Here is a 56,483-nt window from a genome sequence, read left to right on the forward strand (position 1 = left end):
TCGTCGGCCGAAACGCCCATAGAACCGACATACTGGGCAAAATGCTGCGGTGACGGCAGCGTGTGCGGCAGCGGCGAATCCGGGTCCGAGACCGCGTCCTGATCCAGGAACCGTGCGCCCGGAATGTGGGCTGCCTCGTATTCGCCGCGTGCATCACGCTTTTGCGTCGGGAGATACCAGGACGCGTCGATGATCGTCAGGCCCGGTTCGCCGAGGCGCTGCTGCAGCCAGTCCGCGTCGACGGTGAAAGGGCTGTCCTCGGCCATCTTCTTCTCCTGACCGCCTGTTGCGGTGATTGTGCTATTAAAGCGCGTCGCATTGAAGCGGGTTTAGGCGGCGCGCCTTAAGTCCTTGTTTTAAGCATATCGTTCCCAAAACCGGGGCCACTTTCGGGCGACGTGCATTAGGTCGCCGGCATCGGGCCGAAGCGAATGCGGAAGCGCCGGTTCTCGCGGCCCTTCTTCTCGATCTTGCCGATATGGATTTCGCCGACTTCGCCGGTGCTTTTGACATGGGTGCCGCCGCAGGGCTGGCTGTCGACCGAAGCGTTGTCACCGATGCAGACCAGGCGGATCTTGCCGGTGCCCACCGGCGGCCGGACGTTCTTGGATTTCACCAGGCCGGGGTTGGCGGCGAGTTCCTCGTCGCTGATCAGCCTGGTGAAGATCGGGTGATCGGCCCGCACCAGATCCATCAGGCCGGCCGTTACGTCTTCCCTGGTGAAGCTGGCATCCGGAATGTCGAAGTCGACACGGCTGTCATCCTCGGAAACCGCCGCACCCGTGATCGGGAATGGGCAGACGACGGTGAGAAGGTGGCAAGCCGCGTGCATGCGCATCAAGAGGTGCCGCCGCTCCCAGTCGATGGCAAGCTTCACGCGCTCGCCGACCCCCAGCACCGCTTGTTCCAGCGCCGGCACATGGATGATCTCGTCCTTGGTCTCGCCCGTAATGGTGGCGGCAATCGCAATGCGGCTGCCATCGGCGCGTTCGAGATGACCGGTATCGCCCGGTTGACCGCCCGAGGTGGCGTAGAAGATCGTCCGGTCGAAAATGATGCCACCGCGGTCGTTGACGGCGACGATTGTCGCGTCCGCCATGCGCAGATAGGCGTCGTCGCGAAACAGCGCTTCGGTTCTGTGCGCCATCACACGGCCTTTTCGAACGGTACCGAAATGGTGCTCCGCTGCTCCATCCAGCCCGGTATCGGCAGGTTCTTCTCGCGCAGGAATTCCGGGTTGAACAGCTTCGACTGATAGCGCGTGCCGTAGTCGCACAGAATGGTCACGATGGTGTGGCCGGGGCCTAATTCCCGGGCCAGACGGATCGCGCCGGCAATGTTGATGCCGGTCGAGCCGCCGACGCAAAGGCCTTCTTCCTGGATCAGGTCGAAGACGATCGGCAGCGCATCCTCATCCGGGATCTGGAATGAAAAATCCGGCGTGAAGCCATCGAGATTGGCTGTGATGCGCCCCTGCCCGATGCCTTCGGTGATCGAGCTGCCCTCGGACTTCAACTCACCGCTGGTGTAGAAACTGTAGAGCGCGGCGCCCAGCGGATCCGCGAGCGCGATCTTGACGTCCTTGCCCCTGGCCCTCAATCCGAAGGCGACGCCGGCCAGCGTTCCGCCCGAACCGACCGCGGAGACAAAGCCGTCGACCTTGCCGCCGGTCTGGTTCCAGATTTCCTGCGCCGTGGTGCGGATATGGCCGTCACGGTTGGCGACATTGTCGAACTGGTTGGCCCAGATGGCGCCGTTCGGCTCCGTCCTTGCCATCTGGTCGGCCAGCCGCCCCGACAGTTTCACGTAATTGTTGGGGTTCTTGTAAGGCACCGCCGGCACCTCGATCAGCTCGGCGCCGAGCAGTTTGATGGTGTCCTTCTTTTCCTGGCTCTGGGTGTCGGGAATGACGATGACGGTGCGGTATCCCAGCGCCTTGGCAACCAGCGTCAGCCCGATGCCGGTATTGCCGGCCGTTCCCTCGACGATGACGCCGCCGGGCTTCAGCAGCCCCCGCTGCTCGGCGTCACGGATGATGAACAGACCGGCGCGGTCCTTGACCGACTGGCCCGGATTCATGAATTCGGCCTTGCCCAGGATCTCGCAACCGGTTTGTTCGGAAGCTTTGTGGAGGCGGATCAGAGGCGTGTTGCCGATCGCGTCGATCACAGAACGGGCCATTCAGGATTCCTTGTGTAGGTGCGCCGAAACCCTAGAAACCCGAAGCTTCGGTTTCAAGGCAAGAATTTGTCTGGTCCAGTCGCATTTGCGGCGCTGTTTTCGCGCCGGGGCTTCTCGAAACCGGCCTCACGGCCCAGAGTTCATTTCCTCTCTGTGTTGAAATGCATCTTTTCATTCGATTTCTTCATCGCTAGAGCAAGACACGAACAAGTCGACAGGGCGCAGCATGACACTCTATCGAGCCAACCCGAAGCACGGCGTCGCCTGGATCACGGGCGGCAGCAGCGGCATCGGCCGTTCACTGGCCAGGGACCTCGCGGCCCAGGGCTATGCCGTCGCGGTGACGGCGCTCGACGACGATCCGATCGACACGCTTATCGTCGAGACCGCGCAGATGCCGGGCAGTGTCACGGCCTTTCCCTGCGATGTCACCGACGAGCCGCGCATGGCAAGAACGGTCGCCGCGATCGAAAAGGAACTCGGGCCCATCGTGCTCGCCGTCTTCAATGCCGGGAACTACATATCGACGCCGGGTGAAAATCTTGTCGTCAACGACTTTCGCCGTTCCTTCGATGTCAACTATTTCGGCATCATCAACGGCCTGGTGCCGGTCATCGAGCGCATGCGTGTGCGGGCGCGCGGCCACGTCGTGCTGGTCGGCTCGGTCACCGCCTATTTCGGCTGGCCGACCACGGCCGCCTATGGCGGCACCAAGGCGGCGATCAACATCCTGGCCGAGTCGCTGAAGTATGACTTCGACAAGATGAATGTGCGCATCCAGGTGATCAACCCGGGCTTCATCGACACCGCTCTGACCGAGAAGAACATGCTGCCGATGCCGGGACTGATGCCGGTCAGCCGCGCGACGCGCCGCATGGCGCGGGGCATCAAGTCCGGCGGCTTCGAAGTCACCTTCCCGCGCCGGCTGAGCTGGCCGCTGAAGCTGCTCAGCCTGCTGCCGAGGCCGCTGTGCAGAGGGGTGATCAGCCTGATGACCAGCTGGAAGGCGCGGCCGCTGCTCTACGACCGCAAGCCACAAAGCGAATAGAACGCCATCGAGATCGGCAGGTTCCGTCTCCGGGCCGGGCGTTGCCTGTTTGTGGTCGCCGCCATAGGTTGAGAAATGTTCTTTGGAGTCTGCGATGGGGCGACGGATCGTGCTTGCTGTGCTGGGCCTTGTCGCTGTCCTCGCACTGGCCTTCGTGCTTGGCCCGCGCGTTCCTGTCGACACCACGATCCGTTTCGATCCCTCGGTCATCGGCGACGATCCGCAGGCCTATGTGGCGAAGACAGAAGCCGCCATACCTGGAATCCGCGACGGGCTGGATAAGGAGATCGTCTGGGCCAATCCGATGGTGCATGCCAGGACGCCGCTGTCGATCGTCTATATCCATGGCTTTTCCGCATCGAAGGGCGAGGTCCGGCCGCTGCCCGACGAGGTGGCCGACCAGCTCGATGCCAACCTCTTCTACACCCGCCTTACCGGTCACGGGCAGGACGGCGCGGCGATGACGCAAGGCAGCGTCAATGCCTGGATCAACGATTATGAGGAGGCGCTCGCCATCGGCAGGGCGATCGGCGGCAAGGTGATCGTCATCTCGACCTCGACCGGCGGCTCGCTGGCGACATGGGCGGCAACGCAGCCGGGCGCGTCGGACGGGGTGGCGGCGATCGCGTTCATCTCGCCGAATTTCGGCGTCAAAGCTTCCGGCGCCGAGATCCTGACCATGCCGTGGGGCAAACAGATCGCCGATCTCGTCGGCGGCAAGGAACGCAGCTTTCCGACCCGCAACGCCCTGCACGAGAAATTCTGGACGCACAAATATCCGATGGCCGCGACGCTGCCGATGCAGGCGCTGACCGAACTCGCCTACGCCGCGCCGGTGGAAAAGGCGACCATACCGGCCCTGTTCATCTTTTCGGATTCCGACAAGGTGGTGCGGCCTGACCGCACCCGCGAAATCGCCGGGCGCTGGGGGGCGCCGCACGAACTGGTTCCGGTCGACGACACCGGCGATCCCGACAACCACGTCATCGCCGGCGATGCGATGTCGCCATCGACCACGGCCTTTCTGGCGCAAAGGATTGCCGTATGGGTCGAGGCGGTGGCCAAGTAAGCAGACGAAAAGGGCGACCGAAGCATCGCTTCAGCCGCCCTTTCTTTGTCCAGTCACGGGCAATCAGCCAGCCTAAGCTTGACCGATTACAACGTAGCCTGGCTTACGCAGCCCGCGCAGCCGGACGCTTGCCGCCGAAGCGGCGCTTGTTGTTGCCCTTGAAAGGCTTGGCGCCTTCCGGCTTGCGCTCGCCAGCGAAAGCCGGCTTGTCGCCGAAGCGCTTCTTGCCAAAGCCGTTGCCCTTGTTCTCGCCGCCGGGCCGCCTGCCGTCGCGACGGCCATTGCGGTCATTGGCCGGCTCGAAGCGCTCGTTCTTTTCAGCCGGATTGCGCAGCGGATCGGGGCTGCCGAGATGGTCGGCAACGATCGGCAGCTTGGTGCGGATGATGCGCTCGACCTGACGCAGCTTGCTGTTCTCCGACGGATCGCAAAGCGTGATGGCGATGCCGTCCATGCCGTTGCGGCCGGTGCGGCCGATGCGGTGGACATAGCTTTCGGCCTCGTCCGGCAGGTCGAAATTCACGACGTGGCTGATGCCGGGCACGTCGATGCCGCGCGCCGCGATGTCGGTCGCCACCAGAATGCGCACCGAACCCTCGCGGAAATCGTTCAGTGCCTTCTGACGGGCGTTCTGCGACTTGTTGCCGTGAATGACGGCGGCCTTGAAGCCGTCGCGCTCGAGGTCCTTCGTCACCCTGTCGGCACCATGCTTGGTGCGCGAAAAGATGATGACGGACTTCATCGCGTCGTCGGCGAGCATCGTCGACAGCACCTGGCGCTTCTGCTTGGTGCGGGCAAAGACGACGCCTTGCACGATCTCTGCCGCGGCCGTGCTTTGCGGCGCGACTTCGACGCGGATCGGGTTCTTCAGCAGACCCTTGGCCAGCTCGGCGATTTCATTGGGCATGGTCGCCGAGAACAGCACCGTCTGACGGTCGGGCGCGGTCGCCTTGGCGATGCGCTTGACGTCGTTGATGAAGCCCATGTCGAGCATGCGGTCGCCCTCGTCCAGCACCAGCCATTTGGTGTCGGCAAGCATGAGGTCGCCTTCGCGCACCAGATCGGTCAGCCGGCCTGGCGTTGCGATCAGGATGTCGACGCCGGGCGCAACCTTCTTCACCTGGCTGAAGCGCGAGACGCCGCCGAGCACGAGCGCGGTCGAGACATGCGCACCCTTGGCGAGGATCTTGATGGTGTCCTCGATCTGCACGGCGAGTTCGCGCGTCGGCGCGAGAATCAGCGCACGCGCCGTCTTCGGCCGGCGCTTGGTGCCGAGAGCGATGATCTTCGATAGGATCGGCAGCGCGAAGGCCGCGGTCTTGCCCGAGCCGGTCTGGGCGATGCCGAAAATGTCACGGCCTTCCATCTGCGGCGGGATCGCCTGAGACTGAATCGGCTTCGGATCGGTAAAGCCGGCGGCATGGGTCGCCTTGAGCAGCGCGCCCGTAATTCCCAGTGCGGCGAAACCGTTGAGTTCCGCAGTGTTGCTACTGGTTGAAGTGTTCTCGTTGGTCAAAATAATCTTCTTTCACGCGGCTCATGGCCGCAAACGTCGATGGCGGCAGGGCGCAACCTGCCGTCGGATACATTGTCATGGAACGACAAGGCGGCGGACGGTTTCGTCCGCGCGGCTGCGCTGTCGTGCCCGCAGGCATCATGCCACGGGGCTTTTTCGCCACTTTGTGATGTACCGGAAAGAGGGGCCGATATACCGGAAAGAGGGAAAACAGACGCAACCAGTCTCATTCGTCGAGAAGGCCGGATTGTTCCCGGCCCAAGCGCCTATGCCGCCGCATATGGCCCAGTTCGCGACCAAATGCAAGGGGTGTCATGCTGCAGTGCAACAAAAGCGTGGCGTAGGCGGCGCTTGCGCTCGCTTGCCGGCACGATTACCACGAAATGCCGCTGGCTTGGGAGGTAACCGATGAAGGACGTGCTGAAGGAACTCGAGCGCCGCCGCGACATCGCCCGCATGGGTGGCGGCCAGGCCCGCATCGATGCGCAGCACAAGAAGGGCAAGCTCACCGCGCGTGAACGCATCGAGGTGTTTCTCGACGAGGGCTCGTTCGAGGAGTTCGACATGTATGTCGAGCACCGCTCGACCGACTTCGGTATGGAAAAGACCAAGATCGCCGGCGACGGAGTCGTCACCGGCTGGGGCACGGTCAATGGCCGCCCGGTTTACCTCTTTGCCAAGGACTTTACCGTGTTCGGCGGGTCGCTGTCGGAGGCGCATGCCGAGAAGGTGATCAAGGTGCAGGAGATGGCGTTGCGCAACCGCGCGCCGATCATCGGCCTCTATGACGCCGGCGGTGCGCGCATCCAGGAAGGCGTGGCTGCACTCGGCGGCTATGCCGAAATCTTTCAACGCAACGTGCTCGCCTCCGGCGTCATTCCGCAGATCTCGCTGATCATGGGCCCTTGCGCCGGCGGCGACGTCTATTCGCCGGCGATGACCGACTTCATCTTCATGGTGCGCGACACCTCCTACATGTTCGTCACCGGACCCGATGTGGTGAAGACCGTCACCAACGAAACCGTGACCGCCGAGAGCCTCGGCGGTGCTTCCGTCCACACGACGAAATCCTCGATCGCCGACGGCGCCTACGACAATGACGTCGAGGCGCTGCTGCAGATGCGCCGGCTGGTCGACCTGCTGCCGGCCTCCAACACCTCGGAGATCCCGGAGATCGAATGCTACCAGTCGGTCACCGACCACGATCTGTCGCTCGACCGGCTGATTCCCGACAACGCCAACAAGCCCTACGACATCAAGGAGTTGATCCTTAAAGTTGCCGACGAGGGTGACTTCTTCGAGATCCAGCAGAATTTCGCCAAGAACATCGTCACCGGGTTTGGCCGGGTCGAGGGCCGTACGGTCGGCTTCGTCGCCAACCAGCCGATGGTGCTGGCCGGCGTGCTCGATTCCGACGCCAGCCGCAAGGCGGCGCGCTTCGTGCGCTTCTGCGACTGCTTCTCGATCCCGATCGTCACCTTCGTCGATGTCCCCGGCTTCCTGCCCGGCACCGCGCAGGAATATGGCGGGTTGATCAAGCACGGCGCGAAACTCCTGTTTGCCTATGCCGAGGCGACCGTGCCGAAGATCACCGTCATCACCCGCAAGGCCTATGGCGGCGCCTATGACGTGATGGCGTCAAAACACCTGCGTGGCGACATGAATTACGCCTGGCCGACGGCGCAGATCGCCGTGATGGGCGCCAGGGGCGCGGTCGAGATCATCTACCGCAAGGACATCGGCGACGCTGAAAAGATCGCAGCCCATACAAAGGCTTACGAGGATCGCTTCCTGTCGCCCTTCGTCGCCGCCGAGCGCGGCTATGTCGATGAGGTGATCATGCCGCACTCGACCCGTCGCCGCATCGCCCGCGCGCTCCGGATGCTGCGCAACAAGGACATGCAGAACCCCTGGAAGAAGCACGACAACATCCCGCTGTGAGGCGCTGATGTCGCTCCTTTCGGAGGCTGTCGAGCAGCTACTCCTCTTCCGCCGCGCCAAATCCTGCTCCCATGGTGGCGCGGACGGAACTGCCCCACGGTGTGGCGTGGTTGTCGATGCGCATCTGGAAGATGAAATAGGTCGGCGAGCAGAAGCCGATGCCTTTCACTTTTGCAATGCCCGGCGTGTCTGATGGCAGCGACTGGCACATATAGTCCTCGCGGCAGAAATGATCGGCCGAACAGGCCGGCCGGTTGCCGCGATTGACGGCGCCGCCAAGACATTGGTCGAAATTGTTGGTGGCCACGCAGATGTCGAATTTCTTGCCGCCGACCAGCCCGCAGATCTCGTTCGGCATCGGCCGGCCGGCTTTGAAGGCCGCGAAGGCTCGGTCCTTGTCGTCGCAGCCGCGGTAAGCGATACCGCCAGGCACGCCGATTTTCGGCGGACGGCAGGTGTAGGCGGTGCGCGACACATCCGGCGCGAACGCCGCGAACTGGCCCGATATGCTGTAGCGGTCGTTGAACGGCCGCGTGGCGTTGCTGGCGATCGAGCCGGTCAGGCAGGGATGGCCTGAAAACATCATTTCGCTGCCCTTGGGCAGCAGGCACTGCGCCAGTTTCGTCCGCACGCCCGAAGCAGTGGCCAGCGGCGTGCAGACGGTGCCGCCGCCGCATTGCCAGGTCGTGCCGAAGCGGGCGGCATCGTCCGGCATCAGGCACGGCATCGCCATCTCGGCCGGTGCGTAGTCCACCGCGCCGGCGTCCGTCCAGGCGGCAGGCGGTGCAAACGAGAGCGGACGGAAGCGGTTCGGCTCCTTGCCTTGCGCCGTGGCGCGCAGCCAGGCCTGGCGGCGCGGAATCTCGGCGTGAAGATGCGGCGAAATGCCGACCTCGATGCGGTTGAGCGGCGACGTCGTCTTGTCGTCGAGGCCGATGAAATGGAAACCGGCCGTGGAACCAGCCTGATGGCAACCCTGGCAGGCGCCATTGTCCAGCCGCTCGACCAGCGCTTCCGGGGTGCGCACCAGTTTTAGCCCGGAATAATCGAGCGATGCGAATTGCTCGGGCGGGAGCAGCGGCGCGAACGGGTGGTTGGCCTGCCGCGCACTGCCGAAGGTCGACCACGAGATAACCTTCCTGGCCAGGAATTCGTCGGGGATTTCAAAGACGCCGTCGTCGATCGCCCGCAGGTTGGCGCCGACATAGGCAGAGAGCCTTGCCTTCAGCGCCGCGTCTTGCGACAGCCGCGCGGTGTCGGGCGTGTTCTCCAGCGGCTTCTCGCTGACGGTCCCGCCATCGACGCCGAATATCCGCATGAGATAGGCGGCCTGGCCGCCGAACTCGGTTTCCTGGCCGGAGGGAAAGCGCACCACCTGGGCGTTGAGTTCCAGCTGCTTGAAGGTCAGCCCGGCTTTCTCCAGCGGCCCGCCGGTCAGCCAGCCGGCATCGACGGTCTCGTCGAGCTGCGGCGTCCAGCGCCCGGCAACGCCGACGCAGCCGCCATCGGCATCGGGTGCCGCGCTGTAGACGGCGTTGAAATTGAACGGCAGACGCGACGCCAGCAGCTTGCCGTTTTTGCGGAAGCTGTAGGCCAGGCGATAGACGAAACGCACCTCGCCGCAGCTCTTGTCACCCAGCAGCACCGCGAAGTCGCGACGGTCGAGCCGGTTGACGACGCCGACCAGCCGGAAGCGCGCCGCATCGGTCTTCAGCCAGCGCATGTCCATGATGCGGCCGACATTGCCGTCGGTGACCTCATAGAGCGGCCGCCCGCCGGCCTTGATGTCGGCGCGCAGTGCGGCAACATCTGATGCCACCGTGTCGACAATGGCATGATAGGCCGGCGCCTTGTCGTAAAGGGTTTTCAGATCGCCCTCGCCCGCCGCGCCGAAAAGACCGGCAAAGCCATAGCCTTTGGCATCGAGCGCAGCGAGTACGGCCGGGTCGTCGACGATCGTCAAGGGACCTTCGGCGCGCGCGGCCGACGCCACGAAGACAGCAAAGAGGGTGGCGAGCAGCAGAGCCAGGGCGCGGCTCATCGGGCGGCCGTACGCGCTTCGACAAGGTCGCGCAGCACCGGCACCAGCGCCAGCGGCAGATCCTCGGCGATCAGCCCCGGCCCAAACAGACTGCCGGCCTCGGTATGGATCCACACCGCGGCGCAGGCCGCTTCGAATGCCGGCATGCCTTGCGCCAGCAGTCCGGCGGTGAGCCCTGACAACACATCGCCCGACCCTGCGGTGGCCAGCCACGGCGCGCCGTTGGCGTTGATCGCCGCTCGGCCATCAGGAGAAGCGATCACCGTGTCGGCGCCCTTGTAGACGATGACGGCATTGGCACGCACGGCGGCCAAACGCGCTTTGTCAAGTTTGGATGCGGCAATGTCGCCGGCGATGCCGGGAAACAGCCTGGCGAACTCCCCATCATGTGGCGTCATCACCAGAGCCGATGCGTCCGATCGGCGAGAGGCTTCGAACAAGACATCGGGCGCCTCGCGAAACGAAGTGATCGCGTCGGCGTCGAACACGAGGCCGTCAATGCGGGTATCCCTTGGCAGGGCAGAGCTGAGCAGAGCTAGTGCAAATTTCCGCGTCCTTTCGCCAACGCCGAAACCAGGCCCGAGAACAAAGGCCGACGGCCGGCGTTCGCCGATGAACTCGTCGATGTCGACGCTGTCATCGGCCTTGCGCAACATGATCGAGGTGAGATGCGCGGCGTTCACCTGCATGGCGTTGGCCGGCGACAGCACGGTGACCGCCCCTGCCCCGCTTCTCGCGGCGGCAAGTGCCGACAGTCGCGCGGCGCCCGTCGCGCTGGGGCCGCCGGAAAAGACGCCGACATGGCCGCGCTTGTATTTGTGTGCGTCCACCGCCGGCACGGGAAATTGCCGCAACCACAGGTCGGGCCCATTCTCGAAGGTCGACACGGCGAGCTGGGCGACGATGCCGTCGCCGATGCCGATATCGGCGAGCACGATCTCGCCGCATCGCTCGCGTCCCGGGAGCAGCAGGTGGCCGGGCTTTTTTCGTGCGAAGGTGACGGTGATGTCGGCGCGAAACGCCCTGCCCAATATCTCGCCGCTTGCTCCTGAAACGCCTGACGGCAGGTCGACCGCGATCACAGGCAGGCGCAGAGCTGAGGCAGTGTCGACGGCTTTCGCGTCATCGCCGGACAGCGGCTTGGACAGCCCGGCCCCATACAGTGCGTCGACCACGATCGAGCCGGCCTCGGCGTCGAAACCGGACAGTGGCCGAGGCTTGAGCGGACATTGCTTGGCGGCGAGTGCCGCATCGGTTTCCGGCCTCGGCGTACCGCTTGCCCAGATCGTTGTGCCGACGCCACAGCCGGCCAGGATGCGGGCAACGACGTAACCATCGCCGCCATTGTTGCCGGGCCCGCACAGCACATGGACGTGCGTCGCCGCCGGATAGCGCTTGAGGACCTTGGTCGCAACCGCCTCGCCCGCGCGCTGCATCAGGCCATAACCATCGAGCGGACCGGCGGCAATTGTCAGCTGATCGGCCTCGCTCATTTGTGCGGGGGAAAGAAGTTCGTTGCTCATGGATTGCCGATCCGCATTCGATCAAGCATTGTCCAATTTTCGATCCGAAGCAAACAAAGGGGGAGTTGGCAAAATTTGCGGCCATATTGTTGGGATGAGGGCATCGCAGGCACAAATCTGCCCGCCGAATAGGCGATATGCCTAATTGTTGTGCGGATGCAGGCGCCGGCGTCGTGGCGGCTCCAACAGCCCATGCCGCATCCGATGCAGCGAATGACGCGAATTTGCATCCCGGTGCGGCTCGGCTTTGAAATCGTATGAGACCGCTTCAAATCTGTCCAATTGGCACAGTTCGTGCTTGATGGAGGCGCAAGCGGGGGCTCACAACCCGTTTTTTTGGCAGTGGAGGCCACTTTTTACATGAAAAAGATCGAAGCGATCATCAAGCCATTCAAGCTGGACGAAGTGAAGGAAGCGCTTCAGGAGGCCGGACTGCAAGGCATCACGGTCACCGAGGCCAAGGGCTTCGGTCGTCAGAAGGGCCATACGGAACTCTACCGCGGCGCAGAATATGTCGTCGATTTTCTGCCCAAGGTGAAGATCGAGGTCGTGCTTGGCGACGACGCGGTCGATGGAGCGATCGAGGCCATCCGCAAGGCGGCCCAGACTGGCCGTATCGGCGACGGCAAGATCTTCGTCTCCAACATCGAGGAAGTCGTGCGAATCCGCACCGGCGAAACCGGCATGGACGCGGTCTGACCCGCCCCGGCCATCCTCGCGAAAACGTCATCATCAAAAAACGTCATCAAACAGGGATACATGACATGACGACAGCCAAAGACATCATGAAGCAGATCAAGGACAACGACGTGAAATTCGTCGACCTGCGCTTCACCGACCCGAAGGGCAAGCTGCAACACGTGACGATGGATGTCATCGAAGTCGAGGAAGACATGTTCGCCGATGGCGTGATGTTCGACGGCTCTTCGATTGCCGGCTGGAAGGCCATTAACGAGTCCGACATGGTGCTGATGCCCGATCCGGACACGGTTCACATGGATCCGTTCTTCGCCCAGTCGACCATGGTCATCCTGTGCGACATCCTCGATCCGGTTTCGGGCGAATCCTACAACCGCGATCCGCGCGGCACGGCCAAGAAGGCCGAGGCCTACATGAAGTCGGAAGGCATCGGCGACCAGATCTTCGTCGGCCCGGAAGCCGAATTCTTCGTGTTCGACGATGTGAAGTACAAGGCCGACCCGTACAACACCGGCTTCAAGCTCGACTCCACCGAACTGCCGTCGAACGACGACACCGATTACGAGACCGGCAATCTCGGCCACCGTCCGCGCATCAAGGGCGGCTATTTCCCGGTGCCGCCGATCGACTCCGCGCAGGATATGCGTTCCGAGATGCTGACCGTGCTCGCCGAAATGGGCGTGCGCGTCGAAAAGCACCACCACGAGGTGGCGGCTGCCCAGCACGAACTCGGCATCAAGTTCGACACGCTGGTGCGCAACGCCGACAAGATGCTGATCTACAAATATGTCGTGCACCAGGTCGCCAACGCCTACGGCAAGACCGCGACCTTCATGCCCAAGCCGATCTTCGGCGACAATGGCTCGGGCATGCACGTCCACCAGTCGATCTGGAAGAACGGCAAGCCGACCTTCGCCGGCAATGAATATGCCGGCCTGTCGGAAAGCTGCCTGTTCTACATCGGCGGCATCATCAAGCACGCCAAGGCGATCAACGCTTTCACCAACCCGCTGACCAATTCCTACAAGCGCCTGGTTCCCGGTTACGAAGCGCCGGTGCTGCTCGCCTATTCGGCGCGCAACCGCTCGGCCTCCTGCCGCATCCCGTTCGGCTCATCGCCCAAGGCCAAGCGCGTCGAGGTCCGCTTCCCCGATCCGGGCGCGAACCCCTACCTCGCTTTCGCCGCCATGCTGATGGCCGGTCTCGACGGCATCAAGAACAAGATCCACCCCGGCCAGCCGATGGACAAGGATCTCTACGACCTGCCGCCGAAGGAATTGAAGAAGATCCCGACCGTCTGCGGTTCGCTGCGCGAAGCGCTGCAGAGCCTCGACAAGGATCGCGGCTTCCTGAAAGCCGGCGGCGTCTTCGACGACGACCAGATCGACAGCTACATCGAGCTGAAGATGGCCGAGGTGATGCGCTTTGAAATGACGCCGCATCCGGTCGAGTACGACATGTACTACTCGGTCTAAGATTCAATATAATATTCAAGCCCTTGAAAGATTTCCCTCCTTCAAGGGCTTTTTGCTGCCGCTCGACAGGCCACGCGTGCATCGATCGGCCCGCTCAGCGTGATAAACGCGCCTTGTCATTGAGCTTTCGACGATGGGTGAATGCCTGGGTGGCCCGCCTGCGACCGACAGGAAGCAACAGCACGATCGATGGTGAACATCGGAGCCAGGAGCGAGCGGCGCACTGCCTCAGGCTACAGTGACCGCTCGTCCGGCGCCCCCGCCAATGCCGCCGTTCAAGAAAACCCCGCCCGTCCGAACAGCACTGCGTGACGTAACCCCAAGAACCCGGAATACGCATGCCGCACGGCGATCTGTCAACGCCGCTCGCCAGGCCGCGGATCGCCGGTTTTGGGGCTTGAACCAAGGCTTGCCAGCAGGTCGGGAGCCGTCGAAACAGGCGGTTTCCGCGCTTTTTCGGCGCTTTCGCGGTCCACGACAGGCTTCACGGGAGGCGCGCACCAGCCTGGATCAACCGGCTTCGGCGGGCCTTGCAGTGGTCTTTCCGCCTGACTTTTTTTGGGGGCTTTTGTCCGGTGAGGGCATCGTCACGAAAAGAGCCCCGGTATGAGCTGGGCTCCTGCCGGAGCAGACCGTCGGAGGGACGTGGATCTACCCTGCAAGCTCGTCGGGACCGTGCAGGTTCCAGTCCGTTTGCTCGGCCAGGACCAGCAGGCAATAGACCGCCGCCACGACCATGATCAGCCCCGGTGCGGTCAGGCTCGGACAGCCGAAGGCGATGTCCAGGTAGCCCTGGTAAGTCACGTAGATCAGCGCCAGAAGGGCGAGGATGGCCGGGACCGGGAACAGCGGCTGCGATAGTGCCCGCCATCGGTGGTGCCGCTGCGGCGGCCGACAGACGCCGCCACGCACAGCAAGGCTAGATGACCACCAGCGACGTCGGCCGCGACGGCAACCGCACGCCCGTAGCTTTCATCCCCGCACAAATAGCTATCGACAACGGATCGCTTGAAACTCGCTCTGTGTCTGGACATGCAAACCCCCGAAGGTTGTGTCCAACTTTCGGGGGGTCAGTTCATTTCCGGGGCTTTTCGACTTTCGTCAGGGTCAGTTCTTTCGAGGCAATTGCGGCACCAGGCTGCGCTTGCCGCCGTCCTTGCCCTTGGCTTCGGGCTTCTGCGCCACCAGCTTCTTCGCCGCGGGCTTTTTCGCCACGGCCTTTGTCGGCTTCGGCGCTTCGTCCGGCTCTTCCTTCTTCGGCTTCACCGGCGCCTCGTCGGCGAGCGATTCGAGCTTCAGACCGGTCTCGCCGGTTTCCTTCTTCTCGACGGTGACACGCACCGTGCCGCCCTTCTTGAGCTTGCCGAACAGCACCTCGTCGGCCAACGGCTTCTTGATGTGCTCCTGGATGACGCGGCCGAGCGGCCGAGCGCCCATGCGTTCGTCATAACCCTTGTCGGCCAGCCACGCGATCGCATCGGGCGACAGGTCGAAGGTGACGCCGCGCTCGGAAAGCTGGGCCTCGAGCTGCATGACGAACTTCTGCACCACCTGATGGATCACCGGCACCGGCAGCGAGCCGAACGGGATGATCGCATCGAGACGGTTGCGGAACTCCGGCGTGAACAGCCGGTTGATCGCCTCGACATCGTCGCCTTCGCGCTTGGTCGAACCGAAGCCGATCGCCGCGCGCTGCGCATCCGACGCGCCCGCATTGGTGGTCATGATCAGGATCACATTGCGGAAGTCGATCTGCTTGCCGTTATGGTCGGTCAGCTTGCCGTGGTCCATCACCTGCAACAGGATGTTGAACAGGTCCGGATGCGCCTTCTCGACTTCGTCCAGCAGCAGCACGCAGTGCGGATGCTGGTCGACACCGTCGGTCAAAAGACCGCCCTGGTCGAAGCCGACATAGCCGGGAGGCGCGCCGATCAGCCGCGAGACGGTGTGGCGTTCCATATATTCCGACATGTCGAAGCGGATCAGCTCGACGCCAAGCGAGGCGGCCAGTTGCTTGGCCACTTCGGTCTTGCCGACGCCGGTCGGACCCGAGAACAGGTAGGAGCCGATCGGCTTCTCCGGTTCGCGCAGGCCGGCGCGCGCCAGCTTGATCGCCGAGGTCAGCGCGGTGATCGCGGTATCCTGGCCGTAGACGACGCGCTTCAGCTCAATATCGAGGCCTTGCAGCACCTTCTCGTCGTCGGCCGAAACCGTCTTCGGCGGAATGCGGGCCATGGTGGCGATCGTCGCTTCGATCTCCTTGATGCCGATGGTCTTCTTGCGCTTGGCTTCCGGCACCAGCATCTGCGAAGCGCCGGTCTCGTCGATCACGTCGATCGCCTTGTCGGGCAGCTTGCGGTCGTTGATGTAGCGCGCCGACAGCTCCACCGAGGCCTTGATCGCCTCGTTGGTGAACCTCACCTTGTGGAACTCCTCATAATAGGGCTTGAGGCCCTTCATGATCTCGATGGCGTCCTCGATGGTCGGCTCGTTGACGTCGATCTTCTGGAAGCGCCGCACCAAGGCACGGTCCTTCTCGAAGAACTGGCGGAATTCCTTGTAGGTGGTCGAGCCGATGCAGCGGATCGCACCCGACGACAAGGCCGGCTTCAACAGGTTCGACGCGTCCATGGCGCCGCCTGATGTGGCCCCTGCCCCGATCACCGTGTGAATCTCGTCGATGAACAGCACCGCGCCGGGGTAATCCTCAAGTTCCTTGACGACCTGCTTCAGCCGTTCCTCGAAATCGCCGCGATAGCGCGTGCCGGCGAGCAGCGTGCCCATGTCGAGCGCGAAGATGGTTGCGTTATGCAGCACTTCGGGAACGTCGCCCTCGACGATGCGCTTGGCGAGGCCTTCGGCGATCGCCGTCTTGCCGACGCCGGGATCACCGACATAGAGCGGGTTGTTCTTGGAGCGGCGGCACAGCACCTGGATGGTGCGGTTGATCTCGGACTCGCGGCCGATCAGCGGGTCGATCTTGCCGGCCTTGGCCTTGTTGTTGAGGTTGACGCAATAAGCGGTCAGCGCATCCTGCTGCTGCTTCTTCTTGCCGCCTTCCTCTTGCGGCTCGGCGCCGTTCTGGCCGCTCTGCTCGTCATCGGCGCCGCGCGGCGAGCGTGTCTCCGACGCCCCCGGACGCTTGGCGATGCCGTGCGAGATGTAGTTGACCGCGTCGTAGCGGGTCATCTGCTGTTCCTGCAGGAAATAGGCGGCATGGCTCTCGCGCTCGGCGAAGATGGCAACGAGCACGTTGGCGCCCGACACTTCCTCGCGGCCCGACGACTGCACATGGATCACGGCGCGCTGGATGACGCGCTGGAAGCCGGCGGTCGGCTTGGAGTCCTCATCGTAGCCGGTGACCAGGTTGTCGAGCTCGGTGTCGATATAGGTGAGAACCGTGTGCTTCAACTCGTCGAGATCGACATTGCAAGCGCGCATGACGGCGGCCGCCTCGGTGTCGTCGATGAGCGCGAGCAGCAAATGTTCAAGGGTTGCATATTCATGGTGCCGCTCATTGGCGAGCGTCAGCGCCTGGTGAAGCGCCTTTTCCAGGCCTTGGGAGAAAGCCGGCATGTTACCTCACTTCTTCTCCATCACGCATTGCAGCGGATGCTGATTCTGTCGGGCGAAATCCATGACCTGGGACACTTTGGTCTCGGCCACCTCGAATGTATAGACCCCGCACTCGCCCACTCCATGATTGTGAACATGAAGCATGATGCGTGTGGCGGCTTCGCGGTCCTTCTGGAAAAAGCGTTCCAGCACGTGAACCACGAACTCCATGGGCGTGTAGTCGTCGTTGAGGATGAGGACCCGGTAAAGGCTGGGCTTCTTCGTCTTGGTTTTGGTGCGCGTGATGACAGCCGTCCCGCGGCCGGCCTCATTGCCGTCACCGCCGCCGTTTTGCATCCGCGCCACGCGTCTCGTGGCAGTCAAACCGATCGTCACGTATTCCTGCCTTTTTCGAATCCCCATGCGAGTTCGACATGTAGGTGTTCGATGGACGATTTTAAGCCCTTCTGTTTAGCTGACAATATGGCTAGGTGACCAAACTTGGCCGATTTTCGCAATCGTGAAGGAGCGCGAGGCTCCAGAGCGGAAATTGATATGAAAAAACCCGGCCACGCTTCCGCGGCCGGGTTTTGTCCCGGGCCCAAAGGGCCGGATCTGGGTCGCGTCAGGCGAATTCAATTCGCCCGGGCGAAATCACTTCGCCTTGGCAACGATCGATTCGAACGGCTTGTAGGCTTCCTTGGCGAGTTCGGCATAGAGGTCGCCAATCTTGGTGGCCTCGGCGATGAACGCCTCATAGGACTGCTTGGCATAATCGGACTGGATCTCGATCACCTTTTCCAGCGACTTGGCCGCAATGATTTTTTCGACGGTGGCGCTGCCGGCTTCGAAGCTCTTCTTGGTGTATTCGCCAGCTTCGGTGGCGATCGCCTGGGCGCCCTTGGAGAGCGAAGCGAAGCTCTTCAATCCGGTATCGGCAAACTCTTTGCCGTATTTGCTGAAGTCCTCATAGGTCTGGGTCATTTCACGCATTCCCTTGGGTTGAAGCGTCCTTCTTCGGGGCGCTCTTGTGCAATGCACGCCAATATATTGTGCGCCGCACAAAAGTCAATATTTCGCCGGCGTTGCGACCCCGCCTGCGCAGTCAATGGCTAAAAATCGAATAAAGAGAGCTTCAAGCCCGAAGAAAATGGTGAACGCGGCGGTTACCATAAACGGATTGGTAACGCTGCCCCGGTAGCTTGGCTGGAAGTGAGGCAGGACCCTTCGCCGCCTCCAGCGCAACGAATAATCCAAGGGAAGTACCAGTGCGTAAGGCGTTGTTGGGCATCGTTTCCAAATCCACCTCCCCTCTCAAAACGATGATGATCTTCGCCCTGGCGATGACATTCGTCTGCGGCGACGTTGCCGCGTCGCTGGCGGCGAGGTCCGCGGCAATCGTCATCGACGCCAAGACCGGCAAGGTGCTCTATTCGGCGGATGCCGATGGCAGGCGCTATCCGGCCTCGCTCACCAAGATGATGACGCTGTATCTGACCTTCGAGGCGCTGGCGAAGGGCAAGATCGGCAGGAACTCGCAAGTCGTGTTTTCGGCCAATGCCGCTGCCGAGCCGCCGACGAAACTCGGCGTGAAGGCTGGCGGTTCGGTGACGGTCGAAACCGCGATCCTGTCGATGGTCACCAAATCGGCGAACGACTCGGCCACCGCGCTCGGCGAAATGCTCGGCGGCAATGAAACCAATTTTGCCCGTATGATGACCGCCAAGGCGCGTGCGCTCGGCATGAACGGCACCGTATTTCGCAATGCCAACGGCCTGCCCAATCCCGGCCAGTTCACCACCGCGCGCGACATGGCGACACTCGGCATCGCACTGAGGGAGCATTTCCCCCAGTATTACGGCTATTTCTCGCAGCGCTCCTTCCTCTATGGGCGTCAGCGCATCAACGGTCACAACCGCCTGCTCGGGCGCATCAAGGGCGTCGACGGCATCAAGACCGGCTACACCCGCGCCTCCGGCTTCAACCTTGTCTCGTCGGTTTCCGACGGCAATCGCCGCATCGTCGGCGTGGTCATGGGCGGCACCTCCGGCGGCAGCCGGGACAACCAGATGGCCACCTTGATCAACACCTATCTGCCGCGGGCGTCGACCCGCGGCGGTGGCGATCTGGTCGCCAAGGCCGGCGGCAGCAACCCGATCACCGCCCTTGCCAAGGTGCTCTTGCCCAAGCACGACGCGCCGACACCGGACGACAAGCCGGTGGCGGCGCAGGATGATGCGACCCAGGATGACGCGACCGTTGCCGAGGACGCCACTGTCGCGGAAGACAGCACCGCGCAGAGCGCGCCGAGCGAAGAGGCTGCCCCTATCGTCAAGGCGAAAAAGGTCAAGACCGTCATCGTATCGGCGCCGCAGGTGGCCACGGCCCAGGTCGTGGCTGCCTATGCCGAACCGACACCGGCGGCGACGCCGACTGTCGACCCGGTCAACACCGCGTCGGTGCCGTCGGGCTGGGCCATCCAGGTCGCCTCGTCGCCCAAGCAGTCCGAAGCCCAGGCCTTTCTCGACAAGACCACCAAGCAGGCGCCCAAGGCGCTGGCCGACGCTTCCGGCTTCACCGTTGCCTACGACAAGGACGGCGTCACCTATTACCGCGCCCGCTTCGGCGGCTTTGGTTCGAAGACCGCGGCCTGGAAGGCCTGCACCGCTTTGAAGAAGAAGAACATCGAGTGCTACGCCGTCCAGCAGTAGGACGGTGTGGAAGCAATCTCCCGGAAAAATTCTGCGTCGAAGGAGAACTAGTTGTGATTGGAGAGCAAGACGTCCTTGGCTTCGTTGATTCGCGCCGCCAGGAAAGACGTGCCGCCGATATCGGGGTGCAGGCGCTGCATCAGGCGGCGGTGCGCCTTGCGGACATCCGCCGCGGCGGCCCCCGCTTCAAGACCAAGGATCTTGTAGGCCTCCTCCTTAGTCATGGTGCCCGAACCTGGCGCAACACCCAGCCCTTCGCCACCGTCCGTCTCAGCGTTTTTGCGCCAGACGGGAAATCTGCCGTCAAGATACGTCTCTAGCAACTGCCGGCTCTCCGGATCGCCGGAGAGCTCACGGTAGAGATGCTGCAATTCGGCCAGGCCCATCGCGCCCAGCATCTTGCCTTCATGGCGGCCGGCCAGCACAAGGCCCTCCAGTCCACCGGTGGCGTGATCGAGCTCCATTTCCAATGCCGCGGTACGCACCGTCGAACGCTTGCCCGGCGCCGGACTGGCCGTCTGGCGTTTCATTCGCACCGAACCATACCAGGCAAATGCCGCGGCCAGTATGATGCCGGCGATGCCCTCACGCCCGACCACAAGCACGGCAACGCCGACCAGCGCCAGAAGGACCGGCCCGAGCGTGCGCATCCCGCTTGCCAGTTTTCCCGGATCGGCGCGCAGGAAGATGGTCACCGCGCCGAGAAGCACCAGAAGCAATGCAACAAATGAGATAACTGCGCCCATCAGTTCCCGCTGCCCCGCAGATGTTCGATCATCAGCCGGTCTTCCGGCCTGCCCCTGGCCTCGAGCGCCTTCAGCCCGCCGGTTGCAAACACCGCAACCGCCGAAAGCAATCCCGCCAGGGTCGCGGCGGCCCGCCGATCAAATCGGAACCAAGCCCCTTTGGACAACCGAGCGATTTCCTTAAACGCCTTTTCTGCGCCGGAATCATGGCCTTCCTGGAAGACGAAGACAGGAACGCCGTGCAGGCCGAGGCTGCCGGCCTTTTCGACCAGGTCGTCGATGTTCTCTTCCATCGCATCGCCGATATAGACCAGCGCATTGACCTTGGCCGTGGCCGTCTGTTTCAGCGCATGCGCCAGCACCTTGCCGATCTGGGTGTGGCCGCTGCGGCATTCGATTCGCGTCATCAGCTGCTTCAAGGCATTGGTATCGGTCACGAAAGCGGACGAACGACACTCGCCCAGGCCGCGAAAATAGATCAGTTGGACGCTCAGGGTTCCGGCCTTGCCGACGGCATCGAACATCTGGCCCTGCAGCTCACAAGCCAGATCCCAGGTCGGCTGGCGGCTCATCGTCGCGTCGAGCGAAAGGATCAGCCTGCCCGAACCCGTCGCCGACGCAGCCAGCGTCCTTGCCTGCCGAAGAAAGGCTTCGATCTCGCCGGCATTGGATTGAGGTTTGACCGGCGCAGGATTGGCCCTTGCGGGCACGGGCTGCTTTTTGTCGCTCATGAAAACAAGATGTGGCGTTGTCGCGCCGCTTGCAAGTCCAGCGCGCGGCAAGTTTGAGGCCAGCAAACCAGCCGCAATTGAAGCACGCCAACCCCTCGAGGCGCGACGGCTTACAGCAGGCCGAGATCGGCAAGCTCGCGCCTGAGCTTCGGCGGCATCTCGATCAGCCCGGCCTTGCCCTTGCCGAGGTCGATCGGCGCGTCCGACGGTTTCAGATAGCGCCAGCCCTGAAAAGCCCGGCGCGGCTGCCAGTCGGTGCGCACGACCTGCGGATCGAGGATCAGGTGGCAGCGGCCGATGCCCTCGTCGTCGGTGAAGGGGCGGATCTCGGTGATCAGCTGGCGGCATTGCACATTGCCCTTGATCACCCAGTAGAGCGAACCGCCATCGGTGATTTCAGAGGCGCGCGTCGGCACCATGCGGGTGGTGTGATACTGCTCGACCGGCTCACCGGCGCGCCGCCGCTCATCGAGGCGGAAGGCGATCCACTCTTCGAGATCCTCGACGCTGTCGCAGCCGACACAGAGTTTTATGAGATTGAGAGACATCGCTTAAGGTTTAGTCCGGCGCGCGAACGCGTCAACGGCCTGATCGATTTCTCCACAGTGCCAGCGGGGTGACGCGATGCCTGCCGCCTCCATGCAGGCCGATAAAAAATGATGGCCATGCCACCGCCATGGTTATGCTGGCGACGAAATCGGCAAGAATCCACAGCTCTACCTCACATGGACTTCTGCCAATCGACAGCAAGGGCGATCTCTGATTGTATCGCAGCGGGGTTAGGAGGGGAAAATGAGAATTTCGACAATTGGGTTTGCTGTTGCGCTTTCGACCATAATTTGCGCGTTTCCGGCGAGTGCTTTCGATATTCCATCGTGCAACGGCTCAACGCGCTCGTCTGCCGACCTTGTCAGTGACAAAGATGACAAGCTGTTAGTCGACTTTGTCGATGTTCTATTGGAGAACGAAGCTGCAGGTGGCCGCGTCGCTTACTGTCTGAGCGACGCTAAAATGACCAACGGCTTGAACGGGCTGAGCTTTGGTTTCATACAACATGACCTCGCCAGCAACTCGGGATCAAAAAAGATACTTGCGAAAATTCTTGACTCGGTACTTGCCAGTGGCCCTGACACCGGCCTGACGCAGCAAGACATAGACTTGGTCAAGTCAGGTGCCTTGGATATTAGAGCTCCGGTCATCCGAGCGTCCAAGGATAAGAGGTTGCTCGCGTTAATTCAGCGAATTCACCACGCGCTCTCTGGTAATGAGATTGCTGCCGCCGAGATCAACGCTGATTTTACGCTCACTGTACAACGTGATGCAGCCCGCCTTCAGTCTGAAATTGCGCCGGTTTCAGATGCCGTCAAGTCTGTAACATATCTGAAAACCAACAGACTTGGGCAACTCGTTGTGTTGGATTACGAAAATTTCCTCGGGTCCATGGGGCCGCAGTTTAAAGGTTACCTGGCTGGCGAACCCGAAACGCTTAGGGGGACTGAGATCAAAATTGAAAGTCCGGCCTCATTCACCGACATGATGCGTTTCTATTTGTCCACGAAGCAAGGTGCAGGAGGCGCATCCGATCAGAGAGCCGAGGTCTTGCGCAGGCTGAACACAATCATCAAGATTTATAAACGCAACGAGGGCGAGATACCTTTGTCTGATAGGGACAAAGCGTTTCTCACGCAGGAGTTGCGTCCGATGATCAATGACAAATCGAATGCCTTCATTCAGAAGAAGAAGCGCGGCCATCAGTATGACGACCTTGTCACGCTCATCAGAAAGGCAGCGTAGCTAGCACTTCTTCAAGGCGGGATGTTGGGAGCATCCCAGTTTAGCCAGCCTCTCAGCACTCCACGACATTGACGGCAAGCCCGCCAAGGCTGGTTTCCTTGTACTTCTCGTTCATGTCGAGGCCGGTCTGGCGCATCGTCTCGATCGCCGCGTCGAGCGGCACGAAATGGACGCCGTCGCCCTTGATGGCCAGTGACGCAGCCGTCACCGCCTTGACCGCGCCGAGCGCATTGCGCTCGATGCACGGCACTTGCACAAGCCCGCCGACCGGATCGCAGGTCATGCCGAGATGATGTTCGAGCGCGATCTCGGCGGCGTTCTCGACCTGCTCGGGCGTGCCGCCCATGACGGCGCACAGGCCGGCCGCGGCCATCGCCGACGCCGAGCCGACCTCGCCCTGGCAACCGACCTCGGCACCCGAAATCGAGGCGTTGGTCTTGATGATGCCGCCGATGGCGGCGGCCGTCAGCAGGAAGTCGCGGATGCTCGGCTGATCGGCCTCGGGATGGAAATGCAGCCAGTAGCGCAGCACCGCCGGCAATGTGCCGGCAGCACCATTGGTCGGCGCGGTGACGACCCGGCCGCCGGCGGCATTCTCCTCGTTGACGGCCATGGCGTAGATCGACAGCCAGTCATTGGCGAGCAAAGGATTGGGTCTGTTCTGCTGCCACTGTTCCTGCAGCTTGTCGTGGAGCTGTCGGGCGCGGCGCCGCACCTTCAGCCCGCCCGGCATGATGCCGTCCTGCGACAGGCCGCGGTCGATGCAGCCCTTCATGGCGCTCCAGATGCCGTCGAGGCCGGCGTCGAGCTCCTCGCGCGACATCTGCGTCTCTTCGTTGACGCGCTTCATGTCGGCGATGGAAAGGCCGCTTTTGCCGGCCATCGCCAGCATTTCGACGGCGTTCTTGAAGGGATATGGCACTTTCTTGCCTTCGGTCGTCACCGACCCCTTGGCCTTCATCCGCTGCAGTTCTTCTTCCGAAACCACGAAACCGCCGCCGATCGAATAGTAGATGCGCTTGAGCAGCAGGCGGCCACCGGCATCATAGGCATAGAACGCCATGCCGTTGGCGTGGCCGGTGAGCGGTGTCTTGCGGTCCAGCACCAGATCGGTGGCCGGGTCGAAACGATAGGACGGATGGCCGGGCGGTGAAATGCGCTTCTCCGCGGCGATGCGGCTGGCAATGCCGTCGGCCTCATCGGGATCGACAGTCTGCGGCGTGAGACCCGCAAGGCCGAGCACCACCGCGCGATCACTGCCATGGCCGATGCCGGTATAGGCGAGCGAGCCATGCAGGCTGGCGGCGAGGCGGTCGACCTTGACGCCCGCCGGGCGCGGCCAGTCAGTTCCCGCGACCTCGTCGAGAAACCGCGCCGCGGCCGTCATCGGCCCCATCGTGTGCGAACTCGAGGGGCCGATGCCGATCTTGAACAGGTCGAAAACCGAAAGGAACACGCGGCGTTGTCTCCTGGAGTCACGTCAAGGACTACATATAGGAAGTCCCAGGATGTTTCCGCTCTTTTGGCAATCGCGGCGCAGCGCCTGCCGACCTTGTTTGCTCCGGCAGCGACATTGATTGTCGATCGCTCCACGCCGGACATCGAAGCGGTCGCCCTGAATGTGATAAATTCAACCCATGGGCGATTCCCTTCATCTTTCGACGGCCGATCTCGCGGCGCTGGCTTTCTTCCTGGTCGTGTGGTTGCTGCACACGCTCGCCTCCGACGGCAAGCTGGTCAGCCGCATATCGCTGACGACGGCGATGAATGCGCAGCGGCAAGCCTGGATGCGCACCATGGCCGAGCGCGAGATCCGCATCGTCGACACCGCCATCATGAGCGGGTTGCAGCAAGGCACTGCCTTCTTCGCCTCAAGCTCGTTGATCGCGATCGGCGGTTGCTTTGCCTTGCTCGGCGCATCCGACCGGGTGCTTGAAGTGCTCAGCGACCTGCCCCTGGGCGGCGCCCCGTCGCGCGCGGCCTTTCAGATAAAGGTGTTTGGACTGGTGCTGATCCTTGCGTTTTCGTTCTTCAAATTCGGCTGGGCGTACCGGCTGTTCAACTATTGCACGATCCTGATCGGCGCCGTGCCGATCCCGCATGGCGAAGCGTCACGCAACCCGGTCACCGAAACGGCGGTCTGGCGTGCGGCGCAGATGAACATGCTGGCCGGAAAGCATTTCAATTCCGGCCTGCGCGGCGTGTTCTTCTCGATCGGCTATCTCGGCTGGTTCGTCGATCCCATGGTGTTCGTGCTGTCGACGCTTCTGCTGCTGGCCGTGCTGGTGCGGCGCCAGTTTTTCTCGGCGGCCAGGCAGGCGGTGATCGGTCAGCCGCCGGGCGCGGGAAAAGGCTGATCGATCCGGCCAGACAGCCAGTAGGCGAAGAGCCCGATCCATTCGCGGATGGCCATTGTGGTGGTCTGTAGCGAATCGGCGGGATTGTCGCGGAACAGGCCAATGCCTTCCCGCCCCGAGGTGCGGTAGTCGACCGGCCAGGGAATTGTCGCAAAGCCGGCCTTGTCGAACAGCGCCTTGGCGCGCGGCATATGGAAGGCCGAGGTCACCAGCAGCCAGGTCTGGCCGGGCTTCGGTGTTACCAGCTCCTTGGTGAAGACGGCATTCTCATAGGTGTTGCGGGACTTGTTTTCGAGGATCAGGCGATCGGCCGTCACACCAAGCGCGGTGAGCAATCGGGGCGCAGTTGCAGCATCGCCCTCGCCCTCGGGAAAAAGTTCGCCGGTGCCGCCGGAGACCACCTTGGCGGTTGGAAAGCGCCGGGCGAGAATCGCGGTTTCGACCATCCGATCGCCGCCGCTGTTGAGCTCATACCCGCCGCGCACCAGGTTGATGGCGCCCTCGAGGCCGCCGCCGAGCACGACGATGCCATCGACCTTTTCCGGCAGCGGCGGGCGCGCAAAGCGCTCCTCCAGCGGGTTGAGCATCATGGCGCCGAGCGACGTCCACGCCGACAGCCCAAGGATCAGAAACGCCAGCACGCCGCCGGTGGCGGCAAGCCGCCGGCGGCCGATCATGCCAGCGAAAAACCCGGCCAGCAGAAGGAAAATGGCCAGATTGAGCGGCTGGATGAAGAACCAGAAGACCTTGGAAAGGTAGAAGAACATCGCTCACCCCCGTCGGACGAGCGACATCCTTACCACCACTTTTCCGGCTGGAATGTGCCGGCAGCCTGCTCGATGACGGCAGCGGTCTGGAACAACGTTTCCTCATCGAACGGCCGCCCGATCAGTTGCAGGCCGAGCGGCAGGCCCTTGGCGTCCAGCCCGGCGGGCACGGCGATGCCCGGCAGGCCGGCCATGTTCACGGTGACGGTGAAGATGTCGTTCAGATACATCTTGACGGGATCGGCAGCCATGTCCTCGTCGGCGATGCCGAAAGCGGCCGATGGTGTCGCCGGGGTCAGGATGACATCGACGCCGGCGGCGAAAACAGTCTCGAAGTCGCGCTTGATCAGATTGCGCACCTTCTGCGCCTGCAGATAGTAGGCGTCGTAATAGCCGGCCGACAGCACATAGGTGCCGATCATGATGCGGCGCTTGACCTCGCGGCCGAAGCCGGCGGCACGGGTCTTCTCATACATGTCGACGATGTCCTTGCCCGGCACGCGCAGCCCGTAGCGGACGCCGTCGTAGCGGGCGAGATTGGAGGACGCCTCGGCGGGCGCCACGATGTAGTAAGCCGGCAGCGCGTATTTGGTATGCGGCAACGAAATGTCGACGATCTCGGCGCCGGCGTCCTTCAGCCAGGCTATGCCCTTCTGCCACAACGCCTCGATCTCTTCGGGCATGCCGTCGACGCGGTACTCCCTGGGAATGCCGACCTTCATACCCTTGATCGGCTTGCCGATCGCCGCCTCATAGTCCGGCACCGGCCGGTCGACCGAGGTCGTGTCCTTCGGATCGACGGAGGCCATCGATTTGAGCAGGATCGCGGCGTCGCGCACGTCGCGGGCGATCGGCCCGGCCTGGTCGAGCGACGAAGCAAAGGCGACGATGCCCCAGCGCGAGCAGCGGCCATAGGTCGGTTTGATGCCGACGGTGCCGGTGAAGGCGGCTGGCTGGCGGATCGAGCCGCCAGTATCCGTCGCCGTGGCACCTGCGCACAGGAAGGCCGAGACGGCGGTCGCCGAACCGCCGGAGGAACCACCCGGCACCAGCTGCGCATTGTCGAGGCTGCGCGCGGTCCTGGTGCCGCCTGCGGAGACAAAGCCGCCGTCGCCCTGATGCGTTGTCGGCATCACCACCGTGTCGAGGCGCGAGCGCCGCCACGGATTGATGACCGGGCCATAATAGGATGTCTCGTTGGACGACCCCATGGCGAACTCGTCCATGTTGAGCTTGCCCAGCATGACCGCGCCGTCGGCCCATAGATTGGTGGTAACGGTCGATTCGTAGCGCGGCTTGAACCCGTCGAGCACATGGCTGCAGGCCTGGGTATGGACGCCTTCGGTCCCGAACAGGTCCTTGATGCCGAGCGGGATGCCTTCCAGCGCACCGCCCTCGCCCTTCGCCAGCTTTGCGTCGGAGGCTTTGGCCATATCGCGCGCCTTGTCGCCGGTAACCGCGACATAGGCATTGAGCGCCAGATTGGCGCGATCGATGGCAGCGAGATAGGCCTCGGTGATCTCGGTCGCGGTGATTTCCTTGCCGCGCAGCTTGGCGCGGGCCTGCGAAATCGTCAGCTGGGTCAGGTCGCTCATCAAAGGCTCTTTTCGTAAAACACCGACCACTCGGAATCGGGATAATCCAGCACCGGGCCGCAGCGCGAGAACCCGGCGCGTTCGTAGACGGTCCAGGCGGCGGGATGACGGTCGCCCGTCTCCAGCACCAGGCGCTTCAGCCCTTCAGCGCGCGCCAGCGTCTCGACCCGCTCGACGATCATGGCGCCGATCTTGCGGCCGCGATGCGAAGGCCGCGTGTACATGCGCTTGACCTCGCCGACAGCGCCGGCATGGCGCTTCAGCGCACCACAGCCGATGGCCAAACCGTTGTCGCGGGCGATGAAGACGGTCGTATCCTCAGCGGCCATCTGCTCGACCGTCAGGTGGTAGCAGTGCTCCGGCGGCGTCAATTCGAGCAACGTTTCGTTGAGTTCGTGGACCAGGCCGCGCACGTCGTCCTGCAGCGGCGGTTCAATCGCGATCTCGATTGCCATCGTCGAGCTACTCCACGACCTTCGGCACGAGGAAGAAATTCTCGTCGGTCGCCGGCGCGTTGGCGACGATATCGGCGGCCTTGTCGCCGTCGGTGACGACGTCCCCGCGCTTCTTCATCTCCATCGGCGTCACCGAGGTCATCGGCTCGACGCCGGAAACGTCGACCTCGTTCAACTGCTCGACGAAGCCCAGTATGGCGTTCAGTTCGCCGGTCATGCGTTCGGCATCTTCTTCGCTCACCGCGATGCGGGCGAGACGCGCGACGCGCTTCACTGTCTGCAGGTCAACGGACATGTTTTTGCCTCGGGGAAAACCAGTTCGGGCTATAGCGGCGCCGCGCGCGCGGCGCAACATGCATCATGCATCATGCGAGAGACCAGGCGTGGTGGCGGTCTGGCTCTCGGCCATTGGTCCACGGACAAGTCTATGGCAGGGCAACGCCCTCGCACAGATAGTAGCTGCCGCTGTTGCCGCTCGCCTCGCTTTCGTTGTCGGTGGGCCGGACCGAGACGAGATCGATCTGCGTCGGGCTCATTTGGGTCACTGAAAGGACGTCGGGAAAGACATAACCCGGTTCCTGGCAGACGGCCGTCACCGCCCAGCTTGGCGAGGCTGTCGCCTTGCTGATCTGGACGAACTCGCAATTGTATTCGACGCCTTGCAGGCCGTGCGCCGAAAGCACGATGTTTCCGGCGTCGATCAGCGTTTGCAGCGTAGCCTTCCTGGCCTGCGCGCAAAGCTCCTCTGACTGCAGGTAGAGGCCTTCGATGAAATCATCCGCGGCGAGCGCCGGCGACGCCGCGACCAACATGGACACGCAAAGAGATTGCCTCAACGCCATGGTTTCATTCCGCTTTAGCTGCTTCTAAATCGTAATCGTCTCACCGATTTTCGGCAACGCCACCTTCACACCGGATCCTTCCAGGCCGGCCTCGAACTTCTCGGCGGTCGGATCGATCATCGGAAACGTGCCGAAGTGACAGGGAACCACGGTTTCGAACTTGAAGAAGCGGCGGCAGGCGAGCGCGGCCACCGCACCGCCCATGGTGAAGCGGTCGCCGATCGGCACGATGCCGATCTTCGGTTCATGCAACTCGTTGATCAGTGCCATGTCGGAAAAGATGTCGGTGTCGCCCATGTGGTAGAGCGTCCTGTCTTCCGGGAAGTGCAGGACGAGGCCACCGGGATTGCCGAGGTAGGTGTTCTGGCCGCCATCGCCCGGGAACGAGGATGAATGCAGCGCCTGGACGAAAGTGGTGGTGAAGCCGCCGCAATCGACGGTGCCGCCGATGTTGCCCGGATTGATCGTCTTGTCGCTGACACCCTTGCCGACGAGGTACATGCAGATCTCGAAATTGGCGACCAGCTGGGCGCCGCTTTTGCCGAGCACTTCCACCGCGCCGTTGATGTGATCGCTGTGACCGTGGGTCAGCAGCACATGCGTGATTCCCTCGGCCGGCCCCTCCCAGCCACCCGTCCAGGATGGATTGCCGATCAGATAAGGATCGATGAGGATCTTGGCATCGGCGGTTTCGATGCGAAAGGCCGAGTGGCCGTACCAGGTCAATTTCATAATGCTTTCCTCGATTTTTGCCGTGCCAAAGGATAGAACGCCGATGGCCCTGAGATCAAAGGGGTACTGTGTCCGTCGCGCGTTGGCAAAACACGAGGCGTTGAAAGACGAAGGGCAGCCATTGGGCATTATCACGATCGAGGAATTGCCGGCGCGGCTCGCCGGCGGCAAGACGCTGGCAGGGCTTGACCTCGGCGACAAGACGATCGGCCTCGCGGTCTCGGACCAGAGGTTTTCCTTCGCCCATCCGCGCCCGGTCATCATGCGAAAGAAATTCTCGCTCGATGCCACCGTCCTGCTGGCCTTGCTTCAGAAGGAAAATGCCGGCGCGGTGGTGATTGGACTGCCGATCAACATGGACGGTTCGGAAGGGCCGCGGGCGCAGAAATCGCGCGCCTTCGTCCGCAACATGGGGCAGATGAGCGATCTGCCGTTCGTGTTTTGGGATGAAAGACTATCGACGGTCGCGGCCGAAAGGACCCTGATCGAGATGGATTTTTCGCGCCGCAAACGCGCCGGCAAGATCGATTCGGCGGCAGCCGCGTTTATTCTGCAGGGAGTTTTGGACCGGCTTCAGTCGCTCCACGCATCCGCTCGAACGGAACCGGACCCTCCCAGCGCCGCTTGATCCAGCCGGCGATTTCGCGGCGGCGGCGGAACGCCCAAAGCGCCATCAGCAGAAACCCGTCGAAGACGCAGGCCTTTGCCACCATGCCGGGGATGGTCGCCGGATCGATTCCGAGCATCTGGCCATAGAGCTGGAAGACGAAGTCGTGCAGCTGCCGGCTCAGCATGACATAACCGAAGTTCATGTCGTTGAGCGACAGGTAGAACCAACCCCAGAACAGCGCCATCGGGGCCGCCCACAACGCGAAGATATAACGCATCAGCGGCCTCCCCCGGGAGTCGAGCCTGTCCGGCCCGATATGAGCGAAAGCAGCGAATTGTGCGCAGCGGCCTTTGCCATGCCGTGCGCGGCGGCGCGGATCTCGCCTTCGGCCGGAACCACCGCCGCCACTGTGGACCGCCGCTCGGCAAGCATGGCGACATAGGATGCCAGCAGGGCCGCCAGTTGCACGGCGACAGCCATGAGCAGCCCGTTGATGCCTTGCGCGGCGCCGCCAATGACGATCAGCGACAACACGCCGGACGCGGAGATGAAAGCGATGCGGGCGACGCTATCGACGCCCTCGCTGGTCGCGTCATTGATCAGGGTTTCGACGAAGGCCCAGAAGAACAGCACAGCCACGACCAGCAATGCGGTGGCCAGTGGCGCCACGACGATCGCGTTGTCGAGGTCGACGAAGCGGCTGCCCTCGAGGGAGGCACCCAAAACGCCCAGCGCCGCCGCCACACCACGGTTTCCGTCGATGCAGATGAGCGCAAGCAGGGCGAAAACGATCGTCCAGTGCAAGGCCAGAAGGGAGGTCAGTACATGTCGCATCGGCGTTCCTGCTTCGCAAAGCAAGAAAGGGCCGATTGCACCATTCCTTGCTCTCGACGGGACAGTGGGCTTTGCCGCCCGTCACCGCAACGGAAACCATTTGTTAAGGTTAACGGCGATCGGTGACGTGCCTGAGAATGATCGCCAGCGCCTCAAAATGATGGATGGCGCCGGTTTTCTCGCGCTTCTCAATTCACCTGTCAATTCACTGGCGGATAGAGCGTGTCGATGATCATGCGCGCGTCGTGGCGCGAATCGAGCATGCCATAGGTGTTGCGCCACTGGCCGGCCAGCCGCGTCTCGACGAAGGCGTCGGCGATCCGCCCTGCCCCCAGCCGGCGCAGTTCAGCCGCCGCAGCCGACAAAGCGAGCTGTTCGGTGAGCAGCCGGGCCGAGCCGTCGTCGGTTGCCGCAACCTGCATCGCCGCCTTCAGCACGCCGATCGTGCCGCGCCCGCCGGCGCCGAGATCCCGGTCGATGCCGGCCAGCACATCTTCGAACAGGCCGGGCGCGCGGCCGAGCACGCGTAGCACGTCGAGCGCCATGACATTGCCGGAGCCCTCCCAGATCGCATTGACCGGAGCCTCGCGATAGTAGCGGGCGAGCGGCGCCTCCTCGACATAACCATTGCCACCGAGGCACTCCATCGCCTCGTAGAGCAGCGGCGGCGCGATCTTGCAGACCCAGTATTTGACGACCGGAGTCATGGCGCGGGCAAATGCCGCCTCGCCGCGATCGCTCGCCGCCTCATCGAAGGACCGCGCCAGCCGGAACGACAGCGCGGTGGCGGCGGCGACATCGAGCGCCATGTCGGCCAGCACACGCTGCATCAGCGGCTGCTCGATCAGGTTTGTGCCGAACACCTGGCGGTGGCGGGCATGATGAACGGCCTCGGCGAGACCCGCGCGCATGATCGCCGACGATGCGACCGCACAGTCGAGCCGGGTCAAGGTGACCATGTCCATGATCGTCTTCACGCCCGCACCCGGTTCGCCGACCATCTCGCCGATGGTGTTGACGAACTCCACTTCGGAGGACGCGTTGGAGCGGTTGCCGAGCTTGTCCTTCAGCCGCTGGAAGCGGAAGCCGTTGCCCGAGCCGTCGCCGAGAACGCGCGGCGCGAGGAAGCAGGACAATCCCTCCGGCGCCTGTGCGAGCACCAGGAACGCATCCGACATCGGCGCCGACATGAACCATTTGTGTCCGGTCAGGCGATAGAACCCGCTGCCGGCGCGTTCCGCCCTTGTCACATTGGCGCGCACATCGGTGCCGCCCTGTTTCTCGGTCATGCCCATGCCGAGCGTCAGCCCGGTCTTCTCGACCGGTGGCTTCTGGCTCTGGTCGTATTTGCGCGTCGTCACGCGCGGCGCCCATTCGCGAAACAGTTTTGGGCTGGCCATCAAGGCGGCGAGCGAAGCGTTGGTCATGGTGATCGGGCACAGATGCCCGGTCTCGAGCTCCGCCGTCAGATAGAACCGGGCAGCGCGGACCTGATGGCGACGGCCGATCTCGGCGTCGCCGTTTTCCCACACCGAGGAGTGCAGCCCATTGGCCACCGAGCGGCGCATCAAGGCATGATAGGCGGGATGGAACTCGACCACATCGATGCGCCGTCCCTGGCGATCATGCGTCCTGAGCTTCGGCGTCTCGACATTGGCGAGACGGGCCAGTTCCTGCGCCTCCTGCGTCAGCACGAAACGGCCGAGCCCGTCGAGATCCTTGCGCACCGGATCGGAAAAACGCTCGGCAAGCTGGATCAGCAACGGATCGCCCCGCCAGGCGTTGCCGCCCGTCAGCGGCGGCGGCTGGTTCGTCACGTCGTCGGTCACGCCCAATCCTTACTGTCGGTAGAAAGGTCCCTGTCGTCTGAAAGCCACGAATCCGAGGCCATCGGCTAGATATAGCCCAAGCCATACAACGCGCGCGATGAAAATACCGGCCGATTTAATCGGCTATCTACGCGAAAAAATTGAGGAGAACGGCTCCAATGCAGAGCTGGCGCTTGCAGCCGCAAAATCTCCACCCTATAGCAGCGCCTTGAGATGACCGACGCTTCGTCCCTGCGACTCTATCCTCACCGCCATCTTCTGGGCATCCGCGACCTTTCCCCCGCCGACATCGAGCTGTTGCTCGACCGGGCGGATCGGGCGGTCGCAATCTCGCGGCAGTCCGAGAAGAAAACCTCGACGCTGCGCGGCCGCACCCAGATCAACCTCTTCTATGAGGCCTCGACGCGGACGCAATCGTCATTCGAGCTGGCTGGAAAGCGGCTCGGCGCCGATGTCATGAACATGTCGGTGGCGAGCTCCTCGGTGAAGAAGGGCGAAACGCTCATCGACACCGCGATGACGCTGAACGCCATGCGGCCCGATATCCTGATCATCCGCCATCAGTCGGCGGGCGCGGCGGCACTTCTTGCCCAGAAAGTCGGCTGTTCGGTGGTCAATGCCGGCGACGGCGCGCATGAACACCCGACACAGGCGCTGCTCGACGCGCTGACCATCCGCCGCGCGAAGGGTCCGCTGTCGAAGCTGATCGTGGCGATCTGCGGCGACATCCTGCACTCGCGCGTGGCGCGCTCCAACATCATGCTGCTCAACGCGCTCGGCGCGCAGGTGCGGGTCGTCGCACCGTCGACGCTGTTGCCCACGGGCATCGAGAAGATGGGTGTCATCGTCACCCACTCGATGGCCGAAGGCCTCAAGGGCGCCGACGTGGTGATGATGCTGCGCTTGCAGCGCGAGCGCATGGAGGGCGCTTTCGTGCCTTCGGTGCGCGAATATTTCCGCTATTTCGGCCTCGATGCCGAAAAACTGAAGGCGGCCAGGGACGACGCGCTGGTGATGCATCCCGGGCCGATGAACCGCGGCGTCGAGATCGCCTCCGAAATCGCCGATGGCCCGCAGAGTGTCATCCAGGAACAGGTCGAGATGGGTGTTGCCGTGCGCATGGCGGTCATGGAAGCGCTGCTGGACCCGCGTCGCAACCACGAGGGCCGCGGCGTATGAGCACAACCGTCTTTGAGCGCGCCCGCATCATCGATCCATCGCGCGGCATCGACGAAGTCGGCTCCGTCATCGTCGACGGCCGCAAGATCGCCGCAGCCGGCAAGGCGGCGTTGAACCAGGGCGCGCCCGAGGGCGCTGCCGTCATCGACTGCACCGGCAAGGCGATCATTCCCGGCCTGATCGATGGCCGCGTCTTCATCGGCGAGCCGGGCGGCGAGCATCGCGAGACCATCGCATCGGCGAGTGTCGCGGCGGCGGCCGGCGGCGTCACCTCCATCGTCATGATGCCCGATACCGATCCGGTGATCGACAATGTGGCGCTGGTCGAATTCGTGCTGCGCACCGCCAAGGACACGGCAAGCGTCAACGTCTTTCCGGCGGCGGCGATCACCAAGGGCCTCGACGGGCGCGAGATGACCGAGTTCGGCCTGCTGCGCGAGGCCGGCGCCGTCGCCTTCACCGATGGCCGCCACACCATATCAAGCGCGTTGGTGATGCGCCGCGCGCTGACCTATGCGCGCGACTTCGGCGCCACCATCGTGCATGAAACGCAGGATGCCGATCTCGGTTCGTCCGGCGTCATGAACGAAGGCCTGTACGCCAGCTGGCTCGGCCTTTCCGGCATTCCGCGTGAAGCCGAAGCCATCCCGCTGGAGCGCGACCTTGCGCTGGCGCGGCTGACGCGCGGTTCGTACCATGCGGCGAAGATCTCGACGGCGATGGCGGCAAACGCGGTGACGCGCGCCAAAGCCGACGGCGCGACCGTGACATCGGGCATCGCGATCCACAATCTGTCGCTCAATGAAAACGATGTCGGCGAATACCGCACCTTCTTCCGCCTGACGCCGCCGTTGCGCGCCGAGGAAGACCGGTTGGCGATGATCGAGGCGGTCAGGGACGGCACCATCGACATCATCGTCTCCTCGCATGATCCGCAGGATGTCGACACCAAGCGCCTGCCCTTCGCCGATGCGGCGGCCGGCGCCATCGGGCTCGAAACCCTGTTGGGTGCGGCGCTGCGGCTCTATCACAATGGCAACGTGCCGTTGCTTCGGCTGATCGAAACCTTGTCCACCGCTCCGGCACGGCTGTTCGGCCTGCCCGGCGGCACGCTGAAACCGGGTGCGATGGCCGATCTTGCACTGGTCGATCTGGACGAACCCTGGATCGTCAGCGAAAGCGGCATTCGTTCGCGCTCGAAAAACACCTGTTTTGAGGGCGCGCGCCTGCAGGGCAAGGTCTTGCAAACGCTTGTTGCGGGCCGCACAGTGTTCTCAATCTGAGCCGGCCCACCGCGCACCGCGCCTGATCCGGTCGACTTGGGGGAAATGCGGGGGAAACAATGACTTACAGCCTCATCCCAGCGCTGGTGTTCGGCTATCTTCTGGGCTCAATTCCTTTCGGGCTTCTGCTCACCCGCGCGGCCGGCCTCGGCGATGTGCGCAAGATCGGCTCGGGCAACATCGGCGCCACCAATGTGCTGCGCACCGGCAACAAGGGCCTTGCCGCGGCAACGCTGCTGCTCGACGCGCTGAAGGGCACGGCCGCCGTCTTGATATCAGGCCATTTCGCCCCTGAATTGGCGATCTGGGCCGGCCTCGGCGCCTTTCTCGGCCATCTCTTCCCGGCATGGCTGGGCTTCAAGGGCGGCAAGGGGGTCGCGACCTATCTCGGCGTGCTGATCGGCCTGGCCTGGCCGGTGGCACTGATCTTCGCCGTCGTCTGGCTGGGGATGGCATACCTGTTCCGCTATTCCTCGCTGGCGGCGCTGACGGCGGCCGTCATCGTCCCCATCGCCCTGTATTTTCTGAGCACACCGCAGATTGCCGGGCTGTTCGTGGCGATGAGCATTATTGTCTTTATCAAGCACCGGGAAAACATTTCACGCCTGCTTGCCGGCACCGAAGGCAAGATCGGAGCCGAGGGGTGAGCGAGCCGGCCGCCGGGCCGCGCCTCAGCGACCGGCAGCGGCTGAGCTGGCTGCGGCTGATCCGCACCCAGAATGTCGGGCCCGCTTCCTTTCGCGACCTGATCAACCGCTTCGGTTCGGCCGAGGTGGCGCTGGAGATACTTCCGGAACTGATGATTTCGGGCGGCGCCAGCCGAATCGCCCGCATCCCTTCGATCGCCGAAGCCGAGGCCGAGCTGGAAGCAGCCCGGCGGGCTGGCGCCCGTTTCGTCGGCATAGGCGAGCCCGACTATCCGCCGTTGTTGCGCAGCATGGACCATCCGCCGCCGCTGCTGGCGGTCAGGGGAAATGCCGCGGTGTTCCGCCTGCCGGGGGTCGCGATCGTCGGTGCGCGCAACGCATCGCTGGCCGGCATCAAGATGGCGCGTATGCTGGCGGCCGATCTCGGCCGCGACGGCTATGGCATCGTCTCCGGGCTGGCGCGTGGCATCGACACGGCCGCGCACCAGGGCAGTCTGTCGACCGGCACGATCGGGGTCCTGGCCGGAGGCCTCGACCTGCCCTACCCGCCCGAAAATGCCGGCCTGTGCGACGAGATTGCCGAGCGCGGCGCCGTCATTTCGGAAATGCCGTTCGGCTGGCAGCCGCGCGCCCAGGATTTTCCGCGCCGCAACCGCCTTGTCGCGGGCGCGGCCCTTGGGCTGGTGGTGGTCGAGGCAGCGCAACGTTCGGGCTCGCTGATCAGCGCCAGGCTTGCCGGCGAAATGGGCCGGCTGGTCTTCGCCGTGCCGGGTTCACCGCTCGATCCGCGCGCCGCCGGCACCAACGGCCTGCTCAAGGACGGCGCCACCCTGGTCACGGAAGCATCCGACATTTCCAGGGCGATCGCGCCGCTGACCGGCATGCGAGCGCCCGACGTGCCGCCGTTTGAAGAGCCGCCCGACTTTTCGGCGGCAACGCCACCCGGCGAAAGCGATCGGGCCAGCGTCATCGAGGCGCTCGGCCCGACGCCGGTGTCGGTCGACGAGATCATCCGCCACACCGGCCTGCACCCGGCCCAGGTCTTCATGGTGCTGCTGGAACTCGACCTCGCCGGCCGGCTCGAACGCCATGCCGGCGGCAATGTTTCGCTGGTGTTCGAAGGTTCCTGAACGGCAGCGTTGATCCCTGATCCGTTGCGCACTCGCCGCCACTTAAAGCGGCTCTATACAAGGTCCAGTATATTTGGATTGCCGCGCTCACTTCTGAAACGATCGGCCCATTCGAGACTGATCGAGTCTCGCTGTTGCTGGATCGCGATGCCGATGGAATCCGGGCTGCGTGGGAGCGTCACACCCATCATGTCCGCGACCTGACGAACGGCGCCCTGTGGATTCGCCGCGATCGTCTCGTAATCGAGCCTGAGCGGGTTGATCCCGGTCCGGGCAAAGAACATCTCCCAACGCGCCGTTTCCCGGACCAGCGCATCGAGTTGTCTCTGAATCAGCTCGGCATCGAAAACCGCCTCTTGGCTCACCTGTTGAGTCGATCGGTACTGACCGGTCTGGAGGGCTCTCGCCCAGGATATTGCCTGTCCAAGAAGGTCTCGCCTTGAAAGAAAGATGAGCCGAAGATTCGGAAGCGCGTCGAACCAACCTATTTCTCTTGAAATCCAATCATGCTGGTGAGCGAATATCTTCAGGCCGTATATGTGGTTGGGAGTGGCGCCCATGGTGAGAATTTTCTCGACCTGTCCGGCCACATTTTCCGGAAAATTGGGATCGTCGAAAAATCGGCGTCCCCTCCAGTTGAAGTACTCGAGCGGGTGGCCAAGCACACCGGTGCCACTGAGATGCTGGCACAGGAAATTGCTGCCGGATCTTGGCGATGTGCAAATCGAATAGCCGCGCACGCCGTCAGACACGTTCAACCTCACCGGCGAGCCCGAAGAAACAGTTTTCTTATGAAAAGCGGGATCATGCCGTTGTAGAGTCGTCTGCTCTCGTTGACGAAATTCGAAAGGCTCGAAAGCTCTTCGTCGATCCGGTGCAATGCAGCCTGGCTGTCCTGGGCCGTGCTGCTGAGCGCTGCGGAACCATCGACGACAGAGTTTGAAAGGCCCGACAGCTGCTTTTCAAGTCGATGCAATCTAGCCTGGCTATCGTGGGCCACGCTGCTGAGCGAAGCGGAGCCATCGACGAAAGAGTTTGATAGGCCCGATAGCTGCGCTTCAAGTCGATGCAATCTAGCCTGGCTGTCATGGGCCACCCTCTCCAGCGCAATGGAGACATCAAGGATCGGACCAATTTTTGCAATTTCAGGCCCAATGGATTTGACCTGCTCGCCAAGCTCCATCAACGACGCGACATTGCTCTGCAGCGTTTTTGTGTTTGATTGCAGCAACTCCACAAGCGCGGTCTGGTCTGGCGAAACCTGCCATCCATGAACCTCTTTCACAATCTGGGCCCATCTGCGGGGCGCAACCGAAACCCCGATTTCCTCTACCCAGCGCGCGGTTGCCAGTGCCCGCTCGTCGGCAGTCGCATTCGTCTGTGCCTGCATGGCCTGATTGTAGACCCTGAGATGCTCTTCTACGAAGGAAGAGACATCCGCCACTTGACGAAAATAGGCCGAAACCTTCGCGGCATCGTCGGCATCGAACCGTGAAATTGCTTCCTCCAGATTTGCAACGGTTGTTGGCTTGGTCAAAAGGTCAACACCCAGGTTCTTCTGACGCCACGTCTCCATGTTTGCCGTATCGAGCAAACCGGCAAAGCCACGCGCGTCGCACACAACAACCGAACATCCCACGGCGGCGGCCTCAATGGCCATGCGGGCGGTTGCAAACACGATGTCGTATTCGAGCAAATCCTTTTCGAGTTGATGGGAAAAGCGTCCCGTAGCCGGACCCAACTCATCCAGGTGAATGTCGCTTCCCAAGCAGGCTTCGCGCACCGCCTGCTGGTGTTCGAAATTCTTGGTCAGCAGCAGCGCTCTGGCGGGTCTGGAAGGCAGCGGCGGGCGGGGCTTGAAACGTTGAAGGTCGACCGCGTTGCAGATGAGGTCCAATCTGTCGGCCGGTACGCCGCGTGACAGGCACTTGGCCCTGCACGCTTCGTCGACCGCGATCCAGCGGCGTATCTGCGGATGAAGCATTGGAGCTTCGACCTCGAAGAAAGCGCTGTGGCAGGAAAACACCGCTGGCACATCGGGAAACCGCGCCAGCGCGGTCAGGCAGGGCGTCAGATGCTGAGCATGGATTATGTCGGGCTTTTCGACGATCTCCGCAATTCGGTCGACCACATGGTGTCCGCGCCTACGCATTTTGTCGGCCATGTCGCCGAGGGTTGGAGCCAGCACCATGGTTTGATGACCGGCGCCGCGAAGCCCGTCGGCCAGCAATTCGACGACGGCTTCGGTACCGCTGTTGTGCGACACGAACAGATTGGTAATGAGAACCCGCAAATGCCGCCTCCTCAGCTGTTTCGCAACGCTCCGCATTGGCGGCGTGGATAACAGGTGCTAGGCAGCGTTCTTAGTTTGAAGGCATTGACCAGACAAGTTTGTACAAAATGACCGGCGGCGGTTCCCCACTCGATGTTGGGGAATTCTTTGATGCCGCCTTGGATGCAATCTAATGCCGATGTATGCCGAAACCTCGATGGAGCCGTCGCTTGCCCGAAAAGTTGCAACATGTGTTGATTCTTGCACATCCAGGGCATGAGCTTAGGATTCATCACTGGCTTGAGCTCAACAGACCGCGAATCTACCTTTTGACGGATGGTTCAGGCGGACGCCATTCTGCCCGAACCCAATATTCACGCGACGTGGTGGAAGCCGCTGGTGCAACCGCTGGCGCGGTGTTTGGCGATGTTCCTGATACCACCTGGTATGAAGCGCTGTTGGCCAGGGACAGCAGCGTCTTTGCCGATGTGCTGGCGAGAATCAGTGTCGATCTGTCCGGTATGCAGGACGTGCAAATCGTCTCGGATGCGGTTGATGGTTACAATCCGATGCATGATCTGGCCTACGCATTCGGCAATGCCCTCAACAGGCTGCTGCAAAGCACAAGGCCGGGGCGCAAGCAGCTTTGCTCCGCCGCGGTTCCCAACGTGCCGGGGGCTGTCGAGGTGGAAATTCAACTGGATGCGGCTGCTCGCGCCAGAAAGATGGCTGCGGTCAACGCCTATACGCCACTGGCGGATGAAGCCCGCCAGATTTTGGACCGCGATCCGCAGTGCTTTGACCGCGAACTTCTCATCTCGCAGCACTTTGACTGGGATGCGACCTGGACGCCGGAGTGGGAGCGCATTGGCAAAGACCGCGTGGCCAAGAAGATTTACGACAGATGCATCACCTACAAGGAAAATGTGCAGCCGATGGCGCAACAACTCATGTCGGAAAGCGACCCAGATCACGCGTCGCGCAACGTCAGGCTTTTGCCTTCCAGCGCCTAGTCTAGCCAAGGGGGTCTCGACCATTATCTGCGCTGATCTTGAAACATTGGTGAGCGCGATGGGATTCGAACCCATGACCTACTGATTAAAAGTCAGTTGCTCTACCGGCTGAGCTACGCGCTCCCGCGGGCTCTAAAGGCCGCCCTCGAAATTGCGCGGAACATAGGGAGAGTGCCTCGACCGGTCAACCGGAAAAAGAGCATAGGCAAGCCAAGCTTTTCCCAGCCATGCCATGTCGTCCGCCTCGCCGCTCGGCCAGGCCGGATGAAGCGTCCCTGGTGCCATCGCCGGGCCAAAGAATCATTACAAATCAGTAACTTGATATTTTTGCCCGGAACTATTGTCTGACTGGTCCGTTTTGCCACGACAAGGGACGTCAACCACCCTTTCAAGGAGAAGATCATGAACAAGATCATGTCGGGTATGCTGGCGGCCACTTTGTCCGTTTCGTTTGTCGCGGCCGCGATTCCGGCCAACGCGGCTCAGATGTTCGTGCCGCAGGCGCCGGAGGCCTCATCAAATATCCTGAACGTTGAAGCCCGCAACGGTGATCGGAATTTCCAATGGCGTCACAACCGCCATGGCAACCGTAACTTCGGCGTTCGTCGTAACTTTGCCCGAAACAACGACGGGGCCATCTACTGGAATGGTCATCGCGGCTACCGCGAGTACCATCGCGGCTATCGTCGCCATGGCGACAACTGGTTCCCGCTGGCGGCCTTTGCCACCGGTGCCCTGATCACTGGCGCGATCATCAACAGCGAGAACAACCGCGTCTACGAAGGCAACGCGCATGTGCAGTGGTGCTATGACCACTACCGCAGCTACCGCGCTTCGGACAACACCTTCCAGCCGAATTACGGCCCGCGTCAGGAATGCCGGTCGCCCTATTGATTTGTGGATGAGTACGAGTAACTGACAGTGGTAAGTTGAAAGGCCCGCGCCAGAAAGAAATGGCGCGGGCCTCTCTTTGATCTAATCAAGGCAGCATCAGCCTGCCCAGTTGACGCTCTTCAGAATAAGAAAAAGCGCACCGCCCTCACCACGCGGCGGGCGGTATGCACCCAGGGCGTCGCAGATTCGTACCGCTACGGCAGTCAATTCCCAGCCGAGCACTTCCACCTCATCATCCGTCACGTAAGGCTGAGCCAGTTCGTCAATGCCGTTCATCTCGCCGAAGGTTCGAACCAACTTCGTGTCGCTGAGCACATCGTCGGGTAAATTTGAATTTGCCCAGGCCCAGAGCCAGTTGTCTGCCTTGGCGCTGGTGGAGCCGGCAATCTGGATCCCTGCGATCACCTTGGTCGCGCCGTCCTCGGAAAACAGAAGTCTTCCGGTCGTGATGTCATAGTCGTAGCGTGACCAGTGGCCGAGGTGGAATTCCCTCTCCAAACGGTCATTCTTGACGTTCAGTTGCTCAATGGCCTCTTCGCGCCAAGCGGGATACCAGTAGGGTTTCATTTCCCCCAGTCCCAAGAATCCGATGCGGATTTATTACACACTAAGCGTCCTGCGCACAGCATCGCGCCAGCCCGCGATTTTGGCGGACCGCGTTGACGCATCCATGTCCGGCTGGAACCGTCGCTCCAGCGCCCAGCTTTTCGCAAACTTCCTGGCATCCGGCCAGACGCCGGCCTTCGAGCCGGCCAGCCATGCGGCGCCGAGCGCGGTCGTCTCGAGAATGGTCGGGCGATCGACCGGCGCATCGAGGATGTCGGCCAGGCGCTGCATGGTCCAGTCCGACGCCACCATGCCGCCATCGACCCGGAGTACGGTCTTGGCCGAAGCGCCCTTCCAGTCCTTGCGCATGGCGTCGAGCAGGTCGCGCGTCTGGTAGGCGACGGCTTCGAGCGCGGCGCGGGCGAACTCCGCCGGACCGGAATTGCGCGTCAGCCCGAAAATGGCGCCGCGTGCCTCGGCATCCCAATGCGGTGCGCCGAGCCCGACGAAGGCCGGCACCAGATAGACGTTTTGCGTCGGATCAGCCTCGGCCGCCAGTTTGCCGCTCTGCTCGGCCTTGCCGATCACCTTGATACCATCGCGCAGCCATTGCACGGCAGCACCCGCAATGAAGATCGAGCCCTCCAGCGCATAGGTGGTCTTGCCGTTCAGCCGGTAGGCAATGGTGGTCAGCAGCCGGTTCTTCGAGCGCACCAGGTCGCCGCCCGTGTTGAGCAGCGCGAAGCATCCGGTGCCATAGGTGGATTTCATCATGCCCGGCTCGAAGCAGGCCTGGCCAATGGTCGCGGCATGCTGGTCGCCGGCCACGCCGAGGATTCTTATCTCCGCCCCAAAGAGATTTTTGTCCGTGATTCCATAGTCATCGGCACAGTCTTTTACCTCAGGAAGCATTTTTGCCGGGATGTCGAGAATCGACAGCAGCTCGTCGTCCCAGGCATTCTCCGCGATGTTGTAGACCAGCGTGCGCGAGGCGTTTGTGGCGTCGGTGGCGTGGACCTTGCCGCCGGTCAGCCGCCAGATCAAAAAACTGTCGATGGTGCCGGCCAGCAATTCGCCCTTCTCGGCGCGTTTTCTCGCGCCCTTCACCTTGTCGAGCATCCAGGCGATCTTGGTGCCGGAGAAATAGGGATCGAGCAGCAGGCCGGTCTTGCGGGTGAACTTTTTCTCCAGGCCCTGTTTCCTGAGTTTCTGGCACAGCGGCGCGGTGCGCCGGTCCTGCCAGACGATGGCATTGTGGATCGGCTTGCCGGTCGCCCTGTCCCAGATGACGACGGTCTCGCGCTGATTGGTGATGCCGATGGCGGCGACATCCGAAGCTGCCCGGCCGGCATTCTTCAGCGCGGCCTTCACGGTCGTCACGACGCTTGCCCAGATCTCCTCCGGGTCGTGCTCGACCCAGCCGGAGGCCGGATAGCGCTGGGTGAATTCCTTCTGGCCGCTGCCGGCGACTTTCATCTCACCGTCAAACAGGATCGCCCGGGTCGATGTCGTTCCCTGGTCGATTGCCAGCACAAAACCGCTCATTCAGATATCCTCCGCCTTGATACAAACAGGGGAGACGGCAACATGCCGCCTCCCCCAATGTGACGCGGGCGCGAACGCCCGCATGGAGCAGTCTTACTTCTGCCAGCTCTTCACCAGCTCGTCGTAGTTGATGGTGATCGGCTTTTCCTTCTCGTTCTCGATCTTGAGCTGAGGCGCGAGATTGCCTTTCTTGACCGCGTCGGCGTTCCAGTAGGCGAGGTCATGCTCTTCGGCCATCTTCGGGCCGATATCGCCCTGGACGCCCGACTTCTCGATGCGGCTCATGACCTTTTCCTGCTCGCCGCAGAGCGAGTCCATCGCTTCCTGCGCGGTCTTGGCACCCGACGACGCATCGCCGATCGCCTGCCACCAGAGCTGTGCCAGCTTCGGATAGTCAGGCACGTTGGTGCCTGTCGGCGACCACTGGACACGAGCCGGCGAGCGATAGAACTCGATCAAGCCGCCGAGTTTCGGCGCACGCTCGGTGAAGCTCTTGTCGTGGATCGTGCTCTCGCGGATGAAGGTCAAGCCGACATGGCTCTTCTTCACGTCCACGGTCTTCGAGGTGACGAACTGCGCGTAGAGCCAGGCGGCCTTGGCGCGGTCGGTCGGCGTCGACTTCATCAGCGTCCAGGAACCGACGTCCTGATAGCCGAGCTTCATGCCGTCCTTCCAGTAGACGCCGTGCGGCGACGGCGCCATACGCCACTTCGGCGTGCCGTCGTCGTTCAGCACCGCCTTGGCGCTGGCGTCGACCATCGAGGCGGTGAAGGCGGTGTACCAGAAGATCTGCTGGGCAACCGCACCCTGCGCCGGAACCGGTCCGGATTCAGAGAAGGTCATGCCCTGGGCTTCCGCCGGGGCGTAGGCCTTTAGCCAGTCGAGATATTTCTGGATCGAGTAGACGGCGGCCGGGCCGTTGGTGTCGCCGCCGCGTGCCGTGCAGGAGCCGACGGGCCGCGAATTCTCGTCGACCTTGATGCCCCATTCGTCGACCGGCAGACCGTTCGGAATGCCCTTGTCGCCATTGCCGGCCATCGACAGCCAGGCGTCGGTGAACCGCCAGCCGAGCGACGGGTCCTTCTTGCCGTAGTCCATGTGGCCATAGACCTTCTTGCCGTCGATCTCGCGGCCGGTGAAGAATTCGGCGATGTCCTCATAGGCCGACCAGTTGACCGGCACGCCGAGGTCGTAGCCGTACTTGGCCTTGAAATCCGCCTTGTTCTTCTCGTCGTTGAACCAGTCGTAGCGGAACCAGTAGAGGTTGGCGAACTGCTGGTCGGGCAGCTGATAGAGCTTCTTGTCAGGTGCCGTCGTGAACGAGGTGCCGATGAAGTCCTTCAGGTCGAGGTTCGGGTTGGTGACGTCCTTGCCGTCGCCCGCCATCCAGTCGGTCAGGTTGCGCACCTGCTGGTAGCGCCAGTGGGTGCCGATCAGGTCGGAATCGTTGACCCAGCCGTCATAGAGGTTCTGGCCGGTCTGCATCTGGGTCTGGATCTTCTCGACGACGTCGCCTTCCTGGATGACGTCATGCGTGACCTTGATGCCGGTGATGGCGGTAAAGGCCGGCGCCAGCACCTGCGATTCATATTGGTGCGTGGCGATGGTTTCGGAGACGACCTTGATGTCCATGCCGGCGAACGGCTTGGCTGCGTCGATGAACCACTGCATTTCGGCTTCCTGGTCGGCGCGCGAAAGCGTCGAGAGCGGCCCTATCTCCTTGTCCAGAAAGGCTTTTGCTTCGTCCATCCCGGCATAGGCGTTGCCCATGCCGAGCAATAGAACAAGGGCAGTCGTTGATGTTAAAAATTGCCGTCGCATTAGTTTCCTCCACTGTTTCAAGTTTCAAGTGCGATCTGGAGCGGCCGCCGGCACGTGGTCGCTCCAACAGTTTCCCCCTCTATACGTAGCGGAACACGCCGACGGCGTAGACCACGGAGAGAGCGAGAGCCCACCACAGGTTGGGTCCGACAAGACCCAGCCAAGCGAGATGGATAAAGGCGCTGCCAAGCAGCGACAGGAAGAGACGATCGCCGCGCGTCGTCTCGAAGCGCAGGATGCCGACGCGCGGATTGCCGCCCGGCGAGGCATATTCCCACACCGCCATGCCACACAGCAGCAGAAGAATGGTTGCGAAGAAGGCCGCCGTCGGCCACGTCCATGCCATCCAGGAGAGGTCGAAATTCATTGTCACACCCTCCCCAGGGCGAAGCCCTTGGCGATATAATTGCGCACGAACCAGATGACCAGCGCGCCGGGGATCAGCGTCAGCACGCCGGCGGCGGCCAGCAGGCCCCAATCCATGCCGGCGGCGGACACCGTGCGGGTCATGGTGGCAGCGATCGGCTTGGCATCGGTGGTGGTCAGCGTGCGCGCGATCAGCAGTTCGACCCATGAGAACATGAAGCAGAAGAAGCAAGCGACGCCGATGCCGCTGGCGATCAGCGGCATGAAGATTTTGACGAAGAAGCGCGGGAACGAATAGCCGTCGATATAGGCGGTCTCGTCGATTTCCTTCGGCACGCCAGACATGAAGCCTTCGAGGATCCACACCGCCAGCGGCACGTTGAACAGGCAGTGCGCCAGCGCCACCGCGATATGGGTGTCGATCAGGCCGAAGGCCGAATAGAGCTGGAAGAACGGCAGCGCGAACACCGCAGGCGGCGCCATGCGGTTGGTCAGCAGCCAGAAGAACAGATGTTTGTCGCCAAGGAAGCGGTAGCGTGAGAAGGCGTAGGCCGCCGGCAAGGCCGCGGCCACCGAAATCACCATGTTCATCACCACATAGGTGATCGAGTTGATGTAGCCCGAATACCAGGATGCATCGGTGAAGATGGTGACGTAGTTGGCCAGCGTCGGCGCGTGCGGGTAGAGCGTCAGCGAAGAGACGATCTCGGCATTGGTCTTGAAGCTCATATTGATGAGCCAGTAGATCGGCAGCAAGAGAAAGATGATGTAGATCGTCGGCACGATCCACCACCAGCGCGATTCCTCGCCGCGACGCCGCATCAGCCGGGCGACCTCATCCTGCGACAGCGTGCTGGCCAGTTCTCCCGAAGCGGTCGTCTCGCTCACCCTGTTGGCTCTTTCGTTGGCGCCGCTCATCTCAACGCTCCGCGTCGTAGTTGGTCATCACGGTGTAGAACACCCACGACAACAACAGGATGATAAGGAAGTAGACCAGCGACATGGCTGCGGCCGGACCGAGGTCGAACTGGCCGAGCGCCGTCTTGACGAGGTCGATCGACAGGAACGTCGTCGAATTGCCTGGACCGCCGCCGGTGACGACAAAAGGTTCGGTGTAGATCATGAAACTGTCCATGAAGCGCAGCAGCACGGCGATCAGAAGCACGCGCTGCATTTTCGGCAGCTGGATGTAGCGGAACACCGCCCAGCGTGAAGCGCCATCGATCTTGGCCGCCTGGTAGAAGGCATCGGGAATGGAAACCAGGCCGGCATAGCAGAGCAGCACGACCAGGCTGGTCCAGTGCCACACATCCATGATGATGATGATAACCCAGGCGTCGAACGCATGCTGGACGTAATTGAAGTCGATGCCGAGCGCGTTCACGTAGTAGCCGAGCAGGCCGATGTCGTTGCGCCCGAAGACCTGCCAGATGGTGCCGACGACGTTCCACGGGATCAGCAGCGGCAGCGCCATCAGCACCAGGCAGACCGGCACGCCCCAGCCCTTCTTCGGCATGTTGAGCGCGATGAAGATGCCGAGCGGCACCTGGATCGCCAGGATGATGAAGGAGAAGATCAGGTTGCGCACCATCGCTTCCCAGAAGCGGCTGGAGGACAGCAGTTCCTCGAACCATTCCGTGCCGGCCCAGAAGAAGACGTTGTTGCCGAACGTGTCCTGCACCGAATAGTTGACGACCGTCATCAGCGGAATGACGGCCGAGAACGCCACCAGCACCAGCACCGGCAGCACCAGGAACCAGGCCTTGTTGTTCCAGGTCTTTTCCATCTATGCCCCCATCTCGACGCGCCAGGAATCGGCATAGATGTTGATGCCGGCCGGATCGAACCGCACCTTCGGTTCGGCGGGCACGGTCTCGTCCTCGCCGATGACCGCCGCGATGTCGCGGCCTTCCAGCTTGGCGCGCACCACCTTGTGGCGCCCGACATCCTCGACCTTGCTGATCGAAACGGCCATGCCGTCGCGGCCGAGCCGCACATATTCGGGACGGATGCCAAGTTCGATGGCGCCGCTGTCGGCCTTCGGCGCGCCCGGCAGTTCGATCCGCTGCGACCCGAGCGTCGCCGTCTTGCCGTCGATTGCCACTGGCATGACGTTCATGCCGGGCGAGCCGATGAAATAGCCGACAAAAGTGTGGCGCGGCCGTTCGAACAGTTCCGCCGGCGTGCCGATCTGGACGATGCCGCCATCATACATCACCACGACTTGGTCGGCGAAGGTCAGCGCCTCGGTCTGGTCGTGGGTGACATAGACCATGGTGTAGCCGAAGCGGCGATGCAGCTGCTTCAGCTGCGAGCGCAGCACCCATTTCATGTGCGGGTCGATGACGGTCAGCGGCTCGTCGAACAGGATGGCGTTGACGTCGGAGCGCACCAGTCCGCGGCCAAGCGAAATCTTTTGCTTCTGGTCGGCGGTCAGGCCCCTCGCCTTCTTCTTTGCCCAGGAGGCCAGGTCGATCATCTCCAGCGTTTCGCGCACCTTGCGGTCGACGTCGGCTTCCGGCACGCCGCGGTTGCGCAGCGGGAAGGCCAGATTGTCGTAGACGGTCATGGTGTCGTAGATGACCGGGAACTGGAACACCTGCGCGATGTTGCGCTCCTGCGTCGACAGATTGGTCACGTCCCTGCCGTTGAACAGCAACTGGCCATGCGAGGGATGAAGCAGGCCGGAAATGATGTTGAGCAGCGTGGTCTTGCCGCAGCCGGACGGTCCGAGCAGCGCATAGGCGCCACCGTCCTCGAACGTATGATGCACTTCCCGCAGCGCGAAATCTGCATCCGTCTTCGGGTTCGGCAGATAGGAATGCCTGACATGATTGACGTCGATGCGCGCCATATCGCCCTCCTATGCCGCCAGCTTCGGCGCGCTGACGGCGCGGCCGTGTTCGTCGAAAACCATGATGTGGCGCGGATCAATGAACACCTCGACCACCTCGTCGGGCTCGAAATGGCGGATGCCGTGGGTCAGCATGACCCAGCGCACGTCGGCGAAGTCGAGATGGATGAAGCTCTCCGATCCGGTGATTTCGGTGATCGTGACCTTTGCGCGCACCGGCACGGCCAAGGCATTGGGCCGTTCGAGCGACAGATGATGCGGCTGGAAGCCGATCGTATAGTTCGCATCGGCAATGCCGGACAGCTGCGCCGGAACCGGCAGTTTCACGCCGCCTTCGAGCAGGAAATCCGGGCCCTTCTTGGCCAGCACGATGGTGTTGAGCGGCGGATCGGCGAAAGTCCTCGCCGTCACCAGATCGGCCGGCTTGCGGAACACGTCGATGGTCGGGCCGAACTGGGTGATGCGTCCTTCGGAAAGGGTCGCCGTATTGCCGCCGAGCAACAGCGCTTCATGCGGCTCGGTCGTGGCATAGACGAAGATGGTGCCGGCGGCGGCGAAGATCTTCGGCAACTCGGCGCGCAGTTCCTCGCGCAATTTGTAGTCGAGATTGGCAAGCGGCTCGTCGAGCAGCACGAGGCTGGCATTCTTGACGATGGCGCGCGCCAGGGCCGTGCGCTGCTGCTGCCCGCCCGACAGGCTGAGCGGCGTGCGGTCGAGATAGGGCGTCAGCTTGAGAAGCGCCGCGGCATTGCGCACTTCCTTGTCGATCTTGGCCTGATCGGTGCCGGCCACCCGCAGCGGCGAGGCAATGTTCTCATAGACGGTCATCGCCGGATAGTTGATGAACTGCTGGTAGACCATGGCGATCTTGCGCTTCTGCACCGGCACGCCGGTGACATCCTGGCCGTCGAACCAGACCGAGCCGGAGGTCGGCACATCAAGGCCGGCCATCAGCCGCATCAGGCTTGTCTTGCCGGAAAGCGTGGGCCCAAGCAGCACGTTGAGCGAGCCATGCTGAAGCGTCAGCGACACGTCGCGGATATGCTCGGCCGCACCAACCGTCTTGGTGACGTTTCTCAGTTCCAGCATGACGCCTCCTCCCAGGCTTTCTGCATCAGCTCAAACCCTCTTCATTCGGCAGCCGCGACATGTCGCCGGCTTATGCCGCGCATGAATTCATCGAGCGACGCCACCTGCTCGCGGCCAAGATGCAGGCCGCGCTTGGTCCTGCGCCATAGCACATCCTCGGCGGTGACGGCCCATTCGTTTTCAACGAGATAGCGTATCTCGGCTTCGTAGAGGTCGGCGCCGAAATTGCGGCCGAGATCGGCATTCGACTTGGCCAGGCCCAGCAGAACCTGCGCACGCGTCCCGTAAAGCCGGGTCAGCCTGCGGGCCAGGCGTGCGTCGAGGAATGGATAGGCCGACTTCAGCTTCGCCACTTGCGCATCGAAACCGGTGGCCGGGAAATCTCCGCCGGGCAATGGCGCATTTGCCGTCCACGGCTTGCCGCGCTTGCCGAGAAAACCCTCGATCTTTTCCAGCATCGATTCCGACAGCCGGCGATAGGTGGTGATCTTGCCGCCGAAAGCATTGACGATCGGCGCCGCGCCCTCGCCGCCATCGACCTTGAGCACGTAGTCGCGCGTCGCTTCCTGCGCCTTGGAGGCGCCGTCATCGTAGAGCGGACGGACAGCCGAATAGGTCCAGACTATGTCCGAACGCTTGACTGGTTGCGCGAAATATTCGCTTGCCGCGGCACAGAGGTAATCGATCTCGGTGTCGCTGATCTTCACGTCATGCGGGTCGCCGAGATAATCCTGGTCGGTGGTCCCGATCAGCGTGAACTCTTCCTCGTAGGGAATGGCGAAGATGATGCGGCCATCCTTGTTCTGGAAGAAATAGGCGCGCGGATCGTCGAACTTCCTGGAGATGACGATGTGGCTGCCCTGCACGAGGCGGACATTGTGCACATCGTTGAGGCCGACGACGCCGGAAAGCACGTGATCGACCCAGGGTCCGGCTGCGTTGACCAGCAGCCTTGCCTTGATCTCTTCGGTCTCGCCGGTCCTCAGGTTCTCGATCCTGATCGTCCACAAACCGTTTTCGCGTCGCGCGCCAACCACCTTCGTGCGGGTGCGGATTGTTGCACCGCGATCGGCGGCATCACGCGCGTTCAGCGCCACCAGCCGCGCATCGTTGACCCAGCCATCCGAATATTCGAAGGCCTTTTTGAACAGCGGCTTCAAAGGCTTGCCGGCCGGATCGTTGGCCATGTCCAGCGTCATGGTCGCCGGCAGCAATTTGCGCCCGCCAATGTGGTCGTACAGAAAAAGGCCGAGCCTGATCAGCCATGCCGGACGCAGGCCCTTGGCGTAGGGCAGCACGAAGCGCATCGGCCAGATGATATGCGGCGCGTTCTTCCACAGAACCTCGCGCTCCATCAGCGCCTCGCGCACCAGGCGGAATTCGTAGAATTCGAGGTAGCGCAGGCCGCCATGGATCAATTTGGTCGAGCCGGAGGAGGTCCCGCTTGCGAGGTCATTCATCTCGGCGAGAAACACGGAAAAGCCACGCCCGACGGCATCGCGGGCAATGCCGCAGCCATTGATGCCGCCGCCTATGACGAAAATGTCACGGATCGGAGATGCGTCCACAAATTCCTCCAGCGATTTCGCATTGCACCATTTTTGGCCTTTTACGAAACCGTATCGGGATTATTTCGAAATGATAACGAATGTCAAACGAAATATCACGAGCGTGTGACATCGGTTCGAAATCATCTAGACGAGCGATGTTTCAATCAGCTGAACCTCGGCCTCCTGGCAGATCTTGCGCACCGACGGGATGTCGCAACGGTCGGTGATGAAGGTGTTGACCTGCGACAAGTGGCCGATGCGCACCGGTGCGGTGCGCTCGAATTTGGTCTGGTCCGATACCAGGATGACATGCCTTGCATTGGCGATGATCGCCTGCGCCACCTTCACCTCGCGGAAATCGAAGTCGAGCAAAGCACCGTCATGGTCGATGGCCGATGCGCCGATCACGGCATAGTCGACCTTGAACTGCCGGATGAAATCGACCGCCGCCTCGCCGACCACGCCGCCATCAGAACCGCGCACCACCCCTCCGGCGATCACCACCTCGATCGAAGGATATATGCGCATCCTATTGGCAACATTGATGTTATTGGTGATGACCATAAGCCCGCTGTGATCGAGCAATGCCTTGCTGACCGCCTCTGTCGTGGTGCCGATGTTGATGAACAGCGAGGCATTGTCAGGGATCAGTCGGGCTGCCGCTCGACCGATCGCTTCCTTCTCGTCGGCGGCGATCTTGCGCCTGGCCTCATACTCCATGTTCTCGATGCCGGACGGGAACAACGCACCGCCATGGATGCGCGAAAGCAGCCGCTGGTCGCACAGGTCGTTGAGATCCTTGCGTATGGTCTGCGGCGTCACATTGAAGTGGGTGGCCAGATCGTCGACCAGCACGCGGCCATGATCCTTGGCCATCTGGATGATTTCGGCATGGCGTGGCGACAGATACATTGGCAAGCTCCCGTTTTCGTTTTTCTTGTCTATAGTCGAAAACGAAACCGAAGAAAAGGCATAAGCCGGCTAACGAAATCAACATGACAGCAAAGGCAAACGCCAGCGCGCTCCCGGCTGGCCCGATCAGGCCAAGCCGCGCGCGATTTCGGTGATGACGATGAAGGCCGCATCGACATCGCTGGCGGTCGCCTCGAACTGTCCAACCTGGAAGCGGATTGCTACTCGTCCATCGACTCTCGTCTGCGTCAGATAGATGCGGCCGTCATCGTTGATCGCATTGACCAGCCGCATATTGTGCTCGTCCGCATCGGCGCCGGTTGCGGCCCCATGTCGGAACGAAAACAGCGACAGCATCGATTCGCTGACGATCTCGAAATCCGGCTCCCTTGCCAGCCGCGCGGCAAGACCCTCGCTCCACGCGACATGATTGCGGATCATCGTGCGCAGGCTTTCCAGCCCATGGGCGCGCAGCAGGAACCACAATTTCAGCGCGCGGAACCGCCTGCCGAGCGGCACCGACCATTCGGAATAGTTGACGATGCCGTCATGGCCGTGGGTCTTCAGGTAATCCGGCTTGATGGCCAATGTCCGCACATGGCTTTCGGGGTCGCGCAGGAACTGGATCGAGCAATCGAACTGCGCGCCCAGCCATTTGTGCGGGTTGAAGACCACGGAATCCGCCGCTTCAACACCCGCCCAGAAATGGCGATACTCGGGGCAAATCATCGCCGATCCGGCCCAGGCCGCATCGACGTGAAGATAGAGGCCATGCCGCCGCGCCACCCTCGGCACACACTGAACCGCGCTGCAGGTACTTGTGTCTGTATCCTCGCGCCACCCACTCGCGATTTCGTCCTCGCCCTGGTCGTTGTCTGCGGTTCGACCTCGCGTGTTTTCCTCCGCGCTTCTCGTGGTGTGTCCACGCGATGAGTGGTGTCTCCCCACTCCTCAAGGTCCCGGTTACTCTCGTAATACTCAAAACCAATGTGAGAGAGCGTGAGGCAAAAGAGTAGCCATGTGAAAGCTGCAGCTTGGCAGTATCTACACGAATAGGGTGTGATTGACTAGTGTGGCTCAATCTCTAGACAAGTGAGGGGAGAAGGGAGTAGAGAGTCATTGTAGTCGGCTCGAGCTCTGTTTGCCGTGCTAGTGATGCGAATGTGTGACACGGGGCGGCAATACGTGGGGAATAGTGAGAGCGTGTGTGCAGTGTACTGGACAAAACGCTAATATGGACAGCACTCAGTTAAATATGCGACACAGTCTGGTGTCACATGGCAATGGGGCGTGGTTCATGACCGTGCAGCGCACAGCACTGAACGCAAAAGAGGAGCCGAAATTAATAATATAGAGTGAACATGACAACTGCGTGTTGAGAAGCAATACATCACACTCAGACTGCAGAATCAGCTAGTCGGAGCTAGTGACCAGAGTGAGCAGATACAACACATGCGTGCACGTCAAATAGGCACACACGGACAGGTGGGTGGGGGACAAGGAATAAGAGAAAGAAAAGGGAAGGAAAAAAAGGAGGGAACGGAAAAGCAAGTTAAAGAGAAGCCACACGCGGTGACAAGCGGGCGATCCCTCGCGGCGAACCGGGCCCCACCTCGGTCCAGCGTCCGCGGTCACGGGCGTCAGCCCGGCAGCCCGTCCGGCCGCGCCCAGCGACAGCCCGGGTGCCCGGTGAGCAGACGCGAAACGCGTTCACGTCGAACGAACCGCCGGCGTGCGCTCCACCCAAAGCGGCTGTTGCGCTGCGGCGGGCGGGCGTAGTAGGTCGCGCGACCTCCACGACGGGGAAGCCGGCTCGCGTAGTACCAGCAGCCGCCCCTCGGCGTCCCGGCCCCCGGGCGGGTTACCCGCTGCGCAGCAGCGAGCGGATCGGGTCCACGAACACGCGCCGACGAGAAATCTTCTCGCCCCATGAGGGCGGTTTACCGTGTTCGGCGTCCTCGCACGCGGCGGCCCGCGGACCACCACCCCGGTCGCCTCAGCGCCGTACCGCAGCCCGCGCAGCCGGTTGAGGGCGGCGGAGACCCTCGTGGCGGCGGGTACGGCGAAGTCCTCGTCGGGGGCGCACGGACAGCAGGGCCGGCGACAAGCAGTTCCGGGCCGTTCGGCCCGGCGCCCGGCTCGGCGCCCAATCCGTGCCCAGTTCGTGCTTGCCAGCGGTCGATGGCCTCGGCAGGTGGCGCCGCCCGTCGAGGTTGCCGCGCGCACCAGCAGCTCGGGCCAGGCCCGCAACCGTTGAGGTGCGTGGCGTCGGCGAGCTGCTCGACGCCGCGAAGGGGGTCGATCTCGTGCTCCCGCAGACGAGGTGGTCGGTGCCGCGGAGCGCGGATCCGCGTCCGCCCGGGGAGCCGGGGTCCGAACGAAGCGGGGTCGGGCGCCGGTGCATGACGCCGGGGCAGGACCGCCTCGGCCCGCGACCCGTGGGGCCGAGCGGGATCACCGCGGGCGCGCTCGGTGACGTCCGTACGGCCGGTAGCCGTCCATGCATCACCACCCACCGGGTGTCGGCCATTCGAGGTAGTCGCCGCTGCCGCCCATGACCAGCAAGGTGGAGACCTTCCGTTGTCGCGGTGGAGCGGACCGGAACAGGTCCACGAGCGGGGTCAGCGGCTCGCGCTCCTTGGCCACCCGGGCCTGCATGCGCGCGTCGCGGAATCACAGTTTTTGGTCGCGGCGGTGTCCTCGTCGATGAGCAGGACGTCGGAGCGCCCGACTCCAGGCCTCGCACAGCGGAAAAAACCCCCCCCCAGCCGCCTGGGGAGGTGGAGCCGGGGCGTTGGCGGTGGAGAATATCGGCGGTGTCCGGGCGGCCGTGGGGGGGGCAGGTGGGCCCGACGAAGGCGTTGCACGTCCGACTGGCGGGTCACCGGTCCGCCCGTCTCAGCGCGCAGCTTGAAGGTGTCCCGGTGCGCGACGACCCGCTCCCGCCCGTCGCCCGGCACGTGGTCCCAAACGACTTGAGTAACCCGGCCTCCAGGGCGCGCAGCAGCGTCGACTTGCACGTGGAAGCCGCCGCCGACGATCAGGGTCCCGCCCCCTCGGGGACGCCCATAGCCGGGACGTCCCGGCTTCGGCAGGCTCCACGGTCACCCGCAGCTCCTCCGGCGCCCCGGACGGCCCCGCCGTCCCCGCGGCGGGCCGTCGTCGCCACCTGCTGGCCGCGGCAGCAAGCCGCCCCGTCGGCGACGAACCGAACCAGCCCTAAGAGCTCCGGCAGCCGCTCCCGCAGCACCGTGGCGTCCTCCACCGTCGCCCGAACTCCCGCAGCTACGCGCAGCCCCTTCGTCGTCGAGCGGTACGGCACGCGGCGCAGCCGGCGAATGTGCTCCATCCCCTCGCAACAACGCCAGCCGCGCCGCCCGCCCCGTCGAATCCGCGCCGCCCGCGGCCCCGGCATCGCGACACCAGCCGCAGCGTCACCCCAGGCAAAAAAAACCGTCCAGACTGCGCGACCGTGCACGAGCTGCGCGCCAGCAACACCTCCTGCCCGCCCGCGTCCACGCGGTACGCGCGCTCCCCGCGCCGCCTCCGCGCCGCCCGACCGCACCAGGAACCCGGCGCGCCCGCCGCCGTACCGGCGTGTCCCCGCCGCGGGGCGAATCCGCGCGCTGCGCGGGCACGTGCACCGCGAACACCGCCCGGCGGCGCGAACGGATCCGCCTGCGCCCGCACCAGCCGCACCACCACGCCCCCGGCCAGCCTCCCAGGAGCCCACGAGCCCCCGGTAACGCCCGTAAGGCGCCCCGTGCAGCCGCTCCAGCTCCCCCCAGCCGGGCCGGCGGGCGCGCGCGGCCGCGTCGCCGTTAACACCGCCGCGTCGCCGCGCTGGCCGCGTCGCCTCGCCGGCCCCGTACCTGGCGTCCCCCCCTCCGCTCCTGCCGTCCCTGCCGGTGCCTCAACGTGAGCGTCCCCCCGTCCCGTCCCGGTGCTCTCCGCTCATCTCTGCGCACGTCCCGCCGGATTCTGCCAAACGGCGGGCCCCCCCCCCCGGGGAAAGGACGGTGCCGGGGCGGCGGGTGCCGAGGCGGGGTCCGAGGGCGGCGGATGGCGCGCAGGGGGCTTCCGGGGCGACCGACCGACGGGCCCCCGGAGCCCCTGCGCGGATTGCTCAGGTCCTGCCGTGCTCAGCTCAGCGCTCCTGCTCAGACGCTCCATGCGCAGTGTCCAGCTCGGCTCAGTGCTGTCACCGCCTGGCCGTGCACGCCACCCCCACCGCCCTCGGCGAGAACGGAGGTGAAGACGCCGGCGCAGGCGGGCGGCGGTCAGCGACCCGGGAACGACCGGCGGTGGCGTCGATCGTCCGAACACCGGCG

Annotated in this window: 51 protein-coding genes, 1 tRNA gene and 2 pseudogenes; 15 read left to right on the forward strand and 39 right to left on the reverse strand. The window is 62.9% G+C overall.

Annotation, left to right across the window (positions count from 1 at the left end; translation table 11 throughout):
- The 3 genes from ACFSQT_RS05715 to ACFSQT_RS05725 form a co-directional block, all read right to left on the reverse strand.
- Positions 1–266 (reverse strand): rhodanese-like domain-containing protein (locus ACFSQT_RS05715; protein WP_379017407.1); only part of this gene is annotated, 266 nt, incomplete at its 3' end.
- A 137-nt stretch (positions 267–403) separates the two neighbouring features.
- Positions 404–1,147, reverse strand: coding sequence for an alanyl-tRNA editing protein (locus tag ACFSQT_RS05720; protein WP_379017408.1), 744 nt, complete (start codon positions 1,145–1,147; stop codon positions 404–406).
- Complete coding sequence (locus tag ACFSQT_RS05725) at positions 1,147–2,181, reverse strand: cysteine synthase A (RefSeq protein WP_379017409.1); 1,035 nt, start codon at positions 2,179–2,181, stop codon at positions 1,147–1,149. The genes ACFSQT_RS05720 and ACFSQT_RS05725 overlap by 1 nt, the downstream gene beginning before the upstream one ends.
- Positions 2,182–2,407: 226 nt before the next feature.
- On the opposite strand from ACFSQT_RS05725, the gene ACFSQT_RS05730 reads away from it, so the two are divergent.
- A complete protein-coding gene (locus ACFSQT_RS05730; protein WP_379017410.1) occupies positions 2,408–3,229 on the forward strand; it encodes an SDR family oxidoreductase in 822 nt (273 codons plus the stop codon).
- A gap of 94 nt (positions 3,230–3,323) precedes the next feature.
- Entirely contained in the window at positions 3,324–4,298 is a 975-nt protein-coding gene (locus ACFSQT_RS05735; protein WP_379017411.1) for an alpha/beta hydrolase, read from the forward strand.
- Between the two features lie 103 nt (positions 4,299–4,401).
- Here the strand turns inward: ACFSQT_RS05735 and ACFSQT_RS05740 are convergent, their stop codons facing one another.
- On the reverse strand, positions 4,402–5,814 hold the full coding sequence (locus tag ACFSQT_RS05740; protein ID WP_379017412.1) for a DEAD/DEAH box helicase: 1,413 nt from the start codon (positions 5,812–5,814) through the stop codon (positions 4,402–4,404).
- A 408-nt stretch (positions 5,815–6,222) separates the two neighbouring features.
- On the opposite strand from ACFSQT_RS05740, the gene ACFSQT_RS05745 reads away from it, so the two are divergent.
- Positions 6,223–7,755: an acyl-CoA carboxylase subunit beta gene (locus ACFSQT_RS05745; RefSeq protein WP_379017413.1), complete on the forward strand. Its 1,533-nt coding sequence runs from the start codon at positions 6,223–6,225 to the stop codon at positions 7,753–7,755.
- 37 nt (positions 7,756–7,792) lie between these two features.
- On the opposite strand, the gene ACFSQT_RS05750 is transcribed toward ACFSQT_RS05745, so the two are convergent.
- Positions 7,793–9,910 carry a hypothetical protein gene (locus ACFSQT_RS05750; RefSeq protein ID WP_379017414.1) on the reverse strand — a complete coding sequence of 706 codons (2,118 nt, stop codon included), beginning with the start codon at positions 9,908–9,910 and terminating at the stop codon, positions 7,793–7,795.
- Positions 9,793–11,319, reverse strand: a complete 1,527-nt coding sequence (locus ACFSQT_RS05755) for an NAD(P)H-hydrate dehydratase (protein ID WP_379017415.1) — start codon at positions 11,317–11,319, stop codon at positions 9,793–9,795. Before ACFSQT_RS05755 ends, ACFSQT_RS05750 begins: the two co-directional genes overlap by 118 nt.
- Positions 11,320–11,679: 360 nt before the next feature.
- On the opposite strand from ACFSQT_RS05755, the gene ACFSQT_RS05760 reads away from it, so the two are divergent.
- Together ACFSQT_RS05760 and glnA are read left to right on the forward strand one after the other, a co-directional pair.
- Positions 11,680–12,018, forward strand: coding sequence for a P-II family nitrogen regulator (locus tag ACFSQT_RS05760; protein ID WP_379017416.1), 339 nt, complete (start codon positions 11,680–11,682; stop codon positions 12,016–12,018).
- A gap of 65 nt (positions 12,019–12,083) precedes the next feature.
- A complete protein-coding gene (glnA, locus tag ACFSQT_RS05765; protein WP_379017418.1) occupies positions 12,084–13,493 on the forward strand; it encodes a type I glutamate--ammonia ligase in 1,410 nt (469 codons plus the stop codon).
- A 651-nt stretch (positions 13,494–14,144) separates the two neighbouring features.
- Here glnA and ACFSQT_RS05770 read toward each other — a convergent pair.
- The 4 genes from ACFSQT_RS05770 to ACFSQT_RS05785 form a co-directional block, all read right to left on the reverse strand.
- Complete coding sequence (locus ACFSQT_RS05770; RefSeq protein ID WP_379017419.1) at positions 14,145–14,297, reverse strand: hypothetical protein; 153 nt, start codon at positions 14,295–14,297, stop codon at positions 14,145–14,147.
- Positions 14,298–14,600: 303 nt separating this feature from the next.
- Entirely contained in the window at positions 14,601–17,069 is a 2,469-nt protein-coding gene (gene clpA, locus ACFSQT_RS05775; RefSeq protein WP_379017420.1) for an ATP-dependent Clp protease ATP-binding subunit ClpA, read from the reverse strand.
- Between the two features lie 6 nt (positions 17,070–17,075).
- A complete protein-coding gene (gene clpS / locus ACFSQT_RS05780) occupies positions 17,076–17,405 on the reverse strand; it encodes an ATP-dependent Clp protease adapter ClpS (protein WP_010909565.1) in 330 nt (109 codons plus the stop codon).
- 297 nt (positions 17,406–17,702) lie between these two features.
- Positions 17,703–18,032 (reverse strand): phasin family protein, encoded by a 330-nt coding sequence (locus tag ACFSQT_RS05785; protein WP_379017421.1) that lies wholly within the window; start codon positions 18,030–18,032, stop codon positions 17,703–17,705.
- A gap of 284 nt (positions 18,033–18,316) precedes the next feature.
- Between ACFSQT_RS05785 and ACFSQT_RS05790 the strand changes: the two genes are divergently transcribed.
- Positions 18,317–19,759, forward strand: a complete 1,443-nt coding sequence (locus tag ACFSQT_RS05790; RefSeq protein ID WP_379017422.1) for an SPOR domain-containing protein — start codon at positions 18,317–18,319, stop codon at positions 19,757–19,759.
- A gap of 47 nt (positions 19,760–19,806) precedes the next feature.
- Here ACFSQT_RS05790 and ACFSQT_RS05795 read toward each other — a convergent pair whose 3' ends face one another.
- From ACFSQT_RS05795 to ACFSQT_RS05805, 3 genes are all read right to left on the reverse strand, one after another.
- A complete protein-coding gene (locus ACFSQT_RS05795; protein WP_379017423.1) occupies positions 19,807–20,505 on the reverse strand; it encodes a DnaJ domain-containing protein in 699 nt (232 codons plus the stop codon).
- Entirely contained in the window at positions 20,505–21,236 is a 732-nt protein-coding gene (locus ACFSQT_RS05800; protein ID WP_379017424.1) for a vWA domain-containing protein, read from the reverse strand. The genes ACFSQT_RS05795 and ACFSQT_RS05800 overlap by 1 nt, the downstream gene beginning before the upstream one ends.
- Positions 21,237–21,346: 110 nt before the next feature.
- Positions 21,347–21,784, reverse strand: a complete 438-nt coding sequence (locus ACFSQT_RS05805) for a DUF1489 family protein (protein ID WP_379017425.1) — start codon at positions 21,782–21,784, stop codon at positions 21,347–21,349.
- A gap of 244 nt (positions 21,785–22,028) precedes the next feature.
- Between ACFSQT_RS05805 and ACFSQT_RS05810 the strand changes: the two genes are divergently transcribed.
- Positions 22,029–23,030 (forward strand): hypothetical protein, encoded by a 1,002-nt coding sequence (locus ACFSQT_RS05810; RefSeq protein ID WP_379017427.1) that lies wholly within the window; start codon positions 22,029–22,031, stop codon positions 23,028–23,030.
- A 52-nt stretch (positions 23,031–23,082) separates the two neighbouring features.
- Here ACFSQT_RS05810 and ACFSQT_RS05815 read toward each other — a convergent pair whose 3' ends face one another.
- Positions 23,083–24,486 (reverse strand): L-serine ammonia-lyase, encoded by a 1,404-nt coding sequence (locus tag ACFSQT_RS05815; RefSeq protein WP_379017428.1) that lies wholly within the window; start codon positions 24,484–24,486, stop codon positions 23,083–23,085.
- Between the two features lie 181 nt (positions 24,487–24,667).
- Between ACFSQT_RS05815 and ACFSQT_RS05820 the strand changes: the two genes are divergently transcribed.
- Complete coding sequence (locus ACFSQT_RS05820; RefSeq protein ID WP_379017430.1) at positions 24,668–25,387, forward strand: DUF599 domain-containing protein; 720 nt, start codon at positions 24,668–24,670, stop codon at positions 25,385–25,387.
- Here the strand turns inward: ACFSQT_RS05820 and ACFSQT_RS05825 are convergent.
- The 6 genes from ACFSQT_RS05825 to ACFSQT_RS05850 form a co-directional block, all read right to left on the reverse strand.
- Positions 25,360–26,154, reverse strand: coding sequence for a YdcF family protein (locus tag ACFSQT_RS05825; protein ID WP_379017431.1), 795 nt, complete (start codon positions 26,152–26,154; stop codon positions 25,360–25,362). The two genes, ACFSQT_RS05820 and ACFSQT_RS05825, sit on opposite strands and share 28 nt — an antisense overlap.
- A gap of 29 nt (positions 26,155–26,183) precedes the next feature.
- A complete protein-coding gene (locus tag ACFSQT_RS05830) occupies positions 26,184–27,749 on the reverse strand; it encodes an amidase (protein WP_379017433.1) in 1,566 nt (521 codons plus the stop codon).
- Entirely contained in the window at positions 27,749–28,204 is a 456-nt protein-coding gene (locus ACFSQT_RS05835) for a GNAT family N-acetyltransferase (RefSeq protein ID WP_379017434.1), read from the reverse strand. The genes ACFSQT_RS05830 and ACFSQT_RS05835 overlap by 1 nt, the downstream gene beginning before the upstream one ends.
- Before the next feature lie 7 nt (positions 28,205–28,211).
- Positions 28,212–28,499, reverse strand: coding sequence for an Asp-tRNA(Asn)/Glu-tRNA(Gln) amidotransferase subunit GatC (gatC, locus tag ACFSQT_RS05840; RefSeq protein ID WP_379017435.1), 288 nt, complete (start codon positions 28,497–28,499; stop codon positions 28,212–28,214).
- 130 nt (positions 28,500–28,629) lie between these two features.
- Complete coding sequence (locus tag ACFSQT_RS05845) at positions 28,630–29,046, reverse strand: hypothetical protein (protein ID WP_379017436.1); 417 nt, start codon at positions 29,044–29,046, stop codon at positions 28,630–28,632.
- A gap of 24 nt (positions 29,047–29,070) precedes the next feature.
- Positions 29,071–29,778, reverse strand: a complete 708-nt coding sequence (locus ACFSQT_RS05850; protein WP_379017437.1) for a metal-dependent hydrolase — start codon at positions 29,776–29,778, stop codon at positions 29,071–29,073.
- A gap of 121 nt (positions 29,779–29,899) precedes the next feature.
- On the opposite strand from ACFSQT_RS05850, the gene ruvX reads away from it, so the two are divergent.
- Positions 29,900–30,406, forward strand: a complete 507-nt coding sequence (gene ruvX, locus ACFSQT_RS05855; protein ID WP_379017438.1) for a Holliday junction resolvase RuvX — start codon at positions 29,900–29,902, stop codon at positions 30,404–30,406.
- Here the strand turns inward: ruvX and ACFSQT_RS05860 are convergent.
- The 3 genes from ACFSQT_RS05860 to ACFSQT_RS05870 all read right to left on the reverse strand — a co-directional run bounded on the left by ACFSQT_RS05860 (position 30,324) and on the right by ACFSQT_RS05870 (position 33,051).
- Positions 30,324–30,665 carry a DUF6105 family protein gene (locus ACFSQT_RS05860; protein ID WP_379017440.1) on the reverse strand — a complete coding sequence of 114 codons (342 nt, stop codon included), beginning with the start codon at positions 30,663–30,665 and terminating at the stop codon, positions 30,324–30,326. The two genes, ruvX and ACFSQT_RS05860, sit on opposite strands and share 83 nt — an antisense overlap.
- The gene (locus tag ACFSQT_RS05865; protein ID WP_379017442.1) at positions 30,665–31,222 is read right to left on the reverse strand and encodes a hypothetical protein; all 558 of its coding nucleotides are present in this window, start codon (positions 31,220–31,222) and stop codon (positions 30,665–30,667) included. Before ACFSQT_RS05865 ends, ACFSQT_RS05860 begins: the two co-directional genes overlap by 1 nt.
- A gap of 200 nt (positions 31,223–31,422) precedes the next feature.
- A complete protein-coding gene (locus ACFSQT_RS05870; protein ID WP_379017443.1) occupies positions 31,423–33,051 on the reverse strand; it encodes a DNA alkylation response protein in 1,629 nt (542 codons plus the stop codon).
- Between the two features lie 213 nt (positions 33,052–33,264).
- Here ACFSQT_RS05870 and ACFSQT_RS05875 point away from each other — a divergent pair, with 213 nt between their 5' ends.
- Genes ACFSQT_RS05875 through dprA form a run of 4 tightly spaced genes read left to right on the forward strand, consistent with a single transcriptional unit; the run spans position 33,265 to position 37,290 of the window.
- On the forward strand, positions 33,265–34,230 hold the full coding sequence (locus tag ACFSQT_RS05875) for an aspartate carbamoyltransferase catalytic subunit (RefSeq protein ID WP_379017444.1): 966 nt from the start codon (positions 33,265–33,267) through the stop codon (positions 34,228–34,230).
- Positions 34,227–35,513 carry a dihydroorotase gene (locus ACFSQT_RS05880; RefSeq protein WP_379017445.1) on the forward strand — a complete coding sequence of 429 codons (1,287 nt, stop codon included), beginning with the start codon at positions 34,227–34,229 and terminating at the stop codon, positions 35,511–35,513. The genes ACFSQT_RS05875 and ACFSQT_RS05880 overlap by 4 nt, the downstream gene beginning before the upstream one ends.
- Before the next feature lie 59 nt (positions 35,514–35,572).
- A complete protein-coding gene (gene plsY, locus ACFSQT_RS05885) occupies positions 35,573–36,160 on the forward strand; it encodes a glycerol-3-phosphate 1-O-acyltransferase PlsY (RefSeq protein WP_379017446.1) in 588 nt (195 codons plus the stop codon).
- Positions 36,157–37,290: a DNA-processing protein DprA gene (gene dprA, locus ACFSQT_RS05890; RefSeq protein WP_379017447.1), complete on the forward strand. Its 1,134-nt coding sequence runs from the start codon at positions 36,157–36,159 to the stop codon at positions 37,288–37,290. Before plsY ends, dprA begins: the two co-directional genes overlap by 4 nt.
- A gap of 53 nt (positions 37,291–37,343) precedes the next feature.
- Here the strand turns inward: dprA and ACFSQT_RS05895 are convergent, their stop codons facing one another.
- A complete protein-coding gene (locus tag ACFSQT_RS05895; RefSeq protein ID WP_379017448.1) occupies positions 37,344–38,042 on the reverse strand; it encodes a Stf0 family sulfotransferase in 699 nt (232 codons plus the stop codon).
- A gap of 8 nt (positions 38,043–38,050) precedes the next feature.
- Positions 38,051–39,583, reverse strand: coding sequence for a glycosyltransferase (locus tag ACFSQT_RS05900; RefSeq protein ID WP_379017449.1), 1,533 nt, complete (start codon positions 39,581–39,583; stop codon positions 38,051–38,053).
- A gap of 209 nt (positions 39,584–39,792) precedes the next feature.
- On the opposite strand from ACFSQT_RS05900, the gene ACFSQT_RS05905 reads away from it, so the two are divergent.
- Positions 39,793–40,575, forward strand: coding sequence for a hypothetical protein (locus ACFSQT_RS05905; protein WP_379017450.1), 783 nt, complete (start codon positions 39,793–39,795; stop codon positions 40,573–40,575).
- Between the two features lie 47 nt (positions 40,576–40,622).
- On the opposite strand, the gene ACFSQT_RS05910 is transcribed toward ACFSQT_RS05905, so the two are convergent.
- Positions 40,623–40,698 (reverse strand) — tRNA-Lys (locus tag ACFSQT_RS05910).
- Between the two features lie 279 nt (positions 40,699–40,977).
- Between ACFSQT_RS05910 and ACFSQT_RS05915 the strand changes: the two genes are divergently transcribed.
- Positions 40,978–41,469: a BA14K family protein gene (locus tag ACFSQT_RS05915; protein WP_379017451.1), complete on the forward strand. Its 492-nt coding sequence runs from the start codon at positions 40,978–40,980 to the stop codon at positions 41,467–41,469.
- A gap of 96 nt (positions 41,470–41,565) precedes the next feature.
- Here ACFSQT_RS05915 and ACFSQT_RS05920 read toward each other — a convergent pair whose 3' ends face one another.
- From ACFSQT_RS05920 to ACFSQT_RS05980, 13 genes and pseudogenes are all read right to left on the reverse strand, one after another.
- Positions 41,566–42,036 carry a DUF6882 domain-containing protein gene (locus tag ACFSQT_RS05920; protein ID WP_379017452.1) on the reverse strand — a complete coding sequence of 157 codons (471 nt, stop codon included), beginning with the start codon at positions 42,034–42,036 and terminating at the stop codon, positions 41,566–41,568.
- Positions 42,037–42,069: 33 nt separating this feature from the next.
- Positions 42,070–43,560, reverse strand: a complete 1,491-nt coding sequence (gene glpK, locus ACFSQT_RS05925) for a glycerol kinase GlpK (protein WP_379017453.1) — start codon at positions 43,558–43,560, stop codon at positions 42,070–42,072.
- A gap of 93 nt (positions 43,561–43,653) precedes the next feature.
- A complete protein-coding gene (locus ACFSQT_RS05930; protein ID WP_379017454.1) occupies positions 43,654–45,381 on the reverse strand; it encodes an ABC transporter substrate-binding protein in 1,728 nt (575 codons plus the stop codon).
- 79 nt (positions 45,382–45,460) lie between these two features.
- Positions 45,461–45,748 carry a DUF2160 domain-containing protein gene (locus tag ACFSQT_RS05935; RefSeq protein ID WP_379017456.1) on the reverse strand — a complete coding sequence of 96 codons (288 nt, stop codon included), beginning with the start codon at positions 45,746–45,748 and terminating at the stop codon, positions 45,461–45,463.
- A gap of 2 nt (positions 45,749–45,750) precedes the next feature.
- Positions 45,751–46,665, reverse strand: a complete 915-nt coding sequence (locus tag ACFSQT_RS05940; RefSeq protein ID WP_379017458.1) for a carbohydrate ABC transporter permease — start codon at positions 46,663–46,665, stop codon at positions 45,751–45,753.
- A 1-nt stretch (position 46,666) separates the two neighbouring features.
- The gene (locus ACFSQT_RS05945; RefSeq protein WP_379017459.1) at positions 46,667–47,533 is read right to left on the reverse strand and encodes a carbohydrate ABC transporter permease; all 867 of its coding nucleotides are present in this window, start codon (positions 47,531–47,533) and stop codon (positions 46,667–46,669) included.
- Positions 47,534–48,601, reverse strand: a complete 1,068-nt coding sequence (locus ACFSQT_RS05950) for an ABC transporter ATP-binding protein (RefSeq protein WP_379017460.1) — start codon at positions 48,599–48,601, stop codon at positions 47,534–47,536.
- A gap of 9 nt (positions 48,602–48,610) precedes the next feature.
- Complete coding sequence (locus tag ACFSQT_RS05955) at positions 48,611–49,690, reverse strand: ABC transporter ATP-binding protein (RefSeq protein ID WP_379017461.1); 1,080 nt, start codon at positions 49,688–49,690, stop codon at positions 48,611–48,613.
- 41 nt (positions 49,691–49,731) lie between these two features.
- Positions 49,732–51,258: a glycerol-3-phosphate dehydrogenase gene (gene glpD, locus ACFSQT_RS05960; protein WP_379017462.1), complete on the reverse strand. Its 1,527-nt coding sequence runs from the start codon at positions 51,256–51,258 to the stop codon at positions 49,732–49,734.
- A gap of 126 nt (positions 51,259–51,384) precedes the next feature.
- Positions 51,385–52,152: a DeoR/GlpR family DNA-binding transcription regulator gene (locus tag ACFSQT_RS05965; RefSeq protein WP_379017463.1), complete on the reverse strand. Its 768-nt coding sequence runs from the start codon at positions 52,150–52,152 to the stop codon at positions 51,385–51,387.
- 126 nt (positions 52,153–52,278) lie between these two features.
- A pseudogene (locus ACFSQT_RS05970) lies at positions 52,279–52,947 on the reverse strand (pyridoxal phosphate-dependent decarboxylase family protein); the annotation flags it as partial.
- Between the two features lie 1,710 nt (positions 52,948–54,657).
- Positions 54,658–54,813: pseudogene (locus tag ACFSQT_RS05975) on the reverse strand (P-loop domain-containing protein); the annotation flags it as partial.
- A complete protein-coding gene (locus tag ACFSQT_RS05980; RefSeq protein WP_379017464.1) occupies positions 54,774–55,247 on the reverse strand; it encodes a P-loop domain-containing protein in 474 nt (157 codons plus the stop codon). The gene ACFSQT_RS05980 and the pseudogene ACFSQT_RS05975, both read right to left, overlap by 40 nt.
- Positions 55,248–56,483: the final 1,236 nt, after the last annotated feature.

Origin of the sequence: Mesorhizobium calcicola (assembly GCF_042682105.1) — a bacterium.
In the GTDB taxonomy this organism is placed as follows: Bacteria; Pseudomonadota; Alphaproteobacteria; order Rhizobiales; family Rhizobiaceae; genus Mesorhizobium; species Mesorhizobium calcicola.

Excerpts from the sequence above, each read along its gene's own strand:
- gatC (WP_379017435.1), bottom strand. The coding sequence starts at position 28,499 with ATGTCCGTTGACCTGCAGACAGTGAAGCGCGTCGCGCGTCTCGCCCGC.
- ACFSQT_RS05800 (WP_379017424.1), bottom strand. The coding sequence starts at position 21,236 with ATGAGCGACAAAAAGCAGCCCGTGCCCGCAAGGGCCAATCCTGCGCCG.
- ACFSQT_RS05880 (WP_379017445.1), top strand. The coding sequence starts at position 34,227 with ATGAGCACAACCGTCTTTGAGCGCGCCCGCATCATCGATCCATCGCGC.
- ACFSQT_RS05965 (WP_379017463.1), bottom strand. The coding sequence starts at position 52,152 with ATGTATCTGTCGCCACGCCATGCCGAAATCATCCAGATGGCCAAGGAT.
- ACFSQT_RS05950 (WP_379017460.1), bottom strand. The coding sequence starts at position 48,601 with ATGGCGCGCATCGACGTCAATCATGTCAGGCATTCCTATCTGCCGAAC.
- glnA (WP_379017418.1), top strand. The coding sequence starts at position 12,084 with ATGACGACAGCCAAAGACATCATGAAGCAGATCAAGGACAACGACGTG.
- ACFSQT_RS05935 (WP_379017456.1), bottom strand. The coding sequence starts at position 45,748 with ATGAATTTCGACCTCTCCTGGATGGCATGGACGTGGCCGACGGCGGCC.
- clpA (WP_379017420.1), bottom strand. The coding sequence starts at position 17,069 with ATGCCGGCTTTCTCCCAAGGCCTGGAAAAGGCGCTTCACCAGGCGCTG.
- ACFSQT_RS05830 (WP_379017433.1), bottom strand. The coding sequence starts at position 27,749 with ATGAGCGACCTGACCCAGCTGACGATTTCGCAGGCCCGCGCCAAGCTG.
- clpS (WP_010909565.1), bottom strand. The coding sequence starts at position 17,405 with ATGCAAAACGGCGGCGGTGACGGCAATGAGGCCGGCCGCGGGACGGCT.
- ACFSQT_RS05915 (WP_379017451.1), top strand. The coding sequence starts at position 40,978 with ATGAACAAGATCATGTCGGGTATGCTGGCGGCCACTTTGTCCGTTTCG.
- ACFSQT_RS05865 (WP_379017442.1), bottom strand. The coding sequence starts at position 31,222 with ATGCGACATGTACTGACCTCCCTTCTGGCCTTGCACTGGACGATCGTT.
- ACFSQT_RS05760 (WP_379017416.1), top strand. The coding sequence starts at position 11,680 with ATGAAAAAGATCGAAGCGATCATCAAGCCATTCAAGCTGGACGAAGTG.
- ACFSQT_RS05725 (WP_379017409.1), bottom strand. The coding sequence starts at position 2,181 with ATGGCCCGTTCTGTGATCGACGCGATCGGCAACACGCCTCTGATCCGC.
- ACFSQT_RS05920 (WP_379017452.1), bottom strand. The coding sequence starts at position 42,036 with ATGAAACCCTACTGGTATCCCGCTTGGCGCGAAGAGGCCATTGAGCAA.
- ACFSQT_RS05795 (WP_379017423.1), bottom strand. The coding sequence starts at position 20,505 with ATGGGCGCAGTTATCTCATTTGTTGCATTGCTTCTGGTGCTTCTCGGC.
- plsY (WP_379017446.1), top strand. The coding sequence starts at position 35,573 with ATGACTTACAGCCTCATCCCAGCGCTGGTGTTCGGCTATCTTCTGGGC.
- ACFSQT_RS05860 (WP_379017440.1), bottom strand. The coding sequence starts at position 30,665 with ATGCGTTATATCTTCGCGTTGTGGGCGGCCCCGATGGCGCTGTTCTGG.
- ACFSQT_RS05875 (WP_379017444.1), top strand. The coding sequence starts at position 33,265 with ATGACCGACGCTTCGTCCCTGCGACTCTATCCTCACCGCCATCTTCTG.
- ACFSQT_RS05720 (WP_379017408.1), bottom strand. The coding sequence starts at position 1,147 with ATGGCGCACAGAACCGAAGCGCTGTTTCGCGACGACGCCTATCTGCGC.
- ACFSQT_RS05785 (WP_379017421.1), bottom strand. The coding sequence starts at position 18,032 with ATGACCCAGACCTATGAGGACTTCAGCAAATACGGCAAAGAGTTTGCC.
- ACFSQT_RS05930 (WP_379017454.1), bottom strand. The coding sequence starts at position 45,381 with ATGCGACGGCAATTTTTAACATCAACGACTGCCCTTGTTCTATTGCTC.
- ACFSQT_RS05945 (WP_379017459.1), bottom strand. The coding sequence starts at position 47,533 with ATGGAAAAGACCTGGAACAACAAGGCCTGGTTCCTGGTGCTGCCGGTG.
- ACFSQT_RS05850 (WP_379017437.1), bottom strand. The coding sequence starts at position 29,778 with ATGAAATTGACCTGGTACGGCCACTCGGCCTTTCGCATCGAAACCGCC.
- ACFSQT_RS05755 (WP_379017415.1), bottom strand. The coding sequence starts at position 11,319 with ATGAGCAACGAACTTCTTTCCCCCGCACAAATGAGCGAGGCCGATCAG.
- ACFSQT_RS05735 (WP_379017411.1), top strand. The coding sequence starts at position 3,324 with ATGGGGCGACGGATCGTGCTTGCTGTGCTGGGCCTTGTCGCTGTCCTC.
- ACFSQT_RS05940 (WP_379017458.1), bottom strand. The coding sequence starts at position 46,665 with ATGAGCGGCGCCAACGAAAGAGCCAACAGGGTGAGCGAGACGACCGCT.
- ACFSQT_RS05745 (WP_379017413.1), top strand. The coding sequence starts at position 6,223 with ATGAAGGACGTGCTGAAGGAACTCGAGCGCCGCCGCGACATCGCCCGC.
- ACFSQT_RS05820 (WP_379017430.1), top strand. The coding sequence starts at position 24,668 with ATGGGCGATTCCCTTCATCTTTCGACGGCCGATCTCGCGGCGCTGGCT.
- ACFSQT_RS05810 (WP_379017427.1), top strand. The coding sequence starts at position 22,029 with ATGAGAATTTCGACAATTGGGTTTGCTGTTGCGCTTTCGACCATAATT.
- ACFSQT_RS05805 (WP_379017425.1), bottom strand. The coding sequence starts at position 21,784 with ATGTCTCTCAATCTCATAAAACTCTGTGTCGGCTGCGACAGCGTCGAG.
- ACFSQT_RS05845 (WP_379017436.1), bottom strand. The coding sequence starts at position 29,046 with ATGGCGTTGAGGCAATCTCTTTGCGTGTCCATGTTGGTCGCGGCGTCG.
- glpK (WP_379017453.1), bottom strand. The coding sequence starts at position 43,560 with ATGAGCGGTTTTGTGCTGGCAATCGACCAGGGAACGACATCGACCCGG.
- ACFSQT_RS05955 (WP_379017461.1), bottom strand. The coding sequence starts at position 49,690 with ATGCTGGAACTGAGAAACGTCACCAAGACGGTTGGTGCGGCCGAGCAT.
- ACFSQT_RS05835 (WP_379017434.1), bottom strand. The coding sequence starts at position 28,204 with ATGGCAATCGAGATCGCGATTGAACCGCCGCTGCAGGACGACGTGCGC.
- ACFSQT_RS05825 (WP_379017431.1), bottom strand. The coding sequence starts at position 26,154 with ATGTTCTTCTACCTTTCCAAGGTCTTCTGGTTCTTCATCCAGCCGCTC.
- ACFSQT_RS05730 (WP_379017410.1), top strand. The coding sequence starts at position 2,408 with ATGACACTCTATCGAGCCAACCCGAAGCACGGCGTCGCCTGGATCACG.